This is a genomic window from Affinirhizobium straminoryzae, assembly GCF_007004135.1.
GTDB classification, from domain to species: Bacteria; Pseudomonadota; Alphaproteobacteria; order Rhizobiales; family Rhizobiaceae; genus Neorhizobium; species Neorhizobium straminoryzae.
Window position 1 is genome coordinate 1 of sequence record NZ_VJMG01000062.1, and the last position, 47105, is coordinate 47105.

Genomic DNA, 47105 nt, shown 5'->3' on the forward strand with positions numbered 1-47105 from the left:
GCGGATCAGGATCTCGTCGAGCGACTGGCTGGCGCGGCGGCCACGTCCGAGATCGACGAGATCCTGATCCGCAAGCAGATCGAGATGCTGCCGACCGTCTACGAGCACGAAAGCGTCGATACCGTGTTCGAACTGTTCCGCAGCAATCCGCGCCAGTCCTTCTTCCCGGTGCTGAACGCCAATGGCGAACCGCGCGGCATCATCAGCGAGCATCACCTCAAGGAATATATCTACCGCCCCTTCGGCCGCGACCTCCTGAAGAACAAGATCTACGAGCGCGCCATCTCGCATTTCGTGGAAGGCGCGCCGATCGTCGGCCTCGATGCCAATGCCGAGCGGCTGATGAACATCTTTGCCAACATGGATGGCAGCGACTGCGTGATCCTGACGGAAAACATGCGTTATGCCGGCGTCGTCTCGGCCGCCTCGCTGATCAAGGTCATCAACGAGAAGCAGCTGAAGGTGGCGCAGGACCAGAACCCGCTGACGGGCCTGCCCGGCAACCGCGCCATCCGCGACTTCATGCACGAGGTGGGCCGCAACGACGACCAGACGCGCTTCTTCTGCTATTGCGACTTCGACCACTTCAAGCCGTTCAACGACCATTACGGCTTCCAGATGGGCGATCATGCCATCTCGCTGTTTGCCGCGCTGATGCGGCGCTATTTCTTCTCGGAAGGCCATTTCCTCGGCCATGTCGGCGGCGACGATTTCTTCATCGGCTTGAGCGACTGGACGCGCGAGGAACTGAACGAGATCCTGGAGCGGCTGCTCTCCGATTTCCACGACGATGTGGTGGAACTTTATTCGCCGGAAGACCGAGCGGCCGGCATCATCCGCGGCCATGACCGCAATGGGCGGGAACGGGATTTTCCGCTGCTGCGCTGCTCGATTGCCGTTCTCGAACTGCCCGAAGGCCTGCTGCTCGATGATGTCAACCGCATCAGTGCGGCGATTGCCGGCGTGAAGGCGCAGGCCAAGGATTGCGAGAGCGGGCTGGTGTTCAGCAGTTTTCAGGCACATTCCGCCTGAGACAGCCACTCAGCCCTCGTGCGCGCCGGCCTCTCCTGTCCGGATGCGTTGGAGCGAAAAATAGCGCGGGCGCGGACGCGCTGTCGCTTGCGGCAGCGCGTCACCTTTTCAAGTGCGGTGTCGGGTCCTACATCGGGGAACCGAACGAAAGGAACAGCCCATGCCTCTGTCCGCTCCGCTTCCCGTCTCCATGCGCCATGTCGATCTGCAAAGCTTCGGCGCGCCCGAGGTGATGACCTTCGCCACCGGCCCGGTGCCGCAGCCGCGCCCCGGCGAGATCCTGGTGCGCGTGGCAGCGGCCGGCGTCAACCGGCCGGATGTGGCGCAGCGGCAGGGCAGCTATCCGCCGCCGAAGGAGGCGAGCCCCATTCTCGGCCTGGAAGTGGCGGGCGAGGTGGTGGCGCTCGGCGAGGGCGTCGCCGATTTCGCCGTCGGCGACCAGGTCTGCGGCCTCGCCAATGGTGGGGGTTATGCGCAGTACTGCCTGCTGCCCGCCGGCCAGGCGCTGCCCTTTCCCAAGGGTTATGATGCCGTGCGGGCGGCGGCGCTGCCGGAAACCTTCTTCACCGTCTGGGCGAACCTCTTCCAGATGGCGGGTCTGACCGAGGGCGAAAGCGTGCTGATCCATGGCGGCACCTCGGGCATCGGCACCACCGCGATCCAGCTGGCCCGCGCCTTCGGCGCAACCGTCTACACCACCGCCGGCTCGGCGGACAAATGCGCCGCCTGCGAAGGGCTGGGGGCTCTGCGCGCCATCAATTACAGGACCGAGGATTTCGTCGCCGTCCTCAAGGAGGCGACCGGAGGGCAGGGGGTCGATGTGGTGCTCGACATGATCGGCGCCGCCTATTTCGAAAAGAACCTCTCCGTACTGGCCAAGGACGGCTGCCTGTCGATCATCGCCTTCCTCGGCGGTGCCGTGGCGGAAAAGGTCAACTTGTCGCCGATCATGGTCAAGCGCCTCACGGTGACCGGCTCGACGATGCGCCCGCGCACGGCGGAAGAAAAGCGCGCCATCCGCGACGATCTCGCCACCCAGGTCTGGCCGCTGCTGGAGGCCGGCCGCGTGGCGCCCGTCATCCACACGGTGCTGCCCTTCGATCAGGTGGTGGAGGCGCATCGGCTGATGGAAAGCTCCAGCCATATCGGCAAGATCGTGCTGACGCTCAACTGATCGCGACGGCAGAAAGCGGCCGGACGAGACGCCCGGCCGCCCGTGTTCATAGGCTCAGTTCAGCGGGCAACTGATCACCGGTGCATTGTTCAGCGTCGAGGTGACGCCGGCCAGGGCATAACCCGTCGCGATCGGCGTCACCTGCGTGGGCGTCGAGATCACCCCGGTAAATGTGGCGCCGGCCTGTGAGGCTGCGCCGGTGGTGGCAGCGCAGGTCCAGGGTATCGATGGGTTGGGTGGGGTCGGCTTGTTCATTGAGTTGACATTGTAGCAGCTGCCGGCAGCCAGCGTGAACGTCCCCATGCCTGAGGTCCAGAAACCGCCGGCGCCCTTCCCGTAGTAGTTGTTGGCTGCCACCACGATCTTGCCGCTCGTGTTGGTCAGCGAATTGCCGACATTGGTGATGACGACGCCGGTTTCGGTCGATGAGGTGGCCGAGATCACCAGCAACGCTTCGCTGTTCAGGCAGAAGGCGAAGTCCTGCGGCGTCAAGGCCGACAGTTTCAAATCCTGTGCCTGAACGGGTGTCAGAGGTCCGAGTGCCGCGGCGACCGAGACCAGCATGCCGAAATATTTGCTCTTCATTGCAATTCCTCCCTGCGTTATCGAAGAACAATGCAACCATAGCGCTAATTTTATCGTCGCGCCACAAAATATACTTAAGGTAGAGTAAATTATAATAATGCATCCCAGAAATGCATTTGCTAGAATGGCCGGATTGCGCGTCCACCTCCGGCCGTCAGAGGCAATCGAAACCCGGCAGGCAGCGGGCTCGCGTCTTTTCCAAGGGCTCCTCGGCGCAACCTGGGGGCACGCTGTCCTCGACGAATGGGTGACCGCACCGCACGATGCGGCTGCGGCGTGATGCCTATGGGATTGGCGTGCAGCCCTCTCGGGCGGGGTGGATTGCGGTGCCGGCCCGCTCCGGCGCGCGGCAGGGTTGCCGCCCTTGCGCCTTCGGAGCGGATGCTTTCACGCAATCACATGCCGCTGTTACACAACGTGGCTTGAAGATCGGCGGCCTCGCGCCTACCTTCTTTTCATGTTCAACGAAACGGAAGGAGGTGATCCGATGTCTAATGAGATTGCGGTTTGCAAGGCGGACATGGGAAAGGTTTTGGTCATGACGGGGCAGCCCTCGGCCTGACCGCACCTCCTCAGGGATCTTCCACCGCAAGGTCCCGGTTCGCATTCCGAACCGAACTCATGGAAAGGGTCGCGCAAGCGGCCCTTTTTCTGTTTGGGGCGCATATCGGGCGAGGGCTATATCCCGATGCGGCCGATGGCCGGGATCTTGAGGCCGGGGCGGGCGAGATCCAGCCCGGCGACGAGGCCCAGAACATGCACCTCCAGCCCGCTGCGCCAGCCGGCGGAAAGGCCGATCAGGCCGGCAAGCGTCAGGTGCACGTCGCGTCCGTCCGGGTCGATCACGAGGAACGGCCCTTCCGGCAGAAAATCGCGGCCCACGGCATGCGGCGGCAGCACGGCGCCGAGATCCGGCACGCGGCGCAGCACGAAGGCGACGAAGGTGTTGGAATTCGGCCCCGGCCAGATGCGGTAATCACCCGGTTGGGCGTAGGGATAGGCAGCAATCGCCGCCTCGACGTGCGGGATCAGCCGTTCGGCCTCGGCCCCCGTGACGGAGACCACCAGTTCCGGCGCATTGGAATACCAGTAGGCATCGGCCGGCCGGTGGTTGCGGCGAATGGGAGAACCCCAGCCCACCTTGTCGTAGCGCTGATAGGAGGCGGCGCCCTTTGCCTTGGTGACGATCCAGGCATGGCTCGCCACCGCCCCCTTCAGCCCGCCGGTCTTGGCGGAAAACACATAGATGGCAGCGTCCTTGCTCTCTTGCGGGCGTGGCAGCAGGCCGGAGGAGCCCCAGTTGGCCTCGCTCCAGCGGGCGGGCCTCTCCTGCAGCGCCCACCAGCCGGCGGCGGCGAAGGTGGGGGCGAGGTAGAGCAGGAAAAACGTCGTCAGCAGTCGTTTCAGCAGTGTCATTCCGGTTGTTGCCCGCTTCGCTTGGCCCGTGCTGCGGGCCGGTAAAATGGGTTGGGCTTTTTGTCCCGTCAGGCTATCAGAGGCAGGAAAGCAGCATCAGCAGGGCCTCCCAATGCAAAATCCCGTTACCGTCGAAGTCACCCGTGGCAATCGTGTGGAAAGCCGTCATCGCGGCATGGCTGTCGCCGTGGATGGCGCCGGCCGCATCGTCTTCTCCGCCGGGGATGTGGAGGCCGGCGTGTTTCCGCGCTCCGCCTGCAAGGCCATGCAGGCGCTGCCGCTGATCGAAAGCGGTGCAGCGGATGCCTTCACCCTCTCGGCGCGGGAACTCGCGCTCGCCTGTTCCTCCCATTCCGGCGAGGACGAGCATGTGGCGACCGCCGCCGGCATGCTGCAAAAGGCCGGCCACGACCTTTCCGTTCTCGAATGCGGCGCGCACTGGTCCTCCGACCAGCAGACGCTGATCCACCAGGCCCGCACGCTGGAGCGCCCGACGGCGCTGCACAACAACTGCTCCGGAAAGCATTCCGGCTTCATCTGCACCTGCGTGCAGTCCGGCTGGGATCCGAAGGGCTATGTCGGCTATGACCACCCCCTGCAGGCGGAAATCCGCGCCGTCATGCAGGCGCTGACCGGCGCCGTGCTGGACCGCGATACCTGCGGCACCGATGGCTGCTCCATCCCCACCTATGCCGTGCCGCTCACCGGGCTGGCGCACGGCTTTGCCCGCATGCTGACCGGCGAGGGCCTGTCGCCCGCCCGCGCCGCAGCCTCGCGCCGGCTGATGGAGGCCTGCATGGCCGAACCCTTTTATGTGGCCGGCACCAAGCGCGCCTGCACCCGGCTGATGGAGGTGGCGCCAGGGAAAATCTTTGCCAAGACCGGGGCCGAAGGCGTCTTCGTCGCGGCCCTTCCCGAGCAGGGCGTGGCGCTTGCCGTCAAATGCGAGGACGGCACCTCGCGCGCCGCCGAAAGCATGATCTATGCGCTGATTGCCCGCTTCTTCGAGCCGGGCAGCGAGACCCGCGACACGCTGATCGCCATGGCCAACCGCCCGCTCTCCAACTGGAACGGTATCCATGTCGGCGATATCCGGGTGACGGACGCGCTGTTTGCATGAGGTTTTGGCCGGGATGGCGTGATCGGCCGCACCTGGGTGGCGTTGTGTCGTGTGGTTTGCCGCCTCTGGCTGCCGCCATCTCTCCACGAGGGGCGCGCTGCTGCACCCGCCCGGCTTTCACCTGCTTCGGCGGCTCGGCTGGGTTAAAGCCCTCCCCCTTGTGGGGAGGGTTGGGAGGGGGCTTGTTTCAATTGCAACAGTCGCCCTTGCGGGGGAAATGCCCAGCGGCGCCGATATGCCACAGCGGGCAGAACGCCAGAGCCACTTCAAACGCAACGCAACGTCACGACCGAACCCTTAAATCTCCCCGCCAATCCGCGCCGTGCCGGTCTGGCCGTTGTCGCGGATCCATTTCAGCGTCCGCTCGCCGGTCCTGTAGAGTTCGAAGCACATCGGCGCGCCCTTGTACCAGGTGGTGAACTGCTGGCAGAGGCGGTTGCCGCGGATCCACCATTTGCCGGTATCCGTCGGCTGGATGAAGCGGCCGAGGCCGAGTGCCTCGCCGGAGCCATCGACCACGCCGGAGCGGCGATAGTTCAGCGGAAATTCGCCGCCGAGGGGGGCTGCCAGATAGATCCGCTTGCCGATGATCTGGCGCTCGATGTCGCGGGCGCTGTAGGCCTCGCCGGTGGCGGCGGCGGGACTGGCGGCAAGCGCCAGGCACAGTGGCAGGGTGCGAAGAAGGGGCGGCAGGCGTGTCAACATCGGCAATCTCCTGTGGCAGGGGCGCATCATGCGCCGCGGTCCGGGGCAGACGTCCCGATGCGCCGCGGATCGTCCGGACGCCATGCCATCGCCGACCTGGGGCCAGGCGTCGCAAACCATCCGGATGCGCTCACTAACGCAGACGTTGCGGTGCCGGATCAGTCGGCGGCGATGATTTTGATGCCGGCCTGCCGATAGGGGAGAAGGCGATCCTCGCCGGTCTCCGCCGGCACCACCAGGGTCGAAAGCTGCGCGGTGGGCATGATCACGTGCGGTGAGGTGGCATCCAGCTTTTCCGGTGTAACAAGCGTAATTGTTTCCCCGGCGCGGCCGGCGATCTGCCGCTTGATCGCGGCTTCCTCGAAATCGCCGGTCGAGAGGCCGCGTGTCGCATGGATCGCGGTAACGCCGAGAAAGAAGATATCGGGGCTGAGAAGCGCGATCTGCGCGGCGGCCTGCGCACCGACCGCCACCATGGAATGCCTGTAGAGCGTGCCGCCGATCAGGATCACGCTGGCCGCATGATGCTCCAGATCCGCCGCAATCGTCGGGCTGTGGGTGAGGATGGTGACGGCCATGTCGCGCGGCAGGTGCCGCAGCAGCGCGGCATGCGTGGTGCCGCCATCGACAAAGATCGTCATGCCCGGCCGGACCAGCGCCACGGCGGCGCGGCCGAGCCGATCCTTCACGTCGCTTGCAAGGCCGCGCCGGGCCGTCAGGTCCGGCAGCCCCGGCGCCAGCGGCAGCGCCCCGCCATGCACGCGGGTCAACAGTCCCTCCGATGCCATCTCGCGCAGGTCGCGGCGGATCGTATCCTCCGACAGAGAGAGCGATTGCGCCAGATCGCGGGCAATCACCTGGCCGTCGCGGCGCAGCAGGTCGAGGATCAGGGCTTTGCGTTGGCTGGTCAGCATGGCTTGACTCTTCACGAAATTGCACGAAACCTAGTGATGTTGCCTGAATTGAGTCCTGAAGGCAAGAAAACAAGATTTTTCGTGCGGAGATACACACCATGCTGATCCTGATTGCCGGCCCCTATCGTTCCGGAACCGGGGATGATCCCCGGAAGATGGCGGAAAACCTGCATCGCCTTGAGGCGCCCTCGCATGCCCTGTTCAAGGCAGGCCATGTGCCGATGATCGGCGAATGGGTGGCGCTGCCGATCTGGCGCGCCGCCGGCGGACAGAGGGTGGGCGATGCGCTCTACGAGGACATCTTCTATCCCGTGGCGCACCGGCTTCTGGCGCTTTGCGAGGGCGTGCTGCGCCTGCCGGGCGAATCTAAGGGGGCCGACAACGATGTGCGGATCGCCCGGGAGCGGGGCCTGCCCGTCTGGTACCGGCTGGAGGATGTTCCGGGCGTCGTCACGGAATAGGCACTTTCCCGGCGCCGGGTGATGGGCTACTCCTTGCCCTCGATATTCTGGAGGACTGCTGATGTTGACGCTCTTCTTCTCGCCCGGCGCCTGTTCGCTCGCCGCCCATATCGCGCTGATCGATTCCGGCCTGCCGTTTGCGCTGCATCGGCTGAAATTTGCGGAAAACGAGCAGCGTTCGGCACATTATCTGAAGGTCAACCCGAAGGGCCGCGTGCCGGCGCTGGTGACGGAGAAGGGCACGCTGACGGAAACGCTGGCGATCCTGCTGTTCATCGCCCAGATGGCGCCGGACAAGCAGCTCGCGCCGCTGAACGATCCCTTCGCGCTGGCGCAGCTGCAGGGGTTCAACAGCTTCATCGCCTCCACCGTGCATGTGAACCACGCGCATGGCCGCCGCGCCACCCGCTGGGCCGATGAGCCGACCTCGATCGAGGACATGAAGCGCAAGGTGCCCGCCACCATGCGCGATTGCTTCCGCCTGATCGAGGAGGGCATGCTGGCCGGCCCCTGGGTGCTGGGCGAAGCCTATTCCGTCGCCGACCCTTATCTCTTCGTGATGTCCGGCTGGCTGAAGGGCGATGGCGTCGATATCGCCGAGTTTCCGCGCGTCGAGGATCACTATCGGCGCATGCAGGAGCGTCCGTCGGTGCAGAAGGCGCTCGCCGATGAGGCGGCTGCCTGAGCGGACGGATGTCCGTCGGGCGGTTCAGATTTTCTTCAGGCGCAGCGTGACAGCGGCAGAGTGTTTTGCGCGGCGGTCGGTGTCTCCTGAAACGTGACCTGACCGAGCGGAAGATCGGCGAGATCGCGCAGGCTCATGCGGTGGATCTGCGGATGTTGCAGGATGTCCTCGCCGTTCGCGCCGTCGATGCGGGTCGCCCACGTTGCCAAGGTCAGGATGTTGCGGAAAAGGGTTGGAATTGCCATCGCGGCTACCTCGCAAATAAGAGTTATTTGCAGGCTCGTTATCCGCGAACCGGGCATCGTCTTCAATTGAAGAAATCAGGCGCCTGCTGTAGAAAATCTATATGCAGAACCTCAATCGCGTTCATCTCAACGGCCTGCGGGCGCTGGAAAGTGTGGCCCGCCTCGGCTCGCTGCAGGCGGCGGCCGAGGAGCTTGGCGTCACCATCGGCGCCGTCAGCCAGCAGGTCATCAAGGCGGAAGCCCAACTCGGGCGTCCCGTCTTTGCCCGCACCCCGAAGGGGCTGGTGCCGGTGGAGGGCACGGGGCCGCTGATCGCCCGGCTGGCGGAGGGTTTTCAGGCCCTGTCGGAGGCGGTCGCCATCGGCCGCCAGCCGGACGATACGCTGCTCACCGTCACGGTCGCGCCGGTCTTTGCCTCGCGCTTCATCCTGCCGCGGATCGACCGTTTCACCGCTCGCCATCCGGAGCTTCGCCTGAGGCTCGATGCCACCGCGCGGCTTGCGGATTTCTCCCGCGATGCCGTCGATGTCGGCATCCGCATCGGGCGCGGCGAATGGCCGGGCGTGGATGCGCAACTGCTTCTGCCGCAGACGGTGTTTCCGGTCTGCGCGCCCTCGCTGGCGCGTGGGGTGAAGACGCCGGCCGATCTTCTGAAGCTGCCGGTTCTGCTCGACGGGCAGGCGATGTTTTCCTGGGATGTGTGGCTGGAAGAGGCCGGCCTTGCCGGTCGCAAGGTGAAGCCCCGCCATGTGTTCAGCGAGGCCTCGCTCTGTCTCGAGGCCGCGATTGCCGGGCAGGGGGTGATGCTGGCCTGGCGGCTGCTCGCCCTGTCGGCGATCCGCCAGAAGTGCCTGGTGCGTCCCTTCGCCCTCGAGGCATCGACCGGCATGGGCCATTATCTCGTCACCCGCACCGGCGCGCGACGTCCGGCCAAGGTGAAGATGTTCGCCGCCTGGCTGCGCGCTGAACTCGACGAGGCGATGGCCGACTGGGCCGCGCTTGACGCACCGGCGTCGGACCGGTAACGATCATTCCCGAAGGGTCCGCAGTTCACCCAGGCGTCACCGCCCGATCCCGCATCGGGAGCTAAACCTGCCCACGCATCCCGCACTCACGTTGGTTTCTCCTTCGTGCCGGGTCGGAAGACGGTGACCACCGACGATCACATCGGCACGATATCGAGGACGAAACGATGTCGAAGACCTTGCATGCCGTCACCATTCCGGATCTCTCCGCGCTGGCGAAAACCCTGCGCCGCGAACTTTATGCCCGCGATACCCCGCCGAGCCATGTCGAACTGTTGAACCTGCTCGCCCGCGGCGCGGGTTTCCGCAATTTCCAGCATCTGAAGGCGAGCCACGCGGCTGCCGCCCGGCTGGAGGCCGCACCCGAGCCGGTAGAGGCGGAGCCCGTCGATCACCGCCGGATCGAGCTGGTGCTGCGCTGTTTCGATGACGAAGCCGTCATGGCCCGCTGGCCGAAGAAAACCGCGCAGCAGAAGCTGGCGCTCTGGTGGTGCTGGGCGTCGCTGCCCGCCCGGCGCGAGCTTTCCGAACCCGAGGTGAACGCCATCCTGAAGGCGCTGAACGGCTTTGGGGATCACGTGCTGATCCGCCGCGAACTTGTCGATTGGGGCATGGTTGCCCGCTCGCCGGATTGCCGCATCTACCGGCGGATCGAAACCCGCCCGCCGGCGGACGCGGCGGCCCTGATCGCGCATCTTCAGGCGCGCAAGCGGGCAAAGCGGGTGCCACGGGTCTCGAACCGGCCGCCGTTCACACCGGTCCGGTCGCCGGCTCGGCCAGACGCTTCTCCCACATCGCCTTGAAGGCGGGGCGGGCCTGGGCGCGCTCCAGCCAGGCCTTCAGCGCCGGGCGCTCAACGAACAGCGGCGCATGCGGCTGGGCGTAGCGGACGATCTCGGCCATGTTGATGTCGGCGACCGTGAAGCGTTCGCCGACCATCCAGGTCCTGGCCGTCAGGTGTTTCTCCAGCACGTCGAAGGGGCGGTTCAGGCTGGCGGCGGCCGTCGCGATGGTGGCTTTCACTTCGTCGGTCTGTTCGCCGAGCGAGGCGGCGGAAATCTTCAGCGCGGCTGCCTCGATCTCGGTCGCGGCAAACAGCGCCCATTGCAGCATGGCGGCCTCTTCGACCAGATCTTTCGGGCCGAGGTCGCCGCCGTATTTCTTCGCGAGGTAGAGGTTGATGGCGAGCGATTCGATCACCACCACGCCGTCATCCTCGATGGCGGGAATGGTGCCCATCGGATTGATCGCAAGGAAAGCGGGCGATTGGGTGTTGATTGGCGCATCCGCGGCCAGCGGGTTTTCCAGGCGCTTGGCCTGCACCACGGGCACGTGGGTAAAGGCAAGATCGAGTTCGCCGGCCAGCCAGAGGGTGCGGGTGGCGCGGGAGCGGCAGGCGCCGTAGATCGTCAGCATGGGCAGTCATTCCTGTTTGCGGCTAAGGACCGGAGCCTATTGCGCTGCCGCGGCAACGGAAAGGGCATCCGGCTGCAACCGGCGATGAAATTTTCTGATCGGCAGGCGGCGGAAAAAACCGGAAATTCACGCTGAAAACGAATCAGTTTTCCCTCTTGAAATTTTTTCGTTCTGCCCTGTTGCGATTCGCGACAGGGCAGAACGATCAGAAGCTCTGTTTCAAATTGATGCAACGACAGGCGGGGTTTAAGGGCTTTTCCCGCGATAGATCGAAATTTTCCTATCTTCTTAAATGAAGCGAAGGGTTTGCATCCCATTCTTTGGCCGTCAACGGACCCCGCGACATATTTTGCCCTTCTCATATAGCGGGATGCCCCGCTAGGATTCGCGAATGGGAGGGCGAGGGTGCAGGATGGGTGCAGGAGGCGCATGAATGAGTGACAGTGCAATGCACCACAGGGTTGTCGCAGCCGATGCCGATCCGCTCGATCAACTGCGTCGCCATCTCGTCCAGCTTGCCACCTCCGCCGACGTCGACGCCCTTGGCGCAGCCCATGTCATCCAGTCTCTCGATCCCAGCATGTTGTTCGATCAGTTCTCCGAATATTTCTGCATCAAGGACCGTTGCTGTCGGTTCGTTTTCGCCAATGCGGCGGCAATGTCCTGCATCAATGCCCGGTCCATGTCCTCCGTGCTCGGGCGCACGGAACTCGATTTTCTCGACCGCGAGACGGCCGAGCAGCGGCTTGCCCTTGAGCAGGACCTGATGGCGCAAGGCGCCAACTGCGAGCGCGAGGAGATGGTGCGTCTGCCTGACGGTGCCGAGAAATGGCTGCTCACCACCCGCACCAGCCTGCGCGATGCCAAGGGCGACGTGGTGGGGCTGATGGTCATGTCGCGCGACATCACCCGCGCCCGGCAGGAGGCGGAACTCGAGCGCGGCCATGCGGCGGTGCTGGAAATGGTGGCGCGGGGGCGGCCGCTTCCGGCGGTGCTCGATGCGCTGTGCTGCATGATCGAGAACCAGCTGCAAGGGATTTACGCCTCCGTGCTTCTGCTGGACGAGGCGGGCGAACGGCTGCGCCATGGCGCTGCCCCCAGCCTGCCGCCGTCCTATACACGGCTGATCGATGGCGTTGCCATCGGTCCGTCCGTCGGGTCCTGTGGCACGGCTGCCTGGCGGCGCTGCTCCATCGTGGTGCGCGATATCCAGTCCGACCCGCTCTGGGCGGATTTCCGCCATCTCGCCATGCCTTTCCGGTTGCGCTCCTGCTGGTCGACGCCGATCATGGGCGCCAACAACCGCGTGCTCGGCACCTTCGCGCTCTATTCCAACGAGGTGCGCGAGCCGACGGCGCGCGAGATCGAGCTGACCGCCATGGCGACCGACCTCGCTGGCATTGCCATCGAGCGGGCCATGAACGAGCGCCGCATCCAGCATCTGGCCTATCACGACCCGCTGACGGGCCTGCCGAACCGCACATTGTTCTGGGCGCAGTTCGCGCGGACGCTGATGGACGCCCGCCGCGAGAGCCGCAAGCTGACGGTCGCCTATCTCGATCTCGACAATTTCAAGCAGGTCAATGACACGCACGGCCACGCGGCAGGCGACGAGGTGCTGAAGCGCATTGCCGAACGGATCGAGCAGCGCCTGCGGCCGAACGACCTGGCCGTGCGCCTTGGCGGCGACGAATTTGCCATCGTGCTGGCCGATGTCTACCAGGACGAGGTCAGCGCGCTGATGCGCCTGCGTGAAATCCATGGCGCAATCGCCGAGGATCTGCGTGTCGGCACCGCGCGGACATCGGTGACCTGCAGCATCGGTGTCTCCTTTCATCCGCAGGATGGCGATACGGCGGAAGCGCTGCTGGCGGCCGCCGACCGCGCCATGTACGAGGCCAAGGCGCAAGGGCGCGATGCACTGCAGGTGATCCGCCGCGTGCCAGCCTGACCTTGAGCACAAGATCGCCCCGGTTCAGCGGTCCCGTCCCTCCTCGGGCGGAAGGGGGCGTGGTTCCGGCGGCAGGACCACATCCTCCAGACGCTCCGCATGGAGGAAGATCTCCTCGAACCCGTCGAGAAAGCGCTCGAACAGCAGGCTGAAGGCAAGGCGTTCCTCGGAACTCCAGCCATGGGTCGCCTGGGTGACGATCGCGTGCTTCACCGCCCGGATTTCCGTCAGCAGGGCTTCGCCGGCTTCCGTCGGCGCGATCAGCGAACGGCGGCCATCTTCCTGCGAGGCGTCGCGCTTCAGGATTCCCTGACTGACCAGTTCGGCCACCAGCCGGCTGCCACGCGAGGGGTCGATGCGCATGGCCTCTGCAATGGCGCCGACGGTTGCCTCGCCGCCTTCGCGGCGGATGCGCACCACCACTTCGAGAATGTCGAGCTGTGACAGATCGAGACCCGGAGCGGCACGGGCAATCGCGATGCGACCGATCATGCGCCGTCCCATCATCACCCGCATGCGCGTCATCGTCTGGCCGATGCGGAAGATGTCCGCATCGGTCTGCGAGGCTGTCTCTGGCGCGGTGTGGTCTGTTCTCATGCGGCTGTCGTACACCAAATCGTGAGGCGGCTTCAAGTGCATGCCATCAGCAAGAGCATTCGATTGACAATTATATGCTAAAGGCACATAAATCGGCAAACTTCAGGAAGCCTCCCATGGACATGTCGCCCCAGCAGTTCCAGCCTCTCGTCACCGATCCGCGCAAGAGGCTGATCCTTTTCCTCTTTCTCCTGACGGCCATGTTCATGGCCACGCTCGACAACCAGATCGTCTCCACCGCCCTTCCCACCATCGTCGGGGAGTTCGGGGAACTCGAGCGTTTCGGCTGGGTGGGGTCGGCCTTCCTGCTCGCCACCAGCGCGGTGATGCCCGTCTATGGCAAGCTCGGTGATCTCTTTGGCCGCAAATACGTGATGATCGGCGCCGTCACCATCTTCACCATCGGTTCGCTGCTCTGCGGCCTCGCCTGGTCGATGGACAGTCTCATTGCCGCGCGCGTCTTCCAGGGGCTGGGCGGCGGCGGCATCATGGTGTCGATCTTCTCCGTCAATGCCGACCTGTTCGAGCCGCGCGAACGGGCCCGCTACCAGAGCTATTCCAGCCTCGTCATCATGGCGTCCGGTACCGTCGGACCGACGATCGGCGGCACCATGAGCGACCTGTTCGGCTGGCGCTCGATCTTTTTGATCAACCTGCCGATCGGTATCATTGTGCTGGCCGGTCTGGTGATGATGCTGCCGAACCGGCGTCCCAGCCGCCAGCCGAAGATCGATTATCTCGGTGCCGTGCTGCTGGCGCTGGCCAGCACCACCGTCGTTCTTCTGACGGACGGCATCTCGCTGTTCGGCGCGCTGTTTTCCTGGCAGAGCTTCACGGTGCTGGTGATCGGCATTGCCGCGGCTGTCTCCTGGGTTCTCGTGGAACGTCGCGCGCCGGAGCCGATCATTCCGCTGCGCCTGTTTAAGGATTCGACCTTCTCGCTGTTCCTCGTCGTTTCGCTGATGACGGGCGGTGTTGCGATCGGCATGGTCAACTATTTTGCGCTCTTCCTGCAGACGACCACCGGGCTGTCACCGACCGCCGCCGGTCTGTTCTTCATCGCCGTCACCGGCGGCATCGTCATCGGCTCCCTGTCGGCCGGGCGGCTGATCTCGATCACCGGCCGCTACAAGCCCTTCGTGGTCACGGGTCTGGTGATGAATGTTGCGACCCTTCTCATCTTCTCGCAGCTGCATGCCGGCAGTTCGCTGGTGCTGGTGGCGCTCGTCATGCTGATGCAGGGCCTCTCCGTCGGGCTTGGCCAGCAGGCGCCGATCATCGGCGTGCAGAATGCCGTGCCGCGCGCCGATGTGGGCTCTGCCACTGGCGCCGTCACGCTGACGCGCATGGGCGGGGCGGCGATCGCGATCTCCGTCTATGGCGCCGTCATCACCGCCTTCATGCACGGCGTCACCGTGCCCGGCGTCGAGAATGTCACCACGCTGACGCCGGACCAGCTGGCGAAGCTGCCGGATGCGGCGCGGCTGGCGGTTGCCAATGCTTATGCGCAGGCCTTCGAGCCGATGTTCCTCACCGCGGCCGGCTTTGCCATAATCGGACTGATCGCGGCCCTGATGCTGAAGCCGGTGCGTCTGCCCTCGCTCGGCGAGCGCAAGAGCTGAGGCAGACAGGCAGCCTTTGGTGGCGCGACGGGCAGGGCTTTCAAAGCGCTGCTTTCTGCCTATCTTCAGCGTCATGAAACCCGAAGCGCTGCTCTATCCCACGCCGGCCGGTCTCTATTGCCCGGCCGGCGATTTTCATGTCGATCCCGTGCGCCCGGTGAAAAGGGCGCTGATCACCCATGGCCATTCAGATCATGCCCGCGCCGGCCACGGCGCCGTGCTCGCCACCCGCCAGACACTCGACATCATGGCCCTGCGCTATGGCGCCGATTTTGCGGGTTCGACACAGGCGGTCGCGTGGGGGGAGGCGGTGGATCTCGGCGGCGTCAAGGTCCGCTTCCATCCGGCCGGCCATGTGCTGGGCTCGGCGCAGATCGCCATCGAAAAGGATGGCACCCGCATCGTCGTGTCCGGCGATTACAAGCGTGGCGTGGATCCCACCTGCGCGCCCTTCGAGCCGGTCGCCTGCGATGTCTTCATCACCGAAGCCACCTTCGGCCTGCCGGTCTTCCATCACCCCGATCCGAAGGCGGAAACCCGCAAGCTGCTGACCTCGCTTGTCCAGTTTCCCGAGCGCACGCATCTCGTCGGCGCCTATGCGCTCGGCAAGGCGCAGCGGGTGATCCGTCTCATCCGCGACTGCGGTTACGACCGGCCAATCTACATCCACGGCGCGCTGGCCAGGCTCTGCGACTATTATCGCGCCGAGGGCATCGATCTCGGCGACTTGCGCCCTGCAACCGTCGAGAAGAAGGAACCGGGGACCTTCCACGGGGCCATTGTCGTCGGTCCGCCCTCTGCCTTCCAGGAGCGCTGGGCGCGCCGTTTCAACGAGCCGCTGATCGCCTTTGCCTCCGGCTGGATGATGGTGCGCCAGCGCGCCAAGCAGGGCGGCGTGGAACTGCCGCTCGTCATTTCCGACCATTGCGACTGGCCGGAACTTCTCGACACCATCCGCGAGATCGCCCCGCAGCAGGTCTGGGTCACGCATGGCCGCGAGGAAGCGCTGGTGCGCTGGTGCGAGCTTGCCGGCATCGCCGCCCGCCCGCTGCATCTGGTGGGCTACGAGGATGAGGGGGATTGAGGATGGCTCTACTATCGCCGGGGCAATATGCTCAAGACAACCAACCTCTCCTGCCGAGAGCGATTCCCGCCCGGAGGCAGGCATGAAAGCCTTCGCCACACTCCTCGATCGTCTCGTGCTCACCCCGTCGCGCAACGGCAAGCTGACGCTGCTCGTCGATTATTTCCGCACCACGCCCGATCCCGACCGTGGCTATGGGCTGGCGGCGCTCGCCGGCACGCTCGATCTGAAGGGCATCAAGCCGGCGCTCCTCAAGGAACTGGCGCTGGAGCGGCTGGATCCCGTCCTCTTCCAGTATTCCTATGACTATGTCGGCGATCTTGCCGAAACCATCGCGCTGATCTGGGATGGCGGGGCGAAGGAGCGGGTGGCGGCGGAAAGCCAGCCGCGGCTCGGCGAGGTCGTCACGCGCATGAACAGTCTCGGCCGCACGGAGGTGCGTGCCGCCGTGCGTGAGCTGCTCGATCATCTCGATCACTCGAGCCGCTTTGCCTTCCTGAAGCTTGCGACCGGCGGCCTGCGCATTGGCGTTTCGGCCCGCCTTGCCAAGCAGGCGCTTTCGGAGATGAGCGGCCCCGCTGGAGAGGGCAGGGACGTCACCGAGATCGAAACGCTCTGGCACGGGCTGGCGCCACCCTATCAGCCGCTGTTTGCCTGGCTGGAGGGGCGGGCGGAGAAGCCGGTGCTGGCAACGCCGGCCATTTTCCACTCGGTCATGCTCGCCAATCCGGTCGAGGCGGGGGATCTCGACAGGCTCGACCCTCGGGATTATGCGGCGGAATGGAAATGGGATGGCATCCGCGTGCAGATCTCCTCCTTCGGAGCCACGCGAAAACTCTATTCGCGCTCCGGCGACGATATTTCCGGTGCCTTTCCCGATGTGATCGACGCGATCGGCTTCGAAGGCGTCATCGATGGCGAATTGCTGGTCGGCGGCACGGCCCGGTCGAACAGCGCCACCCGCAGCTTTTCCGACTTGCAGCAGCGGCTGAACCGCAAGACGGTGAATGCAAGGCTGGTGCAGGATTATCCGGCCTTCGTGCGCGCCTATGACCTCTTGTTCGAAGGCGACGACGACCGGCGCGCCAGGACCTACCTGGAGCGGCGCGCGCGGCTGGAGGACCTGATCGACAGGGCCCCGCACGACCGCTTCGACCTGTCGCCGCTGGTGCCCTTCGCAGACTGGCAGGAACTTGATGCGCTGCGGCTGTCACCGCCCGATCCGGTCATCGAAGGGGTGATGATCAAGCGGCGGGACAGCGCCTATCAGGCGGGGCGCCTGAAAGGGCCGTGGTTCAAGTGGAAGCGCGAACCCTTCAACGTCGATGCGGTGATGATGTATGCGCAGCGCGGCCACGGCAAGCGCTCCAGCTATTATTCCGATTTCACCTTCGGCGTATGGGCGGAAGGTCCCGACGGCGAGATGCTGGTGCCGGTCGGCAAGGCCTATTTCGGCTTCACCGATGCGGAACTGGAGACCCTCGACAAGTTCGTGCGCGACAATACGGTGGAGCGGTTCGGGCCGGTGCGGGCGGTGCGCGCCGAACCGGGCTTCGGCTTCGTGCTGGAAGTGGCCTTCGAGGGGATCAACCGCTCGACGCGTCACAAGTCGGGCGTTGCGATGCGCTTTCCCCGCATTGCAAGGCTTCGGCCTGACAAGCTGCCGCGCGATGCCGACCGCCTCTCGACGCTCATCGCCCTGATCGACCAGAGGATCGACCAGAGGGCCGGCGAGGCCGGGGAGGGGCCGGCGTGAGTGCGACGCAAGCCCTGCGATTGACCCGTCGTGGTGGCTCTGCGCCGCGTACGGCCGATCACGGCCGCCGATCCTGTTCGCTTGCAGCATTCAATTCTGCGTGACTGCAAGGTGTGATTGCGTGTTGAATCGGCTGGTCTCTGTTCCGTTTCGGGTCAGACGGCTGGCGGCAGCGCGGCAAAGCCGGCTCCGCCGGCGGCGAAACGCCTGATCACGGCTTCGGGATGGTCGTGTGACACTGGGGTGGACACCGGACGGGGGCTTGTCGGCGCCGCCGGCAGTGCTAGCTTTTGCTGTCATCAACAAACGCGGTCCCATTCATGCTGTTATCCCGCCGTTCGATGCTTGCCGGTCTTGCCGTCGCCTCCGTCAGCCCTGTTGCCGGTGGGGTTCAGGCTGCCGAGCCGCCACCCTTTCCCGTTCCGGAAGACCCGCCGCAGGAGCGGCGCGATTACGCAGAAGCGCGCAAGCATTTCCAGACCCGTCTGTTGCGGCGCGGCCCCTCTCCGGAGCTTGCGCCGCCGCTCGGTACGCCGGCCGGTGCGACGCGCGTGCTCTATCGCAGCGGTGAGCAGAAGGAACTGGAACTGATCGCCTGGGTTTCCGAGCATGCCCCCTCCAGGGAGCTGAAGCCCGCGGTTCTCTTCCTCCACGGTGGCAATGCCACCGGCGATGGCCACTGGCAGCTGATGAAGCCCTATGTCGAGGCGGGTTTCGTGGTGATGCTGCCGTCGTTTCGCGGTGAAAACGGCCAGATGGGCTATTATTCCGGTTTCTATGACGAGACCTCCGACGCGCTGGCCGCTGCCGAATATCTCGAGAACCTGCCGGGCGTCGATCGCGAGCGCCTGTTCCTGGCCGGCCACAGCAATGGTGGCACGCTGGCGCTGCTGGCAGCCATGACACGCCGTTTCCGCGCCGCCGTGCCGATGTCCGCCGGTGTCGATGCGTGGCGCTATTTCTCCCGCTACAGCGACGACATGCCCTTTGATGACCGCAATGCGGAAGAGTTCGTCATGCGCTCCTCCGTCTGCTTCGGTCACAGCCTGAAATGCCCGACGCTTCTCCTGCGCGGCACGGAAGAGCGTCCCTTCGACCGCAATCACCAGCTGACCATCGATCGCGCCCGGGCCGTGGGCGTTTCCATCGATCACCGCCTGCTGCCCGGCAGCCATAATGCCATGGTGCCCGGTGCGGTTGCGGAAAGCATCCGCTTCTTCCGCAGCTACGGCGCCTGATGATCGTGGTCTGCAGGCTGGTGCGAAAGCCTCGCGCCAGCCTGAAGCGGCACAGTCCGGCACGACGCCATCTGCCGGAAGACCCGCCATGTCCCGCACTGCCCAGATCTTCGCGCGCCTGTCTGCGCCCCTCTGCCTGATTGCCGTTGCCACAGGCCTTTCCGGCTGCATTCTGGTGACCGATACCAGCCGCATGAACCCGGACGTCTTCGTGCAGGAGACGGCGCCGGTCTTCTACAACATGGCCGGCGCCAGCCAGCCGCAGCCTCTGCCGGTGCGCAAGCAGCAGCCGATCCCGCAGAAGCGCGATCTCTACCAGACGCAGTTCCACCAGACCTATGGCGTGCCGATCAGCAATCCGGCCTTCCGCACCTATTATGCCAGCATGCAGGATGATGGCCACACCCTGCCGGCCATTCCCTATTCCCGCATCGACCAGCGCTATCTGCGCCAGGAGGTGGATTATCCGACCACCGAGGCGCCCGGCACCATCATCGTGGATACCAAGGCCCGTTTCCTTTATCTGGTAGAGGCCAACGGAAAGGCGCTGCGCTACGGCGTCGGCATCGGTCGCGACGGCTTTGCCTGGTCGGGTCGCGGCGTGATCCAGTGGAAGGCGAAGTGGCCGCGCTGGACCCCGCCGCAGGAGATGGTGGACCGGCAGCCGGAACTGGCGAAGTTTTCCGCAGCCGAGGGGGGTGCCATGCCGGGCCTCAACAATCCGCTCGGCGCCCGCGCGCTCTACATCTACAAGGATGGCAAGGACACCCTCTACCGCGTGCACGGCACGCCGGACTGGCAATCGGTCGGCAAGGCAACGTCCTCGGGCTGCGTGCGCATGCTGAACCAGGACGTGATCGACCTCTTCGACCGTGTCCCGGCCCGCACGCCGATTGTGGTGATCTGATCACACCTGCACGAGACCTGCCGCATTCAGAGGAACGGGCGCCGAATTGCGGCGCCCTTTACTTGTTTAAGCCATATTTAATGGAACAATCGTGCCCATCATTCGTTGATTTCCGTTCGTGTTCCCGCCGTTCCAGTGAAGAAGTTTTTCCGCTCCCATGACCACTGATCTTTTCAGCCGCCGCCGTCTGCTCAGTCTCCTGGCCGTCGGCACTGCCTCCACGCTTGCCAGTTGCGCCTCCTCCCGGCCGGGTCCCGCCGGTCTCAACATCACCTATCGCGATGGTGATGCAGGGCTTCCCTTCGTGCCGTCGCCGCCGATGCGCGGTCGTTCGCCGGAACTCGACGCCATTTATGGCGAGACGGTGGATGGCGGTTTCGTCATTCCGGCCGTTCCCTACTGGCAGATCGACCCGCGCTTCTATCGACAGCGCGTGATGGACCCGACCGGCCAGCCGCCGGGCACCGTCGTCGTCGATACGGCCTCGCGCCATCTCTATCTGGTCGAGCCCGGCGGCACCGCCATGCGCTACGGTGTCGGCATCGGTCGCCAGGGCTTTGCCTGGCAGGGCGAGGGCGTCATCCAATGGCGCCAGAAGTGGCCGAAGTGGACGCCGCCGGATGAAATGGTGGCCCGCCAGCCGGAACTCGTGCGCTATTCCTCGGCCAATGGCGGCATGCAGCCGGGCCTGATGAACCCGCTTGGCGCGCGTGCGCTCTACATCTTCAAGAACGGCCAGGACACGCTCTACCGTCTGCACGGTTCGCCGGAATGGAATTCCATCGGCAAGGCCGTCTCCTCCGGCTGCGTGCGCCTGATGAACCAGGACATCATCGACCTTTACGAGCGCGTGCCGCAGAAGGCCCGTATCGTCGTCTGGCAGTAACACCGAGGGTTTGACGTTTGACATGCGAAAGGCGCCCCATGGCTTCATGGGGCGCCTTTTTTTGAGCATTTCCGGTGAAAACCGGATCCCCTGAAATGCTCTGTCTCTTTGTTTTCACGCAGTCCGGACGCAAAACCGCTGACGCACTTTTGGCTCGGACGTGCTTTAGCCGTCGCCCTGCACCACGGTGCAGGCGAAGCGGCTGGCTGTCAGCGCCTTGCAGGCGGATTGCGCGGCGGCGCGGTTCTGGAAGCCGGAGAAGCGGGCGCGGTGCAGCGGACCGGACGCGCTGCCGACTGTCTGCGTATAGGGCGTGATGCCGTTGAAACGACGATCGAGCGTCGGCATGGCACGCGACAGCAGGGAAATCGCCTCCGACTCGCTCGGCGTTGCCGCAATCTGCACCGCCCAGCCGTCATTGCTGGCCATGGCGAAGGGCATGTTAGCCGGCGGTTGATGGGGAATGGCGGCCCGCGGCGTCGGTGCGGAGACGGTGGGGGCATCCTCCATGGCGACCGGCTCGGCCACGATCGGTGCGGCCACGATCGGTGCGGCAGGTGTCGCCGGGGCGGCATAGGCGAGATCGCTGTTGCGGCTTTCGAGCGCCGCGAGCTTGCGGGCGACCGGATCGTGTCGGCGCGGCTCTACCGGTTGCGGCACGCCGCGTTCCGGCAGGTCGATGCTTTGCGCGACGGCGGCGGGGGCTGCGCCACGGCCGATGCCGGCGCGTGGCATGGCGGCGTCCAGAAGGGCTGCCATGCGGTCATCACGGGCCCGCGCCGTGCGTCCGCCCATCACCACGCCGATGACCCGCTTGCCATCCTCGTTGACCGCGCTGACGATGTTGAAGCCGCTGGCGTTGATGTAGCCCGTCTTGATGCCGTCCATGCCGCGATAGCGGTACATCAGGTGATTGTGACCGCTGATGGTCCGGCCGCGGAACGTGAAGGAACGGGTGGCGAAGATGCGGTATTCCTTCGGAAAGTCGCGCATCAGGGCAAGGCCCAGCGTCGCCATGTCGCGCGCGGTCGTCACCTGCCGGCTGTCGGGCAGGCCGGAGCCGTTGCGGAAGGTGGTGCGGCTCATGCCGAGCTGGCGCGCCTTGCGCGTCATCGCCTGACCGAATTTTTCCTCCGAGCCGTAGAGGTGGTCGCCGATGCCTTCGGCGACGTCATTGGCGGATTTGACCGCCATGCCGTAGACGGCTTCGCGCACCGTATAGGTCTGGCCGGCGGGAATGCCGAGCTTGAAGGGAATGGTGCTTGCGCCATTGCGCGACATGACGATCTTCTGGTCCCAGGAAAGGCGCCCGTCGCGCAGCGCCTCGAAGGTCATGTAGAGCGTCATCATCTTGGTGAGCGAGGCCGGATGGTTCAGCACATCGGCATTTTCCGCCGCCAGTACCCGGCCGGTATTGGCGTCCATGACGAAATGCGCGTAACCGGCCTGTGCCGGTGCTGCCGCAAGGCCGAGCAGAAGCGCCGCCATTCCCATCAGTATCGAAAAAGCCTGCGCGATCTTCGTCATTCCGGTCCCCGTTCGGATGAAGAATGCCATGCATAAGGCCGCTTTGCGGCAACAAAGTCGTTCGAATTTTAGAGAATGTTGACAGACTTAACGAAGGGTGAAGGTCGCGCCGCAGCCTGTGCCGCGATGATGCAGCGCGCCGGCTTTTGCCGCTAGGCAGCCCGGCGCCGTCTCTTTTGACCTGCGCGACTCGGGCGGCGGCATCCGCTCCGCCGCCCCGATCAGCCTTGCGCGGCCACAGTCACGTGGCCGCCTGCATGGCTCAGACGAACTGCGACAGGCCCGGAACCGAATTGACCACCTCGTCCACGGTCTCGGAGCCGGCATGTTCGCGGGCAACGGCAATGGTTTCGCGGGCAAGCGCGGTGATTTCACCCATGCCGAGACCGAGCGACATCAGCTGCTGGCCGAGCGCCATCACGCCACCGCCGAAGGCCGACATCAGGCCGCCGAGCAGGCCGCCGCCACCTGTGCCTTCGCCGTTGAATTTCGCCACCAGTTCGGGCGCGCCGGGAATCGCCTCGATCATGCGGGCGACGGCGCCGTCATCGGCCTCGCGCTGCAGAAAGCCCAGCATCATGCCCACGGCCTTTTCCGCAGTATCCGGCGCAATGCCCACATTGTCCGCCACGCGGGTGACCAGCTCGTTCATCAAACTCTCCTCAGGTTTTTGACGTTAACGTCAAGGTAAATAAAACCCCGGTGCGATGCAAGCCGTCTGCGACCTCTGGCGGTCGCACGGATGGCGAAGGAAGAGGAGGCAACGGGGCGCTTGCGGCGCCTGTCGCCGGGGCCGCGTTGCCCGACGGCGCGCCACATCCTATACATCAGCACAGGGACATCAAAAGACACGGGATGACAAGGGAGACCTGTTCAATGCACGAGGCGGGAAAGCTCTTCATCGGCGCAAGCCGCCACCCGGACGACCGGCTGAAGAAGCCGGAATATCTGCAGCTGTCGCTCGCCAACCGGCACGGTCTCGTCACCGGCGCCACCGGCACTGGCAAGACGGTGACGCTGCAGATGCTGGCGGAAGGCTTTTCCGCGGCCGGCGTGCCGGTGTTCTGCTCCGACATCAAGGGTGATCTCTCCGGCATCGCCGCCCTGGGAGAGCCGAAGGATTTTCTGCTGAAGCGGGCGGAGGAGATCCGCTTTGCAGACTATGACAATGCCGCCTTCCCGGTGATCTTCTGGGATCTCTATGGCGAGAAGGGTCACCGGGTGCGCGCCACCATTGCCGAGATGGGGCCACTGCTTCTCGCCCGGCTGATGGATGCGACGGAGGCGCAGGAGGGCGTGCTGAACGTCGCCTTCAAGATTGCCGACGAGGGCGGCCTGCCGTTGCTCGACCTCAAGGACCTGCAGGCGCTGCTGACCTACATGGCCGGGCAGGCGGCCGCGATTTCCGAGCGTTTTGGCTTCGTCTCCAAGGCCTCGATCGGCGCGCTGCAGCGCGGCCTGCTGGTGCTGGAGGAGCAGGGGGCCGAGCATTTCTTTGGCGAGCCGGCGCTTCAAATCACCGACATCATGCGCACGGCCCCCGACGGGCGCGGCGTGATTTCCGTGCTGGCAGCCGACCGGCTGATGATGAATCCCCGTCTCTACGCCACCTTCCTGCTCTGGCTGCTGTCCGAACTGTTCGAGGCGCTGCCGGAAGTCGGCGATCCCGAAAAACCGAAACTCGTCTTCTTCTTCGACGAGGCGCATCTTCTGTTTTCCGAGGCGCCGAAGGTGCTGCTGGAGCGGGTGGAGCAGGTGGTGCGCCTCATCCGCTCCAAGGGTGTCGGCATCTATTTCATCACCCAGAACCCGCTCGACGTGCCGGAAACGGTGCTCGCCCAGCTTGGCAACCGGGTGCAGCACGCGCTGCGCGCCTATAGCCCGCGCGAGCAGAAGGCGGTGAGAACCGCTGCCGAAACCTTTCGCCCCAATCCCGACTTTCGCACGGAGGAGGCGATCACGCTGCTGGCGACCGGCGAGGCGCTGGTGTCAACCCTCGAAGGCAAGGGCGCGCCCTCGGTAGTGGAGCGCACGCTGATCCGCCCGCCCGCCGCCCGCATCGGCCCGCTCTCGGACGAGGAGCGTCGTCAGGTGATGGCGCAAAGCCCGGTCGCCGGTCACTACGATACCGATCTCGACCGCGAATCCGCCTTCGAGATTCTCATGGCCCGCGCCGGAAAATCCGTCGATGCTACGCCCGCCACCGCGTCGAACCCGGAACCCTCAGCGTCCCCCTGGGGAAGCTCCCGTGATACGCAACCGTCCGATACAGCCGCTGGCCGCTGGAAACTGCCGGGCTTCGATCCCGCAGAGGAGGAGGCCGCGGAACGGCAACGCAGTCCGCGCGGCACCCGTTCCACCGGCTATCAGCGCGAAACCGTGCTGGAAGCCGCGATGAAAAGCGCCGCCCGCTCCGTCGCAAGCCAGGTCGCCAACCAGCTCGGCCGCGCGCTGGTGCGGGGGATCCTGGGAAGCCTGAAGCGGTAGGGGCGGCTTTCGGGCGAAACGGCCCCCTCCGTTTGTCGGGCGCCAATCCCGGGCATGGACGGCGATGACGCCCCCCTTTCGGTCGCGTCCGCGCCGTCTTCGCCTCCGGTCATCCTCGTTTCAGCGTCTCAGCGCCGAACGATCCCGTTCATGAAAACATCCACCAGATGCGCGATCTGCTCCGGTCCTGACCGGTCCTGTTCGGTGGCAAGCGAGATGGCGGTCGCGACGCAGACGAGATCGTTGAAGCGGACATCCGGCCGAACGGCGCCCTCCGTCTGCGCTCGCTGCAAAAGCCGGATACCTTCCGTGCTGGTGGCGAGACATCCCGGTGTTCCGATCTGGAGAACCGTTCCCAGAGAAGCGGCAAAGCCGCGATAGACGTTCGAATAGCGGACCAGGTCTTCGAGATAGGCGCTAAGCGCGCTTGCAGGGTCGAGCGTGGCCGATCTGGCGCGGCTCGTCTCCGCACAGGCCTCGAAACGTGCGCTATAGGCCGCCGCCAGCAGGTCCTCGCGCGTCGGAAAGCGGCGATAGAGCGTGCCGATCCCGACGCCGGCGCGCCGGGCGACATCGTCCAGCGACACGCCGGCGCCGCGCTCCAGAAACACGTCCTCGGCGGCGGCCAGGATCCGCTCCCTGTTGAGTTTCGCATCGGCGCGCAAAGGGGTTTCGTCCGTCAAAAATGCCTCTCCTCGTCACTTGCAAGTGGAGGATATCTCCACATATAAAGTGGAGCAACCCTCCACTTAAAACGGAAGCGAGACAGGCATGACGAAGCGATTTGAAAACAAGGTGGTGGTAATCACCGGCGGCACGGATGGGATCGGTCTGGCAACGGCCCGAGCATTTGCGGCGGAAGGCGCGCATGTCTACGTCACGGGGCGCCGGCAGGATCGTCTCGACGCGGCGCTTGGGGATATCGGCCAGGGTGCCGTCGGCGTGCAGGGCGATGTCAGCAATCCCGCCGATCTCGACCGGCTCTACGCCGCAATCCAGCAGGATCACGGGCGGGTGGACGTGGTGTTCGCCAATGCCGGCGTCTCGGAATCCGCACCGATTGGCGCCATCGATGAGGATCACATTGACCGCCTGTTCGCCATCAACGTCAAGGGAACGATCTTTACCGTGCAAAAGGCTCTGCCGCTGATGTCGGCCGGCGGTGCCGTGGTGCTGGCCGGGTCCGGGGCCGGCAGCAAGGGCTTCCCCAGCCTGTCCGTCTACAGCGCGACCAAGGCCGCGATCCGCTCCTTCGCCCGCACCTGGACGACCGATCTCAAGAGCCGTGGCATTCGTGTCAACACCGTGTCCGCCGGCATGGCGCTGACGCCGGCCATGCAGATCTATCTCCAGAACAATGCCGGCCTCGAGGACTGGATGAAGCAGATGATTCCGTTCGGACGGCTCGGCGAACCGGACGAGATCGCCAGGGCGGTTCTGTTCCTCGCCTCGCAGGACAGCAGCTTCGTGGGCGGCGAGGAACTGCTGGTCGATGGCGGCTTCGTGGCCGTCTGAGGAGCGGCACGGGCCGGGTGGGGCCCCTGATGTCCACCGCGAGGATGGCCTCTGCGTCAACATGGCCGATGTCGTCGGCCGTCGTTTGGCGCTAGTGCTGCTTGACAATAGACAAGATCGAGTACGCCCGTGAATACATCCGATATCTGGGACTGGTTCCCTTACGTCTTCTTCCCCTTGAAGATTCTCGTGCTGGGCGTGGGCATGTTCTATGCCATCAAGTGGCATCACGATCAGGAAAAGAAGAAGAACGAAACCAGCGGGTCGTAACCGCCCGCAGAAGGCAGACGCGCCGCAAGGGCGGCGCGCCTTGCCGCAAGAAACTTACCGCTTGCGCACGAATTCCGTGCGCAGCACCAGCCCCTTGATGGTGTCGTGCCGGCAGTCGATTTCTTCCGGGTTGTCGGTCAGGCGGATCGAGCGGATGACGGTGCCCTGTTTCAGGGTCTGGCCGGCGCCCTTCACCTTGAGGTCCTTGATCAGCACGACGGAATCGCCATCCGCCAGCACATTGCCGGAGGCATCGCGCACTTCGGAAGCCTTGGCCGCTTCGGCCTTCAGCTCGGAGGCCGGGCGCCATTCGCCGCTCGCTTCGTCATAGATGTATTCGTCGTCATCGGCGCTCATGGCGTTCTTCCTTGCTGGTGTTTCAGGCGCCATAGGCCTTGCCGGCCCGGAAGTCAAAGCGGTGCGCCATGCTCGGCCGCCCGATGTTCCGCCAAAAGCGTGTCGATGACGAGCAGTGCGCCCTGATGGGCTGCGCCATCGTCCGTATCCGGCTTGTCGAGCGCCAGCAGCGCCTTCCACAGCGCCCAGCCACGGGCGCGGGCAAAGGTTGCCGCATCAAGGCCGATGCGGCTGCGAAACAGCGCGCGGCTTTCGCCGGCAAAGAAGGTCCAGGTCATCATCAGGTCCGAGGCGGGATCGCCGGTGCCGAGGCAGCCGAAATCGATCACGGCGGCCAGTTTTCCATCGCGCAGCAGAAGATTGCCGGCCGAGACATCGCCATGCACGAAGACGGGCGCCTGCTGCCAGCGGGAGGACAGGGCCGCCTGCCACAGGGCGGCAGCGGTTGCCCGGTCGTAGCGCCCGGCGCAGCGCGTCAGGCAGGCCTGCGTTTCGCCGTCATAGACGGAAAGATCGCCGCCACGGAAGAAATTGTGCGGTCCGGCGGGCGGTGCATCGGAGACCGGCACCCGGTGCAGTGCGAGCAGCCAGTCGGCAAGGTCCCCGGCCAGCGCCGTGCGGTCGACGGCGGACGAGGCCGCAACGCTTTTTCCGGGAATGAAGCTCTGGACCACCCAGGGAAAGGGATAGTCTTCGCCCGGCCGGCCGATTGCCAGCGGCACCGGCAGCTCGCGCGCGACGCTTTCCGGCAGATGGGCTGCGATATGCGGCAGCCAGCGGGCCTCCTTCTCGCCCTGCGCGGCATAGCGGATGGCGGTCGGCATGCGGATCTTCATCGCATCGCCCAGACGGAAGGTGCAATTGTCCCAGCCGTTGACGTCGACCGGGCGCACGGGGAGATCTGCCCATTGCGGAAACTGCGCCGCCACCAGCGCCGCTGCCGTTTCCACCGGAATGCGCAGCCGGTCGTCGCCGGTCTTGTCCTTTTCAGCCATCCTGCTCTTGTCCCCTGCCTGCCTGTTGGCCCCGTCCAGGTCGCGACGCATGGCCATTCCCGGCTCGCTTACCCCTTCCCCTTTGCCGTTTGATGACGCCGGTTGCCGCAGCCGGGAAGCGCTACCAGCGGTCGGGGGTTTTTTGCATCTCGCGCCGCCGCCTGGCACGATGCGCGCCATCCTGAAAGCCCGGCGGCTTGCGGGACACCCACGCGACGAATTTGGTCATGTCGGGATGGGTAAGCAGCGCCTCGACCGTGGAATAGGTCGTCTCAAGCTCGGCCTCGGAGAAGAGCGCATGGATCTGCTTGTGGCAGATGCGGTGCAGCGCCTGGGTGACGCGCCCGCCGCGGCTCTTCGGCACCAGATGATGCAGGTCCCGCTGGTCCTCCGGGATCTCGCGTCCGCACAAGGGGCAGATCTCTGCCGCCGGCGGCTGATACCAGGGTGCGATCTTTTCCCGATGCTTGCGTGCCATGCCCGTTCCGGTGCGGAGCCTTTTTCGGAAAAGATAGGCTTGCACAGACGGCGGGGGAAGGGGCTATTCCACCAAAAGCCGCGCGCCCGCGCCGTCTTCGCCCAGCCGGTCGGCGGCGTTGCGCAGCGGGCACTGGTCGAGCGACAGGCAGCCACAGCCGATGCAGCCGGTCAGGTCGTCGCGCAGGCGGGTCAACTGGCGGATGCGCTCGGAGAGCAGGTCGCGCCAGCCGGCGGACAGTCTCGCCCAGTCCTTTGCCGTCGGCGTGCGGGCCTCGGGCAGGGTGGCAAAGGCCTGTTCGATCTCCCGGAGGCTGAGGCCGGCGGCCTGTGCCACGCGGATCACCGCGATGCGGCGCAGCACGTCGCGGCCGTAGCGCCGGTGGCCGCTCGGCGTGCGCTGGCTGCGGATCAGCCCTTCCGCCTCGTAGAAATGCAGGGCGGAGACGGCAACGCCCGCGCGCCGCGCCACCTCGCCCACCGAAAGCTCGCGCCGCACGGCACGTCCTGCCGATTGTGCCTTGACCTCAACCATGCTCGAGGTTCTACAGGCTCTCTCCGGTCGAGAAAAGATGAAAAGGATCGGAGAGGGTCATGGATCAGATGTCGGGAGGAGCAAAGCAGATGGCGGACGAAAGGACAGCGCCGAGCGCGGCGGCGGATGACGCGCCGACGGCTGTCGCGGAACGGCCCGAATCTGCGGACACCGCCACCGGCTGGCCGGCGCTGCTTGCCGCACCCTATGGGTTGCGGCTGATGGCGGTGTCCGCCGGCATCGGCCTGCATGCCTTCAACGAGGTGGCGATTGCCCCGGTGCTGCCGCTCGCCATGGAGGCGCTCGGCGGCGTGACGCTGCTGCCCTTGATCTATGCGGCCTTCTTCACGCTGGTGATTGCCGGCGGCCTGTCGGCTGCGCCGCTGCGCCGCCGGTTTGGCGCGCGCCGGGCCCTGATGCTGGCCGGGCTTCTCTATTGCGCGGGCATTCTGCTGCAGGTCTCCGCCCCCTCCGCGCCGCTGCTTCTGGTCGGCCGGGCCGTGCAGGGGCTGGCGGATGGCTGGATCGTGGCGCTCTGCTACACGCTGATTGCCGATCTCTTCCCCTCGCGCCTGGTGCCACGCGTCTTTTCCACCGAGGCCGTGGTCTGGGCCATGGCGGCGATCCTCGGCCCCTTTGCCGGCGGGCTGGTGGTTCAGCATCTCGGCTGGCGGCCGGCCTTTGCGGTCAGCCTGCCGCTTCTGGCGCTGTTCTTCCTCGCCATGCCCTTTGCGCTGCCACGGGACGGGCGGGCAAAGGCACCGCTCGTGCCGCATCGCCTGCTGCCGCCGCGGCTGTTCGGTTTCTCCTCCACTGTCGGGCGCGGCAGCTGGCTGCTGTTGCTGATGACGGGCGGCCAGTGCGTGTCCACCGTCTTCCTCGCCTATACGCTGCATCACCGCCTGCAGCTCTCGCCGGTCGAGGTGGGGCTGGTGCTGATCACGCTCTCGCTGAGCTGGAGCGTCACGGCGATCCCGATCGGCGGCATCCGCACAGTCGAACGGCGGCAGGCCATCCTGCGCATCGGCCCGCTGTCGCAGGTGCTGGGGGCGGCGCTGGTGGCGAACGGTCTCTATTTCGGCCTGCTGCCGCTGGTGCTGGCCGGGCAGGCGCTGAACGGCGCAGCCTTTGCCATGGTGTTCGGCAGCGCCAGCCAGGCGATCATCGAGGATGCCGATCCCGAACACCGCATGACGACGAGCGCGCTGCTGCCGTCGGTGGAAACCGGCGGCTATGTGATCGGCGCCAGCTTTCTCGGCGGCATCGGCCCGCTGTTCAACCTGCCGGCGCGGCTTGCGGAAGAACCGCCGGCGCCGCAGATCTTTGCCCTTTGGGGCGTCACCATGCTGATGGCAGCCGTTTCGCTTGTCGCGGCGCGCGGCGTGCGGCTGAAGCCGCCGGGCGCCGGACCGTGATCGGGTAAAGGGCGGTGCTCAGGCTGCGCCCACCAGCGCGAAATAGGCGCCCTGCGGGTCTGTGGCCTGCACGATCTGGCTGCCGCCCGGCACCTCCTGCGGGCCGAACACCACCGTTCCGCCGCCGGCCTTGATCCGCTCGATGGCTGCGCTGATCGAGGCGACGGTGATATAGTAGGACCAGCAGGCGACCGGCACGCTTTGCGGCCGCGTCATCATGCCGCCGATCGGCCGGCCGTGATGGGCAAAGATCAGGTAATCGCCCATCTCGCCCATCGGCATGGCGTGATCCAGCCTCCAGCCGAACAGCTTTTCGTAGAAGGCGAGCGCCTCGCGCCCGTCATTGGCATAAAGCTCGTTCCAGCCGAAGGTGCCGGGGCTGCCGGGGGCTGCCATCGGTGGCGGATTGTCCATCGGCAGCGGCGTCATGATGCACAGAACCGCGCCGTGCGGATCGGCCACCACCGCCATGCGCCCGACGCCCGGAACGTCGAAGGGCGGCTTCATCACCGACCCACCCTCGGCCTCGAATGTCCGGACCGTCTCGTCCACGTCGTCGACGCCGACATAGCCCGTCCAGTTCGGCGGCACCTGGCCCTCCATATCCGGCGGAATGACCATGTAGCCCGCCACGCCACAATCCGCGTCACCGGCGCGGGTGTCGAAGATTCCGTAGTCTTCGCCCTCCATGCCGGGCATCGGCATGGTCTTCGTCGTCCAGCCGGTCACGGCGGTGTAGAAGGCGGCGGCCTTGTCCATGTCGCTGGTCATCAGCTCGCACCAGATGAAGGTGCCGTGGGTGGGAGAGGGCATGGGCGGGGTCCTTGTTCGATGAGGTTGCGGGTCGCCCTGAGGGATAGCGCAAGGCCATCCGCGTTCGGGCACGAAGACGCGTGCGATGCCGTCAGGTCAGGCGAGGCGCCGGTAGTCGGCACGCATGAAACTGTGCCAGCCGCCATCCGGCTGTGCGGCGCTGGAGGTGAAGATGCGGCTGTTCTCGCCGGTCAGGATGATCTGCTCGCGATATCGCTGTGTGACGGCCGGATCGGAAAAGCTCGGGCCCGTCGTGTAGAGGCTGAGCGTGGAGCCATCCTCGGAAAGCTCCCCGTCATAGACCCACATATGCTCCATCATCGTGCCGATCCAGCTGCCGAGATAGCGGCCGGTCGCGCTGTTGTGGCCGAGCGTCAGCAGCGTGGTGGCGGGCGTGCCGTCCGGCATGTTGCCGCGACCTTCCGCCACGAACCAGAGGCCGGAGAGCGAGCGCACCTCCTCGATCCAGTCGCTGCCATCGCTCATTTCTGCTGCGGAAACCTGCCAGCGACCGACCAGTTTCTGCAGGAAAGTGTGCTCGGCACGCGGCTGCGGCATGGGCATGTCCATGGGCGTTCTCCTCCCGTTGGCGCCTCGTGTCCCCGGTGTGTGGGCTGCGCTCAGTGGCAGCAGCCACCGGCCTTTGGCTGATCCTCGTATTCGTCGTGGCGGCGGATGAAATCCATCGTGCCCTTTTCGTTGCGTCCGAGCGGCGCCTGATCAAGGATCATCATCGTTGCCAGCATCTCCTCGCCGCCGCGGGCATAGGAGGAATAGGTGTGGAAGATCTGGTTCTGCCCGTCCCTGAAGAAGGCGGACTGGCCGGGCAGTTCGTCATGCGCCTTGTCGCTCGGCGTGTCGCGGAAATTGTAGAAGACGGAGCCCTCCGCCAGCTGCGATGGCGTGAAGGACACGCCGAAATCGAAGTTGAAATCGCTGCCGAAGGAGGAGACCCAGGGAAAGCGCCAGCCCATGCGGCGCTTGTAGGCCTCGATCTTGTCGAGCGGCGCGCGCGACACGCAGACAAGCGTCACATCATGATGGTTGAGATGCGGCAGCGTGCCGTCCAGATGGTCGGCGAGGAAGGAGCAGCCGGGGCAGCCGGCCTCCCAGTCGGGGCCGAACATGAAATGGTAGGTGATGAGCTGGCTGCGGCCATCGAACAGGTCGGCCAGTGATTGCTCGCCTGATGGAGTGTGGAAGCGATAATCCTTCTCCACCTTGACCCAGGGCAGGGCCAGCCGCGCGCGGTTCACCTGATCGCGCAGCCGCGTCATTTCCTTTTCCTGGACGAGCAGCGCCTGGCGGGCTGCAAGCCATTCCTCCCGCGACACCACGGCATGCTCCATCCCATTCACGACCATCTTCATCCTCCCGATGGCTACGATCTTGACAATTAGGTTGATATCAACGTATATAAGTCATGTCAAATGAAAATGTGATTCCCTTTTCGGTTACGCTTGAAGTCCGGGATACCTGTCTGTGCCTGCATGTGCAGCGTGCGGCCCGGGCGCTGGCCCGACGCTTCGATACCGCGTTGAGGCCGCTCGGTCTCACCAATGGCCAGTTCTCGCTGCTGATGTCGCTGAACCGGCCGCAACCCGCCACCATGGGTTCCGTTGCGCAGGTGCTGGACATGGATCGCACCACGCTGACGGCGGCGCTGAAGCCGCTTGAACGGCGCGGACTGCTGGAAAGCCTTGCCGACCCGAAGGATGCCCGCAGCCGCCTGCTGCAACTGACGCCGGAGGGCAGGGCGCTTCTTTCGCGCGCCGTGCCGATCTGGCGCGATACCCATGCGCTGGTCGACGATCTGCTGGGCGAGGGCGGCCCCGCCCGTCTCAGGTCCGATCTGGCGGCGATCCGGTAGCATATCGCGCCGCAATGCGCGGGTCGGCGGCAAAATCCGCCAGCGAAAAACCGAGCCGAACGCGCGGGAAATCGCACAGCGCCTGCACGTGCCCGGTCGAGAGGTGGATGCGCCAGCTCTGGCGTTCCGTCGGTTCCCGATGGGCAAAGGCGCCGGCATTCAGAAGCGCGATGTTCATGCCGCGCCCCGGGTCGCGGATCGAGCGATAGAGGATCGCATCGATCTCGGTCGCCCTTGCCGTCTCCGCCAGCGTCTGGCAGGCCGCGTAATCGGTCGGATGCTCAAGGGCCGCGCGGTCGCGCGCGAACGGCTCCCGGCTGAGGTCGAGCCCGCGCTCGGTCGCGATCCGGGCGGCAAAGGCCGTGTAATCCGCCGGGCTGGCGGGAAGCTGCGTGGCAGGCGATTCCGTGTAGAACAGCAGACGGTAGAAGGCCATTTCGGCAACGGCGGTGGTCACGCTGGCGGCGGCATAGAACACGCCCGGCGTGCGGCCGGCCTGGCGAAAGCGGGAGCCGTGCGGATAGACCGCGCCATAACGGAAGGGGGTGGCGAGCAGGTAATCCAGCCCGCGCGCCTCGGGCGGCAGTTGCGGCTTGGTCTCGTCCAGCAGGCTTTCCAGCAGTGCCTGTTCCTCGCTCGTCTCCACCAGCTTCATGGTCGAAACCTGATGCTGCGCCTCCACCAGCCGCCAGAACGCGCCGCGAACGGGCACGATCTCAGACAAGAGCGCGGCGGGCGTCCAGATAGGCAAGGACATCGATGAGACCTGCAATGGTGACGATCTTTTCCAGGGGAGCGCTGCCGAGCGCGGTATTCTCGTTGCGCAGCCATGCCTTCGCCACCGTCTCGTCGCCGCCGGTGATGGCATCGAGCGAGCGGAACAGGCGGATGAAGAGAAGTGCGAGTTCGAAACTCTTCTCGCCCGGCGAAAGCCTGAGGTCGCCGCGCTTGAGGCGAGAGACGGAGGCTTCCGAAAGACCGAGAATGCCACCCAGCGTGCGGCCGTTGAGGTTGAGCCGGTCGGCTGCGCTCAGCACGGCCTTGCTGACCACGGCGCTTTCGGAAGCGCGATCGGGGCGGGCGGGGAGTTGCAGGTTCATGGGTACTATCCTTTCATGTGAAAGAATATAGCATGAAATCCATTAAATGAAAGGGCCGCTTGCGCGACCCTTCCGTTTCGTCCCCGTCCGGGGGATGGATATGGGATCCGAGGGATCAGGCAACCGAGACCGGAACTTCGGTCGAGGTGCGCATGGCGTGGCTGTAGGGGCACACGATATGGGCCTTGGCGACCAGGTCTTCGGCCTGGGCCTTGTCGAGGCCGGGGATGTTGACCAGCAGCGAGACCTCGATGCCGAAGCCGGTGCCGTCATCGCGCGGGCCGATGCCGACGGTGGCGGTGACCGTGGTATCTTCCGGGATCTTCACCTTGGCCTGGCCGGCCACGAATTTCAGGGCACCGAGGAAGCAGGCGGAATAGCCGGCCGCAAACAGCTGCTCGGGGTTGGTGCCGGTAGCGCCGTCGCCGCCCAGTTCCTTCGGAACCGTCAGCGTGACGTCGAGGACGCCGTTTTCGGAATGGGCGCGGCCGGCGCGGCCGCCGGTGGCAGATGCCTTGGTGGTGTAGAGAATGGCCATGATCGTCTCCTTGGGTTGCGGTTCTGTTGACGTCTTCGGGTGTCTGCGAATGGCCGAGATTGAAGCGGCCTGAATTTAATATTGCGCAATTCAATTGCGTGCAATACATTTATGCGCATTGAAGTCCGGCGTCAAGCCTGCGACAATGGAAAAAATAGGACGATGTGCGATGAAATCAGGATCCGCCATTCCAGACAACGATCAAGCCGGCGAAACGATCCGCCTGGACCAGATGCTGTGTTTTGCGCTCTATGGCGCAGCGCATGCCTTTTCGCGCGCCTACAAGCCGCTTCTGGAGCCGCTTGGCCTCACTTATCCGCAATATCTGGTGATGATCAGCCTCTGGGAAAAGGATGGCCAGCCGGTGAAGGGGCTTGGCGAAGCGCTGGGGCTCGATTCCGGCACGCTCTCGCCGCTCCTGAAGCGGTTGGAGCAGGCGGGCCTCGTGACCCGCACCCGCGCCCGAAGCGACGAGCGTCAGGTCAACATCACGCTGACGCAAAAGGGCAGGGCGCTTGAGGCTGATGCGGCCGGCGTCACGTCCGCCATTGCCGGCGCCACCGGCTGCGGACTGGACGAGATCGTGTCCCTGCGCGACCGGCTGCAGGATCTCAGGCTGCGGCTGGTGGAGGCCGGCGAGCGGCTCGATTCCGCTCCGGCGTGACCGGCAGGACCTTGCGCATGCGGCAGGCGACGGCTATCCCCGGTTCTGCAGTCATGGCTGCGTACAGCTTTTGCATGACCTGATCGTTTCCATCTGGGGATTTATTGCCGATGCTTCGCACTCTTTACGCCTGGACCATGGCGCTCGCCGCGCGCAAGGCTGCGGCCTGGTGGCTGGCCATCATCGCCTTCGTGGAAAGCTCCTTCTTCCTCGTGCCGGCCGATGTGCTGTTCATTCCCATGGTGCTGGCGCGTCCGCGCCGCGCCTATGTCTATGCGGCGATCGCCACCACGGCCTCCGTGCTCGGCGGCATTCTCGGCTGGGCCATCGGCCATTATGCCTTCGAGGCGGTGGCAAAGCCGGTGCTGGTGTTTTACGGCAAGCTCGACACGTTCGACAGCCTTGCCGCCGCCGTCGACTGGAAGACGATCCTGCTGCTGCTCGTCACCTCGGGCGTGGCGCATCTGCCGCCGATCAAGGTGGTGACGATCCTGTCCGGCGTCGCCAACTTCAATCTCGGCCTGTTCATCCTGTCGGCCATCATCGCCCGCGGCGCCCGCTTCTTCGCGCTGGCCTGGCTGCTCAACACCTATGGCGAGGACATGCGCCATTTCATCGAGAAGCGCCTGAAGCTGATCACCGCCATCGCCGCCGCCGCCCTGATCGGCGTCTATGCGGTCTATATGCTGCGGCATTGAAAAGGGTCTTGACGGCCGTTTCCAGATTGGGAATTGTAGGGCTGGTCTTGGCTCACGGGTGGCGCGGTCGGGATGAATGTCATTGCGAAGGCGGCGCTGGTGCGTTTCTGGCAAAAGCAGCCGAAGGGCGAGCCGCAACGGGCCGCAGAGGCCGCGATGACGCAATGGTTCACAACGGCCTCGGATGCCCTTTGGGGCAATTTCGATGACCTGAAACGAACCTTCAATTCGGCCGATTATGTGGGCAATGGCAAGGTGGTCTTCGATATCGGCGGCAACAAGTATCGGATCGTCGGTCTGGTGGCCTACCGAACGAAACGTATCTTCATTCTCTTTGTCGGCACCCATGCGGACTATGACCGCATCGACGTTCGAGCGCTGTAAGGGAGACGGTTCATGGATATAGCGTCCATCCGCACATTGCAGACGGAAGCGGAATATGAGGCTGCTCTGTCGGCGGTTCGCCCCTATTTCGAGGCAGAGCCAGCGGAAGGCACGCCGGAGGCCGCGCATTTCGATGCCCTCGTGCTGCTCATCGAGGAATATGAGGCGCGCCATTTTCCGATAGACCGTGCCTCGCCGGTCGAGGTGGTCAAGGCGGTGATGGAGGTCAACAACTATACCCGCGCCGATCTGGTTGCGGTGATCGGCTCCAAGGCAAGGGCGGCCGACCTGTTAAACGGGCGGCGCGAAATCAATCTCGACCAGATCCGCAAGTTGAGCCGGGCCTGGGGCATTCCACCGGCCGCCCTGATCGCCGAACTCGTGGCCTGAACGCGAGGGCGCGCGGGACACTGTCCGCGCGCCCGGTTCCATCAATCCCCGTCTCGGTCAATCCCAGTGCGGCGGGCGCAGGTGGCCGGGGTTGACGATGCGGCCGTCGGGCTTGGCCAGCGCGTGGATCGCCTGCATCTCGTCTGCCGACAGTGCAAAGTCGAACACGTCGAAGTTTTCCTTCAGGCGGCTTTCGGTCGCCGTCTTCGACAGCGCGATCACGCCGTCCTGCTGCACGGCCCAGCGCAGCACCACCTGCGCGGCGGTCTTGCCGTGGCGGGCGGCAATGTCCTGCAGCACCGGGTCCTTCGGCACCCGGCCATCGGCCATCAGGTAATAGGCCGTCAGCGAAATGCCCCTGGCACGGGCCGCCTCCAGCAGCTTCGACTGATCGAGATAGGGGTGATATTCCACCTGGTTGGTGGCGATCGGCGCGTCCGAAAGGCTCGCCGCCTCGTTCATCATCGCGATGTTGAAGTTGGAAATGCCGATATGCTTCACCTTGCCTGCCGCCTTCACGGCGTTGAGGCTGTCCATGCGTTCGGCCAAGGGCACGTCGCTCTGCGGCCAGTGCAGGAGCAGCAGATCGACATGGTCAGTCTTCAGTTTCTTCAGGCTTTCATCGACGGAGGCGGAGAAATCCCGGGCCGCGAACCTGTCGACCCAGACCTTGGTGGTCAGGAAGATCTCGTGGCGCGGCACGCCGGAGGCGGCGATCACCTGGCCGACTTCGGCCTCGTTGCCATAGATCTGTGCAGTGTCGATGTGGCGGAAGCCGAGGTCGATCGCCTTCGGCAACACGCTGAGGATCTCGTCGCCCGGCATGCGGAAGGTGCCGAAGCCGAGGGCGGGAATGTTGGCGCCATTGGCGCTGACGGTGTGCATGGTCACTCCTTGCGGGTGGGTTCGGGGATCAGGCGGCGGCGGGCGCCGCGGGGAAGGAGACCCCTTCTACATGGGTCCCCGAGGGGCAAGTTCAAGCACGTCCGCCGGCGGCTGCCCCGCGCGCGGTTCTGTCGAGCAGGCCGCTTGCGACCGTGAGCCCCAGCGCCACGGCCACCAGGGCCGCGCCGAACAGCGGCGTTGCGCCAAGGCCCAGCGGCGAGTCCACCACCAGCCCGCCGATCCACGCGCCGCCGGCAATGCCGAGATTGAAGGCGGCGATGTTGAGTGCGGAGGCGACATCGACCCCGCCCGGGCGGTAGCGCCGGGCGAGCTGCACCACATAGATCTGCAGGCCGGGCACGTTGGCGAAGGAAAGGAAGCCGAGCGCCGCCAGCGTGACGAGGGCCGCAATGGCGTGCGGGGCGGTGAAGGCAAACAGCGCCAACACGACGGCCTGCAAAGCAAACAGGCCGGTCAGCGCCTTGACCGGATCGCGGTCCGCCAGCCGGCCGCCGCTCAGATTGCCGACCGCGATCGCAAGCCCGTAGAGCACGAGGACCAGGCTGACGCTGCCGGCGGAAAGGCCGGTGATCTCCTGCAGCATCGATGCCAGATAGGTGAAGGTGACGAAGGTGCCGCCATAGCCGAAGGCCGTCATCGCCAGCACCAGAAGCAGGCGGCCGGAGCCCAGTACGCGCACCTGGTCCATCAGGCCGGCCGGTGCCGCCTTCGGGAGCGTCGAGGGCAGGAGCGCCAGGATGCCGAGGAAAGCGATCGCGCCCAGCCCAGCCACGGCCACGAAGGTGGCGCGCCAGCCAAAGGTCTGGCCGATCAGCGTGCCGAGCGGAACGCCCGTGACGATGGCGACCGTCAGTCCGGTGAACATCAGCGCAATGGCCGAGGCCCGACGGTTTTCCGGCACGAGATCGGCAGCAATCGTCGCGCCGACGGAGAAGAACACGCCATGGGCGAAGGCCGACAGCACGCGTCCGACCAGCAGCAGGCCATAGCCGGGGGCAAGGGCGGTGGCGAGATTGCCGGCGATGAACAGCGCCATCAGGCCGAGCAGCAGGGTCTTGCGGTTCAGCCGGCCGCTCAGCGCCGTCAGCACCGGCGCGCCGAAGGTGACACCGAGCGCATAGATCGAGACGATCAGCCCGGCGAGCGGCAGCGTGATGTGAAGATCGGAAGCGACGGTCGGCAAAAGGCCGACGATGACGAATTCCGTGGTGCCGATCGCATAGGCCGCGATCGTCAAGGCATAAAGGGCAAGAGGCATGGGAGGGTCTCCGGAAGGGAAAAGCGTTGCACCGCAGATAGACCGTGGCCCTCTTGTGAACTAGATTGCGCATGAGAATATCAGTTGTGAGGCAAAGTCACAGATGGCGCGTGCCGACATCAACCGGTCCGGCGAGATGGAGGTCTTCGTGCGGGTGGTGGAGACCGGCGGCTTTTCGGCCGCCGCCCGCAGCCTTTCCATGACGCCTTCGGCGGTCAGCAAGCTTGTGGCACGGCTGGAAAAGCGGCTGGATGCCCGCCTCGTCAGCCGTTCCACCCGCCAGTTCCGCCTGACGCCGGAGGGGCGGGATTTTTTCGAGAGAGCAACGGCCATCCTCGCCAGCATCGAGGATGCCGAACGGGCGGCGGGGGCCGCGGTGAAGGCGGTCGGCCGCATCCGCCTCAACACCAGCTCGGTCTATGCCACCCATGTGCTGAACCCGCTGCTGCCGGATTTTCTGGCGCTTTATCCGGGCGTCACGCTCGACATCGCCCAGACCGACCAGGTGATCGATCTGCTCGCCGATCATGCCGATGTCGCGGTGCGCACGGGGCCGCTGAAAAGTTCCAGCCTCGTCGCCCGCAAGCTCGGCGAAACACGGCTGGTGGTGGCGGCAAGCCCGGCCTATCTCGCCAGGACTGGCACCCCCCGGGTCCCGGCCGACCTTGCCGGCCACAACCTCATCTCCTTTTCCTACAGCCGCAGCATCCGCGAATGGCCCTTCGTGGTGTCCGGGGAGACGGTGATGGCGGTGCCGTCCGGCGCGGTGCAGGTGAATGACGGGGAGGGCATGCGCCAGCTGGCGCTCGCCGGCGTCGGCATTGTGCGGATGGGGGAATTCGCGCTGGCGTCCGATCTCGCCGCCGGCCGTCTGGTGCCGCTGATGGAGGATCTGAACCCCGGTGATCGCGAGGCCTTCTACGCGGTCTATGTCGGGCAGGGCGGGCCGCTGCCCTCGCGGGTGCGGGCGCTTCTCGATTTTCTGGCCGAACGGGGCCGCGTCGGCTGAGCCGTTCGCCGTTTCGCGCAGGGCAGCCGTCCCCGGCCTGCTGTTCGCTTGCGTGCGTCCGGGCCGCCGTTCAGCGTCCGGAGGGAAACAGGCGGCGGCCGAACCTGTTGCGCAGAAAGGCGGAGGTTTTGTAGCGCAGGCCTGCCGGCCGTTCGGGATCGACCCAGTCGGATTCGGCAATCATGGCGTCATCGATGCCGAGCGGTCGCCGTTCCACAGGGCGAAGTCCGGTGCCGCCCGGCTGCGTCAGGGTCGCGATCGCCTTCAGCAGCGAGCCGCCGTTGCCGGCGATGGCGGCGGATACCTGTTGCGGCGTCGAGCCCAGATGCTCGGCCAGCAGGTCGTCGCGCCGGAATCGGATCCGCTCCCGCACCGTATCGTCCTCCGCTTCGAGGATCACGTCGCTTTCGGTGTCGTAGCCCATGGAGCGGTTGTTGAGGTTGGCCGAGCCGAGCTTCAGGAGGCGGTCGTCGGCAATCATGATCTTGGCATGCACATAGATTGGCGTGTCTGCCGCATTGACCGGGTAGAAGATGCCGAAGCGGCCGAAGCGGTCAGCCTTGCGGACGATGTCGATCATGCGGCTGCGCGCCGTGTCCATGGTCTTTTCCTCCAGCCAGCCGCTGGCGGTCTTCGGGTTGACGATGACGATCTCCGGCCCGTCCGGCTCGGCAAGCCGTTTCGCCATCGCCTCGGCCACCCGCCGCGAGGCGAAATACTGGCTCTCCACGTAAAGACTCCTGCGTGCGGCGGCGATGATGGCAAGCGTCGCCGTCTCGATCTCCACCACCTCGCGGCGCTCGCGGTAGCGGGGTGCCGTGCGGGCAATGCCGACCCTGACGCCGGCAAAATCCGGCGACAGTCCGTCCGGCCAGAGATCGGTCACCTCATAGGGCGCGCGCAAGGCCTCCTCCGTCGCCACGCGCCAGCGATCGCGGGCAAGATCGCCGAGTGCACGCGCGGCCGGGCCGGACATGCAGGTGGTGGCATCATGCCAGGGCGGCTCGGCAAAGCCGAAGGGCGAACGGCGCAGCGGATGGTTGTCCCGGTGCTCGCGCGTGTCCCAGCGGCCGACCGTCATGTCGATGCCGCCGCAGAAGGCCACCGCATCGTCAATCACCAGCAGCTTCATGTGGTGGGCGGCCAGCGGCGGATGCGCCCGGTCGAACTTCAGGTGGATCTGGCGCGAGGTGATCCAGCGCAGCATGTGCAGCGGCGTCTCGCCGCGGGTCAGGGAGGCGATCAGTCCCAGATCCCATTTCAGGATGTGGATCCCGAGCTGCGGCGTGCGGCGGGCCAGATGTTCCAGGAAGCGCCCGAGGCGATCCGGCTCGTTCGTCTCCTGCGGTGTCAGGCGGATGCGGGTGTCGAAATCCCAGCCGATCAGGATGATCGAATGGCGGGCTTTGAGCATGCAGTCCCTGGCGTGGCGGAAGAAATCCGCGGCATCGATGATGACCGAAAAACGATCCGCCTCGGCGATGCGCCAGCAGGTTTCTCCTTCCGCCAGTATGGATGTCATGCCCTCTTCCGTTGCCGCGCCAGACCCCCGGCAAGACGCAAGGAAGGGTAAATTTGTTCCCGCAAATTTGATCTCAATCGAATTTACGCCGCATAAATCTGTCATAATGCGCGGCAGAGAGAGTATGAGGGCTGATGCGAATTTCCTGGTGTCTGGTGTGGATTGCGATTCTGGTCGCCATCGTGCTGTGCATTCCGCTGATTGAGCGGAACGCCTTCGAAACCCGCACGCGCGGCTCCGAGACGGGCGAAAACGCACCCCTGCTGCCGGCTCCGCCGCAGCGACCGTGAAGGCGGCGTGAACGCGCGCTGCGCATTTTCCATCAGCGGCGATGATGGGTGCATTCGCCCCGTTTACCGATGACGAACGGCGATGACCGGGAAGGCCGGGCGGGGAGCAATTTTCTTTCGATTGCGTGCCTTCTTCTAAAAATCCCTTGACCGGGCAAGCCTGCGGCGCGTTCATTTCCACCAGTTTTGCACGCGCACGGAGAATAACATGCCTGTCGATACCACGCCCCGCAGCCCCACCTGGACCTTTGTCGACGGGGACTGGATCGCCGGAAATCCCCCGCTGATCGGCCCCACCTCGCATGCCATGTGGCTGGGCTCGACCGTGTTCGACGGTGCCCGCTGGTTCGACGGCATTGCGCCCGATCTCGACCTGCATTGCCAGCGCGTCAACCGCTCGGCGCTTGCCATGGGGATGAATGCCACGATGGCGGCCGAGGAGATCGAGAGGCTGGCGCTCGAAGGCGTCCGCAAGTTCGATGGCAAGACGGCCATCTACATCAAGCCGATGTACTGGGCCGAGCACGGCATGGCGACATCCGTGGTGGCCGCCGATCCGGAGTCCACCCGCTTCGCGCTCTGCCTGTTCGAGGCGGCGATGCACACCGCAAAACCCTCCTCCATCACCGTCTCGCCCTTCCGCCGGCCGAACCCGGAAGTGGCGATGACCGGCGCCAAGACCGGCAGCCTCTATCCCAACAGCGGCCGCGCCATCATCGAGGCGCGCGCCCGCGGCTTCGACAATGCGCTGATGCGCGACATGAACGGCAACGTGGCCGAAACCGCCTCCTCCAACATCTTTCTGGTGAAGGACGGGGTGGTGATGACGCCGGTTGCCAACGGCACCTTCCTTGCCGGCATCACCCGCTCGCGCGTCATCACCCTTCTGCGCGGCGCGGGGATCGAGGTGCGCGAATGCACGCTGACGGTCGAGGATTTCAAGGCCGCCGACGAGATCTTCACCTCCGGCAACTATTCGAAGATCGTGCCGATCAACCGGCTGGACGACCAGGAATTCCAGGAGGGGCCGGTCGCCCGCAAGGCGCTTGCGCTCTACATGGACTGGGCCCGCGCCACGACGAAGGCCGCCGCCTGAGGCGTGCCGGGCAAGCCCGCGCGATGCCACGGCAAACCCCTTCCCGTGCGGGGAAGGGGGGAGATCGAACCGCGGCTGCGACCGGGTGTTCCCTGCCGGCCGCCGTTTGCCGTCATCCTTCCTCAGCACAGCGTGCGGACCGGCGAAATGGCAAAAATCGCGTACCGTTTTCGGCCCTCGCGTGGTTGCCTCGCGCCGCGTTCAAACCTATGTTCCGCCTCAACATCGCTTCAGGTGTTTTGCCGAAAAGGAGTAAGATCATGGCCTTTGAACTTCCCGAACTCCCCTATGCCTACGATGCGCTCGCCCCGTTCATGTCGGCGGAAACGCTCGAATTCCACCACGACAAGCACCACAAGGCTTACGTGGACAACGGCAACAAGCTGGCTGCCGAAGCCGGCCTCGCCGACCTGTCGCTGGAAGAGATCGTCAAGAAGTCCTATGGCACCAATGCCGGCCTCTTCAACAATGCCGGCCAGCACTACAACCACGTCCACTTCTGGAACTGGATGAAGAAGGACGGTGGCGGCACCAAGCTGCCGGGCAAGCTGCAGGCCGCGATCGACAGCGATCTTGGCGGCTATGACAAGTTCAAGGCCGATTTCGTTGCCGCCGGCACCACGCAGTTCGGCTCCGGCTGGGCCTGGCTCTCGGTCAAGGACGGCAAGCTCGTCATCTCCAAGACCCCGAACGGCGAAAACCCGCTCGTGCATGGCGCGTCCCCGATCCTCGGCGTCGATGTCTGGGAGCATTCCTACTATATCGACTACCGCAATGCCCGCCCGAAGTACCTCGAAGCCTTCGTCGACAGCCTGATCAACTGGGATTACGTGGCTGAACTGTACGAAGCCGCCACGAAGTAAGCGGCGCCGGCGCACGACGCCGGTCACAGCCAGGAAATCAGAAGGCTCCGGTTACGCCGGGGCCTTTTTCGCGTGGCGGTCTTGGCGCCGAATTCGACGCCGGCGGTTCTGGTGATCGGCGGGCGGCTTGTGAGTGAGCGGCATGCTCGTATCGCCGTAGACAAGACCGTCAGCCCTCTGCTGTTGAAACGGGCAGTGTCGCCTATGGCTACCCTCTCTACCGCCGTTCCCGCCCGAGGGAGACCATGGCGCGGTACTTTTTATTTCTTGTATTTCTAAAATATTCAGAAGTGAATGTTGCTGCTCGGAAGCTGCAAAAGCAGAATTTATCCTAAAAATAGGACGTTCTATTTTGGGGCTAATGTATTGCAATGCTTACGGAAAAATATAATCACGGTGAGTGACTGCCCGCTGCACGCGCTATGATTCTTTGTTGTGTACGGGTTTCCCGATGCAAGGTCGGGTCAGGGGTGTTTTAATCAGGTGAAATGATGCAGGGATTTGTTTCAGGAAGGTATTGGTGCGCGGTCTCGGCGCTTGCGCTGATGGTGGGCTGGGGCGGTCAAGCCTGGGCCATGCCGGTTGCTGCGCATGAAATTGTCGGCATGAGCCGCGATGGTTCGGTCTATCTGGATCGTCAGATGGCATACGAGAACAACGATTACGTTGTCACGTATCGCCTGGTTTCCACGGCAAACGGTACGAGCGTGACGATCGAGTTTCCGCCTGGGGCAAATAACCCCTACATCGCTGGCATGAGCCCGGACGGCAGTGTCCTTGCTGGCGTCTATTATACGGACAGTGGCCCGAAGGCCTTCATCTGGAAAAATGGTCAACTGACATTTTCCTCTACGCTCAGTTCGTTTCTCAATGTCGCTGGTGTCAGCAACAATGGAATCGTTGCAGGCACGCAGTTTGATCCTTCGTCATCGAACGCGTTGATCTGGCAGGACGGACGTTTTACGCCTGCCCCGCATGATGGCCCTGTCACCAGTACATCCGCCGCGGCCATCAGCCTTGATGGCTCCACGGTTGTCGGTGAAGTCACGTCATCGGGTGATAACGGCCACTATCATGCAATGGTGTGGAAACTGGCTGATCAAAGCGTCTTCAATATCGATACACTTTACGATCGGTCTTCGGCAGAATTTGTCAGCCGGGATGGTTCCGTTGTTGCCGGCGAGGGAACCCATTTCGGCCAGGACGATCAAGACGAATATCGCGTGTTCCGCTGGTCCATGCTCGGTGGGATGCGCGACATCGGCACTTTGGGCGACTCTGGTCAATACATGTCGCTCTCGGCAATGTCCGATGACGGCAGTGTTCTGGTCGGCACGGGGGGCGTGCAAAGCGGGGCAGACCATGCCTATCGCTATGTCGCGCCGGCACAGCCGAACGGGACCGGCGAACTGACCGATCTGGGCACGCTCGGCGGTCAAAATTCATATGCTCGCAATGTCAGCGCCGATGGGCGCTACGTGGTGGGCTATGCCCAGAATGCCGAGAATGTGGATCGGGGTTTCCGCTGGTCGGAAGCAACCGGCATGCAGTCCATCGAGCAATGGCTGTCGGCGGCTGGCGTGACCTACAACTATGCCACTGTTGATGCCGAGTTCATCTCCGATGACGGCAATGTCGTGACAGGCCTGACGGACGAGGGCAATATCTACGTGGCGCGCGTCGGCGCGGTGAGCGGCATCATCGACGAGGCCAAGTTCTTCCCCACGGTCGTTCAGGCCGCGTCCACCTCGGTGCAGAACAATGTGGGCAACGCCAATACCATCATGTTCGGCGCACAGGGCAATCCGATGCGCAACCTGCTCACCGAGGGACAGCGCTCCGTCTGGGGAACGGTCGATGGCGGCTATGACAACAGCGATCTGTCGGAAGGCGGTCTGGCGCTCGGGGAATTCGGCTTCGGCTACGGCATTGCCGAGGGTGTGACGGCCCGCTTCTCGGTGGGCGGCACCTACAGCAACCAGGATCTCGATGCCGGCGGTTCGGTGCGCCAGCGTGGCTACTATCTCTCGCCGGAAGTCTCGACGCATCTCGGCTCGGATGTCTATCTGACGCTCGGCGGCTATCTCGGCCGCAGCAGCATCGATACGGCCCGCGGCTATCTGAACGGTTCGTCGCAGGACTATTCGAACGGCAGCACCCATGCCGATACCTGGGGCGCCAAGATCCGCTTCGACTGGCTGAACGCGGCCAATATCGGCGCAACCGACATCACGCCCTATGCCGGCCTCTCCTATGCCCGCACGAAGGTGGATGGCTATACGGAAACCGGCGGTTCGTTCCCCGTCAGCTATGACGAGACGAAGGACCATTCGACGGTGCTGCGCATCGGTGCCGATTTCGTGCATCCGCTGACCGACACGGTTCGCCTGCTGGCCAAGGCCGAGGCCGACTACCAGTTCGAGAAGCATGCGGCCACCACCAGCGGCACGCTGATCGGGCTCAACGACTTCAGCATTGCCGGGCAGGATCTGAAGCAGTTATGGGTGCGTGGCGGTCTTGGCGCCGAATTCGACGCCGGCGGCGGCACGGCCTCGCTGATGGTGAACGCCACCACCGAGGGTCAGGATCCCACCGTCTGGGTCCGCGCCAACTACACCGTCAAGTTCTGACGCCACAGACCGGATCGCCGGCGCCACAAGGTGCCGGCGGTTCTGGTGATCGGCGGGCGGTCGCCTGCCTCAGTCCGCCAGCCGTGCCCAGCGCTCGTGGTCGCACCACACGCCGTTGATCTTCAGGTAGCGCGGCGAAAAACCTTCCTTCGAGAAGCCGCAGCGGGAGACGAGCGCGATGGAGCGCCGGTTGCCCGGCTGGATATTGGCCTCGACGCGATTCAGGCCGATCTCGTCAAACGCATGCACCAGCACCCTGTTCAGTGCCGCCGTCATCAGCCCGCGGCCGGCCAGCGCCGCCATGCCGTAATAGCCGAGATAGCAGCTGCGGAAATTGCCGAGCGCGATCTGGCTGAGGTTGAAGACGCCGATGATCTGCTGCGTCGCCGCAAGGCGGGCGATCAGGCTCACATTGGCGCCCGTCATCACCTGCCCGTACCAGGCCTCGAATCCCGCCTCGTCGGTTGGCGGCATCACCCAGGGGCGGTGATGCCAGAGGCTTTGCACATTGGCGGCCAGCAGATCGGCGGCGTCGCTGCGCAGCACGGGGCGAAGATCGATCGCCTCTGCGGCGGGAAGGGGTTGCGTCATCTCTTTCATGGGGCGTCTCCGATCAGGGCACGGCGGTTAAGCCGCAGGGGCGGCGCGGTCAATGGGCAAAGGCACGCGCCACCTGC

52 protein-coding genes are annotated in these 47105 nt (G+C 64.9%); 28 read left to right on the forward strand and 24 right to left on the reverse strand.

All coding sequences use genetic code 11. From position 1 onward, the window contains the following. Positions 1–1032 (forward strand): GGDEF domain-containing protein (locus FNA46_RS19365; protein ID WP_143126855.1); only part of this gene is annotated, 1032 nt, incomplete at its 5' end. 160 nt (positions 1033–1192) lie between these two features. Further along, a complete protein-coding gene (locus FNA46_RS19370) occupies positions 1193–2206 on the forward strand; it encodes an NAD(P)H-quinone oxidoreductase (protein ID WP_143126856.1) in 1014 nt (337 codons plus the stop codon). Positions 2207–2260: 54 nt separating this feature from the next. Here the strand turns inward: FNA46_RS19370 and FNA46_RS19375 are convergent, their stop codons facing one another. Both FNA46_RS19375 and FNA46_RS19380 read right to left on the reverse strand, forming a co-directional pair. Next, on the reverse strand, positions 2261–2791 hold the full coding sequence (locus FNA46_RS19375) for a hypothetical protein (protein WP_143126857.1): 531 nt from the start codon (positions 2789–2791) through the stop codon (positions 2261–2263). A 678-nt stretch (positions 2792–3469) separates the two neighbouring features. After that, on the reverse strand, positions 3470–4207 hold the full coding sequence (locus tag FNA46_RS19380) for a DUF3750 domain-containing protein (protein ID WP_143126858.1): 738 nt from the start codon (positions 4205–4207) through the stop codon (positions 3470–3472). Between the two features lie 112 nt (positions 4208–4319). Here FNA46_RS19380 and FNA46_RS19385 point away from each other — a divergent pair, with 112 nt between their 5' ends. Beyond that, a complete protein-coding gene (locus tag FNA46_RS19385) occupies positions 4320–5327 on the forward strand; it encodes an asparaginase (RefSeq protein WP_143126859.1) in 1008 nt (335 codons plus the stop codon). A 297-nt stretch (positions 5328–5624) separates the two neighbouring features. On the opposite strand, the gene FNA46_RS19390 is transcribed toward FNA46_RS19385, so the two are convergent. Together FNA46_RS19390 and FNA46_RS19395 are read right to left on the reverse strand one after the other, a co-directional pair. Next, positions 5625–6032: a hypothetical protein gene (locus FNA46_RS19390; protein WP_143126860.1), complete on the reverse strand. Its 408-nt coding sequence runs from the start codon at positions 6030–6032 to the stop codon at positions 5625–5627. A 158-nt stretch (positions 6033–6190) separates the two neighbouring features. Then, entirely contained in the window at positions 6191–6946 is a 756-nt protein-coding gene (locus FNA46_RS19395) for a DeoR/GlpR family DNA-binding transcription regulator (protein WP_143126861.1), read from the reverse strand. Positions 6947–7044: 98 nt separating this feature from the next. On the opposite strand from FNA46_RS19395, the gene FNA46_RS19400 reads away from it, so the two are divergent. Beyond that, positions 7045–7407, forward strand: coding sequence for a DUF4406 domain-containing protein (locus FNA46_RS19400; RefSeq protein ID WP_143126862.1), 363 nt, complete (start codon positions 7045–7047; stop codon positions 7405–7407). A 61-nt stretch (positions 7408–7468) separates the two neighbouring features. Further along, positions 7469–8092 (forward strand): glutathione S-transferase family protein, encoded by a 624-nt coding sequence (locus tag FNA46_RS19405; RefSeq protein WP_143126863.1) that lies wholly within the window; start codon positions 7469–7471, stop codon positions 8090–8092. A gap of 35 nt (positions 8093–8127) precedes the next feature. Here the strand turns inward: FNA46_RS19405 and FNA46_RS19410 are convergent, their stop codons facing one another. Next, positions 8128–8403 carry a hypothetical protein gene (locus FNA46_RS19410; RefSeq protein WP_143126864.1) on the reverse strand — a complete coding sequence of 92 codons (276 nt, stop codon included), beginning with the start codon at positions 8401–8403 and terminating at the stop codon, positions 8128–8130. Positions 8404–8438: 35 nt separating this feature from the next. Between FNA46_RS19410 and FNA46_RS19415 the strand changes: the two genes are divergently transcribed. Then, entirely contained in the window at positions 8439–9362 is a 924-nt protein-coding gene (locus tag FNA46_RS19415; protein ID WP_143126865.1) for a LysR substrate-binding domain-containing protein, read from the forward strand. A gap of 167 nt (positions 9363–9529) precedes the next feature. Next, the gene (locus FNA46_RS19420) at positions 9530–10165 is read left to right on the forward strand and encodes a DUF2087 domain-containing protein (RefSeq protein WP_143126866.1); all 636 of its coding nucleotides are present in this window, start codon (positions 9530–9532) and stop codon (positions 10163–10165) included. Here the strand turns inward: FNA46_RS19420 and FNA46_RS19425 are convergent. After that, positions 10113–10778, reverse strand: coding sequence for a glutathione S-transferase family protein (locus FNA46_RS19425; RefSeq protein ID WP_143126867.1), 666 nt, complete (start codon positions 10776–10778; stop codon positions 10113–10115). The two genes, FNA46_RS19420 and FNA46_RS19425, sit on opposite strands and share 53 nt — an antisense overlap. 433 nt (positions 10779–11211) lie before the next feature. Here FNA46_RS19425 and FNA46_RS19430 point away from each other — a divergent pair, with 433 nt between their 5' ends. Then, positions 11212–12729 (forward strand): diguanylate cyclase domain-containing protein, encoded by a 1518-nt coding sequence (locus tag FNA46_RS19430; protein ID WP_143126868.1) that lies wholly within the window; start codon positions 11212–11214, stop codon positions 12727–12729. A gap of 24 nt (positions 12730–12753) precedes the next feature. On the opposite strand, the gene FNA46_RS19435 is transcribed toward FNA46_RS19430, so the two are convergent. Beyond that, complete coding sequence (locus FNA46_RS19435) at positions 12754–13326, reverse strand: MarR family winged helix-turn-helix transcriptional regulator (protein WP_143126869.1); 573 nt, start codon at positions 13324–13326, stop codon at positions 12754–12756. A gap of 116 nt (positions 13327–13442) precedes the next feature. Between FNA46_RS19435 and FNA46_RS19440 the strand changes: the two genes are divergently transcribed. The 6 genes from FNA46_RS19440 to FNA46_RS19465 all read left to right on the forward strand — a co-directional run bounded on the left by FNA46_RS19440 (position 13443) and on the right by FNA46_RS19465 (position 20819). Beyond that, the gene (locus tag FNA46_RS19440; protein WP_246103214.1) at positions 13443–14948 is read left to right on the forward strand and encodes an MDR family MFS transporter; all 1506 of its coding nucleotides are present in this window, start codon (positions 13443–13445) and stop codon (positions 14946–14948) included. Positions 14949–15021: 73 nt separating this feature from the next. Continuing rightward, the gene (locus tag FNA46_RS19445; protein WP_185969915.1) at positions 15022–16032 is read left to right on the forward strand and encodes a ligase-associated DNA damage response exonuclease; all 1011 of its coding nucleotides are present in this window, start codon (positions 15022–15024) and stop codon (positions 16030–16032) included. Between the two features lie 82 nt (positions 16033–16114). Further along, complete coding sequence (locus FNA46_RS19450; RefSeq protein ID WP_143126871.1) at positions 16115–17788, forward strand: cisplatin damage response ATP-dependent DNA ligase; 1674 nt, start codon at positions 16115–16117, stop codon at positions 17786–17788. A 320-nt stretch (positions 17789–18108) separates the two neighbouring features. Next, a complete protein-coding gene (locus FNA46_RS19455) occupies positions 18109–19026 on the forward strand; it encodes an alpha/beta hydrolase family protein (protein WP_143126872.1) in 918 nt (305 codons plus the stop codon). 88 nt (positions 19027–19114) lie between these two features. Then, on the forward strand, positions 19115–19933 hold the full coding sequence (locus tag FNA46_RS19460; protein WP_143126873.1) for a L,D-transpeptidase: 819 nt from the start codon (positions 19115–19117) through the stop codon (positions 19931–19933). A gap of 157 nt (positions 19934–20090) precedes the next feature. Next, positions 20091–20819, forward strand: coding sequence for a L,D-transpeptidase (locus FNA46_RS19465; RefSeq protein ID WP_143126874.1), 729 nt, complete (start codon positions 20091–20093; stop codon positions 20817–20819). A 165-nt stretch (positions 20820–20984) separates the two neighbouring features. On the opposite strand, the gene FNA46_RS19470 is transcribed toward FNA46_RS19465, so the two are convergent. Beyond that, on the reverse strand, positions 20985–22337 hold the full coding sequence (locus FNA46_RS19470; RefSeq protein WP_425468786.1) for a serine hydrolase: 1353 nt from the start codon (positions 22335–22337) through the stop codon (positions 20985–20987). A 271-nt stretch (positions 22338–22608) separates the two neighbouring features. After that, positions 22609–22998, reverse strand: a complete 390-nt coding sequence (locus tag FNA46_RS19475) for a hypothetical protein (protein WP_143126876.1) — start codon at positions 22996–22998, stop codon at positions 22609–22611. Between the two features lie 224 nt (positions 22999–23222). Here FNA46_RS19475 and FNA46_RS19480 point away from each other — a divergent pair, with 224 nt between their 5' ends. Next, on the forward strand, positions 23223–24833 hold the full coding sequence (locus tag FNA46_RS19480; RefSeq protein WP_143126877.1) for a helicase HerA-like C-terminal domain-containing protein: 1611 nt from the start codon (positions 23223–23225) through the stop codon (positions 24831–24833). 128 nt (positions 24834–24961) lie between these two features. Here FNA46_RS19480 and FNA46_RS19485 read toward each other — a convergent pair whose 3' ends face one another. Further along, on the reverse strand, positions 24962–25516 hold the full coding sequence (locus tag FNA46_RS19485) for a TetR/AcrR family transcriptional regulator (RefSeq protein ID WP_143126878.1): 555 nt from the start codon (positions 25514–25516) through the stop codon (positions 24962–24964). An 88-nt stretch (positions 25517–25604) separates the two neighbouring features. On the opposite strand from FNA46_RS19485, the gene FNA46_RS19490 reads away from it, so the two are divergent. Together FNA46_RS19490 and FNA46_RS26155 are read left to right on the forward strand one after the other, a co-directional pair. Continuing rightward, positions 25605–26348: an SDR family NAD(P)-dependent oxidoreductase gene (locus tag FNA46_RS19490; RefSeq protein WP_143126879.1), complete on the forward strand. Its 744-nt coding sequence runs from the start codon at positions 25605–25607 to the stop codon at positions 26346–26348. A 129-nt stretch (positions 26349–26477) separates the two neighbouring features. After that, entirely contained in the window at positions 26478–26618 is a 141-nt protein-coding gene (locus FNA46_RS26155; protein ID WP_185969918.1) for a hypothetical protein, read from the forward strand. Between the two features lie 54 nt (positions 26619–26672). Here FNA46_RS26155 and FNA46_RS19495 read toward each other — a convergent pair whose 3' ends face one another. From FNA46_RS19495 to soxR, 4 genes are all read right to left on the reverse strand, one after another. After that, complete coding sequence (locus FNA46_RS19495) at positions 26673–26975, reverse strand: alkylphosphonate utilization protein (protein WP_143126880.1); 303 nt, start codon at positions 26973–26975, stop codon at positions 26673–26675. A 53-nt stretch (positions 26976–27028) separates the two neighbouring features. Beyond that, complete coding sequence (locus FNA46_RS19500; protein WP_143126881.1) at positions 27029–27970, reverse strand: aminoglycoside phosphotransferase family protein; 942 nt, start codon at positions 27968–27970, stop codon at positions 27029–27031. A 121-nt stretch (positions 27971–28091) separates the two neighbouring features. Further along, positions 28092–28448: an HNH endonuclease signature motif containing protein gene (locus FNA46_RS19505; RefSeq protein WP_143126882.1), complete on the reverse strand. Its 357-nt coding sequence runs from the start codon at positions 28446–28448 to the stop codon at positions 28092–28094. Between the two features lie 63 nt (positions 28449–28511). Further along, positions 28512–28982 (reverse strand): redox-sensitive transcriptional activator SoxR, encoded by a 471-nt coding sequence (gene soxR / locus FNA46_RS19510; protein WP_143126883.1) that lies wholly within the window; start codon positions 28980–28982, stop codon positions 28512–28514. Positions 28983–29041: 59 nt separating this feature from the next. Between soxR and FNA46_RS19515 the strand changes: the two genes are divergently transcribed. Then, complete coding sequence (locus FNA46_RS19515; protein ID WP_143126884.1) at positions 29042–30397, forward strand: MFS transporter; 1356 nt, start codon at positions 29042–29044, stop codon at positions 30395–30397. Positions 30398–30415: 18 nt separating this feature from the next. Here the strand turns inward: FNA46_RS19515 and FNA46_RS19520 are convergent, their stop codons facing one another. The 3 genes from FNA46_RS19520 to FNA46_RS19530 form a co-directional block, all read right to left on the reverse strand. Continuing rightward, entirely contained in the window at positions 30416–31210 is a 795-nt protein-coding gene (locus tag FNA46_RS19520; RefSeq protein ID WP_143126885.1) for a VOC family protein, read from the reverse strand. A gap of 96 nt (positions 31211–31306) precedes the next feature. Continuing rightward, on the reverse strand, positions 31307–31774 hold the full coding sequence (locus FNA46_RS19525; RefSeq protein ID WP_143126902.1) for a DUF1579 domain-containing protein: 468 nt from the start codon (positions 31772–31774) through the stop codon (positions 31307–31309). 56 nt (positions 31775–31830) lie between these two features. Beyond that, positions 31831–32559: a DUF899 domain-containing protein gene (locus tag FNA46_RS19530; RefSeq protein ID WP_143126903.1), complete on the reverse strand. Its 729-nt coding sequence runs from the start codon at positions 32557–32559 to the stop codon at positions 31831–31833. A 74-nt stretch (positions 32560–32633) separates the two neighbouring features. Between FNA46_RS19530 and FNA46_RS19535 the strand changes: the two genes are divergently transcribed. Beyond that, the gene (locus FNA46_RS19535) at positions 32634–33080 is read left to right on the forward strand and encodes a MarR family winged helix-turn-helix transcriptional regulator (protein WP_143126886.1); all 447 of its coding nucleotides are present in this window, start codon (positions 32634–32636) and stop codon (positions 33078–33080) included. Here FNA46_RS19535 and FNA46_RS19540 read toward each other — a convergent pair. From FNA46_RS19540 to FNA46_RS19550, 3 genes are all read right to left on the reverse strand, one after another. Beyond that, positions 33052–33837 carry an RES family NAD+ phosphorylase gene (locus tag FNA46_RS19540; protein WP_143126887.1) on the reverse strand — a complete coding sequence of 262 codons (786 nt, stop codon included), beginning with the start codon at positions 33835–33837 and terminating at the stop codon, positions 33052–33054. The two genes, FNA46_RS19535 and FNA46_RS19540, sit on opposite strands and share 29 nt — an antisense overlap. Beyond that, positions 33797–34180 carry an MbcA/ParS/Xre antitoxin family protein gene (locus FNA46_RS19545; RefSeq protein WP_143126888.1) on the reverse strand — a complete coding sequence of 128 codons (384 nt, stop codon included), beginning with the start codon at positions 34178–34180 and terminating at the stop codon, positions 33797–33799. The genes FNA46_RS19540 and FNA46_RS19545 overlap by 41 nt, the downstream gene beginning before the upstream one ends. Before the next feature lie 115 nt (positions 34181–34295). Continuing rightward, positions 34296–34718 (reverse strand): organic hydroperoxide resistance protein, encoded by a 423-nt coding sequence (locus FNA46_RS19550; RefSeq protein WP_143126889.1) that lies wholly within the window; start codon positions 34716–34718, stop codon positions 34296–34298. A gap of 169 nt (positions 34719–34887) precedes the next feature. On the opposite strand from FNA46_RS19550, the gene FNA46_RS19555 reads away from it, so the two are divergent. From FNA46_RS19555 to FNA46_RS19570, 4 genes are all read left to right on the forward strand, one after another. Then, positions 34888–35382: a MarR family winged helix-turn-helix transcriptional regulator gene (locus FNA46_RS19555; RefSeq protein ID WP_143126890.1), complete on the forward strand. Its 495-nt coding sequence runs from the start codon at positions 34888–34890 to the stop codon at positions 35380–35382. 110 nt (positions 35383–35492) lie between these two features. Further along, entirely contained in the window at positions 35493–36080 is a 588-nt protein-coding gene (locus FNA46_RS19560; protein WP_143126891.1) for a YqaA family protein, read from the forward strand. Between the two features lie 72 nt (positions 36081–36152). Further along, a complete protein-coding gene (locus FNA46_RS19565) occupies positions 36153–36464 on the forward strand; it encodes a type II toxin-antitoxin system HigB family toxin (protein WP_143126892.1) in 312 nt (103 codons plus the stop codon). A gap of 12 nt (positions 36465–36476) precedes the next feature. Beyond that, entirely contained in the window at positions 36477–36854 is a 378-nt protein-coding gene (locus FNA46_RS19570; RefSeq protein WP_143126893.1) for a helix-turn-helix domain-containing protein, read from the forward strand. A gap of 57 nt (positions 36855–36911) precedes the next feature. Here FNA46_RS19570 and FNA46_RS19575 read toward each other — a convergent pair whose 3' ends face one another. Further along, positions 36912–37739, reverse strand: a complete 828-nt coding sequence (locus tag FNA46_RS19575) for an aldo/keto reductase (protein WP_143126894.1) — start codon at positions 37737–37739, stop codon at positions 36912–36914. A gap of 91 nt (positions 37740–37830) precedes the next feature. Then, the gene (locus FNA46_RS19580) at positions 37831–39018 is read right to left on the reverse strand and encodes an MFS transporter (protein WP_143126895.1); all 1188 of its coding nucleotides are present in this window, start codon (positions 39016–39018) and stop codon (positions 37831–37833) included. Between the two features lie 103 nt (positions 39019–39121). On the opposite strand from FNA46_RS19580, the gene FNA46_RS19585 reads away from it, so the two are divergent. Then, positions 39122–40027 carry a LysR family transcriptional regulator gene (locus FNA46_RS19585; RefSeq protein ID WP_143126896.1) on the forward strand — a complete coding sequence of 302 codons (906 nt, stop codon included), beginning with the start codon at positions 39122–39124 and terminating at the stop codon, positions 40025–40027. A gap of 70 nt (positions 40028–40097) precedes the next feature. Here FNA46_RS19585 and FNA46_RS19590 read toward each other — a convergent pair whose 3' ends face one another. Then, positions 40098–41549 (reverse strand): phospholipase D-like domain-containing protein, encoded by a 1452-nt coding sequence (locus tag FNA46_RS19590; protein ID WP_143126897.1) that lies wholly within the window; start codon positions 41547–41549, stop codon positions 40098–40100. Positions 41550–41683: 134 nt separating this feature from the next. Between FNA46_RS19590 and FNA46_RS26160 the strand changes: the two genes are divergently transcribed. The 4 genes from FNA46_RS26160 to FNA46_RS19605 all read left to right on the forward strand — a co-directional run bounded on the left by FNA46_RS26160 (position 41684) and on the right by FNA46_RS19605 (position 46428). Next, positions 41684–41839, forward strand: coding sequence for a hypothetical protein (locus FNA46_RS26160; RefSeq protein WP_185969916.1), 156 nt, complete (start codon positions 41684–41686; stop codon positions 41837–41839). Between the two features lie 208 nt (positions 41840–42047). Then, positions 42048–42935 (forward strand): branched-chain amino acid aminotransferase, encoded by an 888-nt coding sequence (locus FNA46_RS19595; RefSeq protein WP_143126898.1) that lies wholly within the window; start codon positions 42048–42050, stop codon positions 42933–42935. A gap of 260 nt (positions 42936–43195) precedes the next feature. After that, positions 43196–43798 carry a superoxide dismutase gene (locus FNA46_RS19600; RefSeq protein ID WP_143126899.1) on the forward strand — a complete coding sequence of 201 codons (603 nt, stop codon included), beginning with the start codon at positions 43196–43198 and terminating at the stop codon, positions 43796–43798. A 605-nt stretch (positions 43799–44403) separates the two neighbouring features. Beyond that, positions 44404–46428 carry an autotransporter domain-containing protein gene (locus FNA46_RS19605; RefSeq protein WP_185969917.1) on the forward strand — a complete coding sequence of 675 codons (2025 nt, stop codon included), beginning with the start codon at positions 44404–44406 and terminating at the stop codon, positions 46426–46428. A gap of 69 nt (positions 46429–46497) precedes the next feature. On the opposite strand, the gene FNA46_RS19610 is transcribed toward FNA46_RS19605, so the two are convergent. Continuing rightward, positions 46498–47028, reverse strand: a complete 531-nt coding sequence (locus FNA46_RS19610; protein ID WP_246103216.1) for a GNAT family N-acetyltransferase — start codon at positions 47026–47028, stop codon at positions 46498–46500. Positions 47029–47105 lie beyond the last annotated feature (77 nt).

Excerpts from the sequence above, each read along its gene's own strand:
- FNA46_RS19370 (WP_143126856.1), top strand. The coding sequence starts at position 1,193 with ATGCCTCTGTCCGCTCCGCTTCCCGTCTCCATGCGCCATGTCGATCTG.
- FNA46_RS19375 (WP_143126857.1), bottom strand. The coding sequence starts at position 2,791 with ATGAAGAGCAAATATTTCGGCATGCTGGTCTCGGTCGCCGCGGCACTC.
- FNA46_RS19380 (WP_143126858.1), bottom strand. The coding sequence starts at position 4,207 with ATGACACTGCTGAAACGACTGCTGACGACGTTTTTCCTGCTCTACCTC.
- FNA46_RS19385 (WP_143126859.1), top strand. The coding sequence starts at position 4,320 with ATGCAAAATCCCGTTACCGTCGAAGTCACCCGTGGCAATCGTGTGGAA.
- FNA46_RS19390 (WP_143126860.1), bottom strand. The coding sequence starts at position 6,032 with ATGTTGACACGCCTGCCGCCCCTTCTTCGCACCCTGCCACTGTGCCTG.
- FNA46_RS19395 (WP_143126861.1), bottom strand. The coding sequence starts at position 6,946 with ATGCTGACCAGCCAACGCAAAGCCCTGATCCTCGACCTGCTGCGCCGC.
- FNA46_RS19400 (WP_143126862.1), top strand. The coding sequence starts at position 7,045 with ATGCTGATCCTGATTGCCGGCCCCTATCGTTCCGGAACCGGGGATGAT.
- FNA46_RS19405 (WP_143126863.1), top strand. The coding sequence starts at position 7,469 with ATGTTGACGCTCTTCTTCTCGCCCGGCGCCTGTTCGCTCGCCGCCCAT.
- FNA46_RS19415 (WP_143126865.1), top strand. The coding sequence starts at position 8,439 with ATGCAGAACCTCAATCGCGTTCATCTCAACGGCCTGCGGGCGCTGGAA.
- FNA46_RS19420 (WP_143126866.1), top strand. The coding sequence starts at position 9,530 with ATGTCGAAGACCTTGCATGCCGTCACCATTCCGGATCTCTCCGCGCTG.
- FNA46_RS19425 (WP_143126867.1), bottom strand. The coding sequence starts at position 10,778 with ATGCTGACGATCTACGGCGCCTGCCGCTCCCGCGCCACCCGCACCCTC.
- FNA46_RS19430 (WP_143126868.1), top strand. The coding sequence starts at position 11,212 with ATGAGTGACAGTGCAATGCACCACAGGGTTGTCGCAGCCGATGCCGAT.
- FNA46_RS19435 (WP_143126869.1), bottom strand. The coding sequence starts at position 13,326 with ATGAGAACAGACCACACCGCGCCAGAGACAGCCTCGCAGACCGATGCG.
- FNA46_RS19440 (WP_246103214.1), top strand. The coding sequence starts at position 13,443 with ATGGACATGTCGCCCCAGCAGTTCCAGCCTCTCGTCACCGATCCGCGC.
- FNA46_RS19445 (WP_185969915.1), top strand. The coding sequence starts at position 15,022 with ATGAAACCCGAAGCGCTGCTCTATCCCACGCCGGCCGGTCTCTATTGC.
- FNA46_RS19450 (WP_143126871.1), top strand. The coding sequence starts at position 16,115 with ATGAAAGCCTTCGCCACACTCCTCGATCGTCTCGTGCTCACCCCGTCG.
- FNA46_RS19455 (WP_143126872.1), top strand. The coding sequence starts at position 18,109 with ATGCTGTTATCCCGCCGTTCGATGCTTGCCGGTCTTGCCGTCGCCTCC.
- FNA46_RS19460 (WP_143126873.1), top strand. The coding sequence starts at position 19,115 with ATGTCCCGCACTGCCCAGATCTTCGCGCGCCTGTCTGCGCCCCTCTGC.
- FNA46_RS19465 (WP_143126874.1), top strand. The coding sequence starts at position 20,091 with ATGACCACTGATCTTTTCAGCCGCCGCCGTCTGCTCAGTCTCCTGGCC.
- FNA46_RS19475 (WP_143126876.1), bottom strand. The coding sequence starts at position 22,998 with ATGAACGAGCTGGTCACCCGCGTGGCGGACAATGTGGGCATTGCGCCG.
- FNA46_RS19480 (WP_143126877.1), top strand. The coding sequence starts at position 23,223 with ATGCACGAGGCGGGAAAGCTCTTCATCGGCGCAAGCCGCCACCCGGAC.
- FNA46_RS19490 (WP_143126879.1), top strand. The coding sequence starts at position 25,605 with ATGACGAAGCGATTTGAAAACAAGGTGGTGGTAATCACCGGCGGCACG.
- FNA46_RS19495 (WP_143126880.1), bottom strand. The coding sequence starts at position 26,975 with ATGAGCGCCGATGACGACGAATACATCTATGACGAAGCGAGCGGCGAA.
- FNA46_RS19500 (WP_143126881.1), bottom strand. The coding sequence starts at position 27,970 with ATGGCTGAAAAGGACAAGACCGGCGACGACCGGCTGCGCATTCCGGTG.
- FNA46_RS19505 (WP_143126882.1), bottom strand. The coding sequence starts at position 28,448 with ATGGCACGCAAGCATCGGGAAAAGATCGCACCCTGGTATCAGCCGCCG.
- soxR (WP_143126883.1), bottom strand. The coding sequence starts at position 28,982 with ATGGTTGAGGTCAAGGCACAATCGGCAGGACGTGCCGTGCGGCGCGAG.
- FNA46_RS19515 (WP_143126884.1), top strand. The coding sequence starts at position 29,042 with ATGGATCAGATGTCGGGAGGAGCAAAGCAGATGGCGGACGAAAGGACA.
- FNA46_RS19520 (WP_143126885.1), bottom strand. The coding sequence starts at position 31,210 with ATGCCCTCTCCCACCCACGGCACCTTCATCTGGTGCGAGCTGATGACC.
- FNA46_RS19525 (WP_143126902.1), bottom strand. The coding sequence starts at position 31,774 with ATGCCCATGCCGCAGCCGCGTGCCGAGCACACTTTCCTGCAGAAACTG.
- FNA46_RS19530 (WP_143126903.1), bottom strand. The coding sequence starts at position 32,559 with ATGGAGCATGCCGTGGTGTCGCGGGAGGAATGGCTTGCAGCCCGCCAG.
- FNA46_RS19535 (WP_143126886.1), top strand. The coding sequence starts at position 32,634 with ATGTCAAATGAAAATGTGATTCCCTTTTCGGTTACGCTTGAAGTCCGG.
- FNA46_RS19540 (WP_143126887.1), bottom strand. The coding sequence starts at position 33,837 with ATGTCCTTGCCTATCTGGACGCCCGCCGCGCTCTTGTCTGAGATCGTG.
- FNA46_RS19545 (WP_143126888.1), bottom strand. The coding sequence starts at position 34,180 with ATGAACCTGCAACTCCCCGCCCGCCCCGATCGCGCTTCCGAAAGCGCC.
- FNA46_RS19550 (WP_143126889.1), bottom strand. The coding sequence starts at position 34,718 with ATGGCCATTCTCTACACCACCAAGGCATCTGCCACCGGCGGCCGCGCC.
- FNA46_RS19555 (WP_143126890.1), top strand. The coding sequence starts at position 34,888 with ATGAAATCAGGATCCGCCATTCCAGACAACGATCAAGCCGGCGAAACG.
- FNA46_RS19560 (WP_143126891.1), top strand. The coding sequence starts at position 35,493 with ATGCTTCGCACTCTTTACGCCTGGACCATGGCGCTCGCCGCGCGCAAG.
- FNA46_RS19565 (WP_143126892.1), top strand. The coding sequence starts at position 36,153 with ATGAATGTCATTGCGAAGGCGGCGCTGGTGCGTTTCTGGCAAAAGCAG.
- FNA46_RS19570 (WP_143126893.1), top strand. The coding sequence starts at position 36,477 with ATGGATATAGCGTCCATCCGCACATTGCAGACGGAAGCGGAATATGAG.
- FNA46_RS19575 (WP_143126894.1), bottom strand. The coding sequence starts at position 37,739 with ATGCACACCGTCAGCGCCAATGGCGCCAACATTCCCGCCCTCGGCTTC.
- FNA46_RS19580 (WP_143126895.1), bottom strand. The coding sequence starts at position 39,018 with ATGCCTCTTGCCCTTTATGCCTTGACGATCGCGGCCTATGCGATCGGC.
- FNA46_RS19585 (WP_143126896.1), top strand. The coding sequence starts at position 39,122 with ATGGCGCGTGCCGACATCAACCGGTCCGGCGAGATGGAGGTCTTCGTG.
- FNA46_RS19590 (WP_143126897.1), bottom strand. The coding sequence starts at position 41,549 with ATGACATCCATACTGGCGGAAGGAGAAACCTGCTGGCGCATCGCCGAG.
- FNA46_RS26160 (WP_185969916.1), top strand. The coding sequence starts at position 41,684 with ATGCGAATTTCCTGGTGTCTGGTGTGGATTGCGATTCTGGTCGCCATC.
- FNA46_RS19595 (WP_143126898.1), top strand. The coding sequence starts at position 42,048 with ATGCCTGTCGATACCACGCCCCGCAGCCCCACCTGGACCTTTGTCGAC.
- FNA46_RS19600 (WP_143126899.1), top strand. The coding sequence starts at position 43,196 with ATGGCCTTTGAACTTCCCGAACTCCCCTATGCCTACGATGCGCTCGCC.
- FNA46_RS19605 (WP_185969917.1), top strand. The coding sequence starts at position 44,404 with ATGAGCCGCGATGGTTCGGTCTATCTGGATCGTCAGATGGCATACGAG.
- FNA46_RS19610 (WP_246103216.1), bottom strand. The coding sequence starts at position 47,028 with ATGAAAGAGATGACGCAACCCCTTCCCGCCGCAGAGGCGATCGATCTT.